Annotated in this window: 54 protein-coding genes and 2 pseudogenes (1 of these 56 running past the window's edge); 33 read left to right on the forward strand and 23 right to left on the reverse strand. The window is 69.4% G+C overall.

The features are described from left to right. On the reverse strand, positions 1–28 hold the 5' end (the start) of the coding sequence (locus OO67_RS30080; protein WP_033304904.1) for a DUF1684 domain-containing protein. 713 nt of this gene lie to the left of the window's left edge; the window shows 28 of its 741 coding nt (coding positions 1–28); the start codon lies at positions 26–28; the stop codon falls past the left edge of the window. 1,041 nt (positions 29–1,069) lie between these two features. Further along, entirely contained in the window at positions 1,070–2,707 is a 1,638-nt protein-coding gene (locus OO67_RS30090) for an FAD-dependent oxidoreductase (protein ID WP_033304906.1), read from the reverse strand. Positions 2,708–2,981: 274 nt separating this feature from the next. Between OO67_RS30090 and OO67_RS30095 the strand changes: the two genes are divergently transcribed. From OO67_RS30095 to OO67_RS30125, 7 genes are all read left to right on the forward strand, one after another. Then, positions 2,982–4,100, forward strand: coding sequence for a SchA/CurD-like domain-containing protein (locus OO67_RS30095; protein ID WP_033304907.1), 1,119 nt, complete (start codon positions 2,982–2,984; stop codon positions 4,098–4,100). Positions 4,101–4,166: 66 nt separating this feature from the next. Further along, positions 4,167–4,610 (forward strand): cupin domain-containing protein, encoded by a 444-nt coding sequence (locus tag OO67_RS30100; RefSeq protein ID WP_033304908.1) that lies wholly within the window; start codon positions 4,167–4,169, stop codon positions 4,608–4,610. Next, positions 4,607–5,878: a beta-ketoacyl-[acyl-carrier-protein] synthase family protein gene (locus OO67_RS30105; RefSeq protein WP_033304909.1), complete on the forward strand. Its 1,272-nt coding sequence runs from the start codon at positions 4,607–4,609 to the stop codon at positions 5,876–5,878. Before OO67_RS30100 ends, OO67_RS30105 begins: the two co-directional genes overlap by 4 nt. After that, positions 5,875–7,125, forward strand: a complete 1,251-nt coding sequence (locus tag OO67_RS30110; protein WP_033304910.1) for a ketosynthase chain-length factor — start codon at positions 5,875–5,877, stop codon at positions 7,123–7,125. The genes OO67_RS30105 and OO67_RS30110 overlap by 4 nt, the downstream gene beginning before the upstream one ends. A 14-nt stretch (positions 7,126–7,139) precedes the next feature. Continuing rightward, entirely contained in the window at positions 7,140–7,397 is a 258-nt protein-coding gene (locus OO67_RS30115; RefSeq protein ID WP_033304911.1) for an acyl carrier protein, read from the forward strand. Position 7,398: 1 nt separating this feature from the next. After that, positions 7,399–7,878 carry an SRPBCC family protein gene (locus tag OO67_RS30120; protein ID WP_033304912.1) on the forward strand — a complete coding sequence of 160 codons (480 nt, stop codon included), beginning with the start codon at positions 7,399–7,401 and terminating at the stop codon, positions 7,876–7,878. Positions 7,879–7,897: 19 nt separating this feature from the next. Next, entirely contained in the window at positions 7,898–8,230 is a 333-nt protein-coding gene (locus OO67_RS30125) for a TcmI family type II polyketide cyclase (protein WP_033304913.1), read from the forward strand. A 72-nt stretch (positions 8,231–8,302) separates the two neighbouring features. On the opposite strand, the gene OO67_RS30130 is transcribed toward OO67_RS30125, so the two are convergent. Both OO67_RS30130 and OO67_RS30135 read right to left on the reverse strand, forming a co-directional pair. Beyond that, positions 8,303–9,391, reverse strand: a complete 1,089-nt coding sequence (locus OO67_RS30130) for a methyltransferase (RefSeq protein ID WP_033304914.1) — start codon at positions 9,389–9,391, stop codon at positions 8,303–8,305. Positions 9,392–9,425: 34 nt separating this feature from the next. Then, complete coding sequence (locus tag OO67_RS30135; protein ID WP_167748684.1) at positions 9,426–10,511, reverse strand: right-handed parallel beta-helix repeat-containing protein; 1,086 nt, start codon at positions 10,509–10,511, stop codon at positions 9,426–9,428. A gap of 201 nt (positions 10,512–10,712) precedes the next feature. Between OO67_RS30135 and OO67_RS30140 the strand changes: the two genes are divergently transcribed. Then, positions 10,713–11,114 carry an ACT domain-containing protein gene (locus OO67_RS30140; RefSeq protein ID WP_033304916.1) on the forward strand — a complete coding sequence of 134 codons (402 nt, stop codon included), beginning with the start codon at positions 10,713–10,715 and terminating at the stop codon, positions 11,112–11,114. A 46-nt stretch (positions 11,115–11,160) separates the two neighbouring features. After that, a complete protein-coding gene (locus tag OO67_RS30145; RefSeq protein WP_031095964.1) occupies positions 11,161–11,661 on the forward strand; it encodes a hypothetical protein in 501 nt (166 codons plus the stop codon). On the opposite strand, the gene OO67_RS30150 is transcribed toward OO67_RS30145, so the two are convergent. Beyond that, the gene (locus tag OO67_RS30150) at positions 11,600–13,864 is read right to left on the reverse strand and encodes a family 2 encapsulin nanocompartment cargo protein terpene cyclase (protein WP_051710002.1); all 2,265 of its coding nucleotides are present in this window, start codon (positions 13,862–13,864) and stop codon (positions 11,600–11,602) included. The genes OO67_RS30145 and OO67_RS30150 overlap by 62 nt on opposite strands. Before the next feature lie 236 nt (positions 13,865–14,100). Between OO67_RS30150 and OO67_RS30155 the strand changes: the two genes are divergently transcribed. Beyond that, positions 14,101–15,432, forward strand: a complete 1,332-nt coding sequence (locus OO67_RS30155) for an N-acetylmuramoyl-L-alanine amidase (RefSeq protein ID WP_033304917.1) — start codon at positions 14,101–14,103, stop codon at positions 15,430–15,432. 103 nt (positions 15,433–15,535) lie between these two features. Here OO67_RS30155 and OO67_RS30160 read toward each other — a convergent pair whose 3' ends face one another. Then, on the reverse strand, positions 15,536–16,672 hold the full coding sequence (locus tag OO67_RS30160; protein WP_033304918.1) for an aminoglycoside phosphotransferase family protein: 1,137 nt from the start codon (positions 16,670–16,672) through the stop codon (positions 15,536–15,538). A gap of 231 nt (positions 16,673–16,903) precedes the next feature. Here OO67_RS30160 and OO67_RS30165 point away from each other — a divergent pair, with 231 nt between their 5' ends. Next, complete coding sequence (locus tag OO67_RS30165; RefSeq protein ID WP_033304919.1) at positions 16,904–18,400, forward strand: DNA-binding protein NsdB; 1,497 nt, start codon at positions 16,904–16,906, stop codon at positions 18,398–18,400. Positions 18,401–18,552: 152 nt separating this feature from the next. Here OO67_RS30165 and OO67_RS30170 read toward each other — a convergent pair whose 3' ends face one another. After that, complete coding sequence (locus OO67_RS30170) at positions 18,553–19,986, reverse strand: PP2C family protein-serine/threonine phosphatase (RefSeq protein WP_033304920.1); 1,434 nt, start codon at positions 19,984–19,986, stop codon at positions 18,553–18,555. Between the two features lie 521 nt (positions 19,987–20,507). On the opposite strand from OO67_RS30170, the gene rpmG reads away from it, so the two are divergent. Continuing rightward, a complete protein-coding gene (gene rpmG, locus OO67_RS30175) occupies positions 20,508–20,672 on the forward strand; it encodes a 50S ribosomal protein L33 (protein ID WP_033304921.1) in 165 nt (54 codons plus the stop codon). Between the two features lie 320 nt (positions 20,673–20,992). On the opposite strand, the gene OO67_RS30180 is transcribed toward rpmG, so the two are convergent. Beyond that, positions 20,993–21,493: a tetratricopeptide repeat protein gene (locus OO67_RS30180; protein WP_033304922.1), complete on the reverse strand. Its 501-nt coding sequence runs from the start codon at positions 21,491–21,493 to the stop codon at positions 20,993–20,995. Positions 21,494–21,554: 61 nt separating this feature from the next. Between OO67_RS30180 and OO67_RS30185 the strand changes: the two genes are divergently transcribed. Beyond that, positions 21,555–22,340: a VanZ family protein gene (locus OO67_RS30185; protein WP_033304923.1), complete on the forward strand. Its 786-nt coding sequence runs from the start codon at positions 21,555–21,557 to the stop codon at positions 22,338–22,340. On the opposite strand, the gene OO67_RS30190 is transcribed toward OO67_RS30185, so the two are convergent. Then, positions 22,337–24,079 (reverse strand): glycoside hydrolase family 6 protein, encoded by a 1,743-nt coding sequence (locus OO67_RS30190; protein ID WP_078598356.1) that lies wholly within the window; start codon positions 24,077–24,079, stop codon positions 22,337–22,339. The genes OO67_RS30185 and OO67_RS30190 overlap by 4 nt on opposite strands. Before the next feature lie 15 nt (positions 24,080–24,094). After that, positions 24,095–24,338 (reverse strand): annotated as a pseudogene (locus tag OO67_RS40205) (cellulose-binding protein); the annotation flags it as partial. Between the two features lie 1,087 nt (positions 24,339–25,425). Between OO67_RS40205 and OO67_RS30195 the strand changes: the two are divergent. The 7 genes from OO67_RS30195 to OO67_RS30225 all read left to right on the forward strand — a co-directional run bounded on the left by OO67_RS30195 (position 25,426) and on the right by OO67_RS30225 (position 32,549). Continuing rightward, complete coding sequence (locus OO67_RS30195) at positions 25,426–28,263, forward strand: glycoside hydrolase family 48 protein (protein WP_244300354.1); 2,838 nt, start codon at positions 25,426–25,428, stop codon at positions 28,261–28,263. Between the two features lie 318 nt (positions 28,264–28,581). Beyond that, positions 28,582–29,295, forward strand: coding sequence for a DUF4230 domain-containing protein (locus OO67_RS30200; RefSeq protein ID WP_033304925.1), 714 nt, complete (start codon positions 28,582–28,584; stop codon positions 29,293–29,295). Positions 29,296–29,400: 105 nt separating this feature from the next. Next, positions 29,401–29,838, forward strand: a complete 438-nt coding sequence (locus OO67_RS30205) for a nuclear transport factor 2 family protein (protein ID WP_033305028.1) — start codon at positions 29,401–29,403, stop codon at positions 29,836–29,838. A gap of 127 nt (positions 29,839–29,965) precedes the next feature. Beyond that, a complete protein-coding gene (locus tag OO67_RS30210) occupies positions 29,966–30,634 on the forward strand; it encodes a TNT domain-containing protein (protein ID WP_033304926.1) in 669 nt (222 codons plus the stop codon). Between the two features lie 8 nt (positions 30,635–30,642). Beyond that, entirely contained in the window at positions 30,643–30,876 is a 234-nt protein-coding gene (locus OO67_RS30215; RefSeq protein WP_033304927.1) for a hypothetical protein, read from the forward strand. 163 nt (positions 30,877–31,039) lie between these two features. Next, positions 31,040–31,984, forward strand: a complete 945-nt coding sequence (locus OO67_RS30220; RefSeq protein WP_382056267.1) for an alpha/beta fold hydrolase — start codon at positions 31,040–31,042, stop codon at positions 31,982–31,984. Positions 31,985–32,036: 52 nt separating this feature from the next. Continuing rightward, a complete protein-coding gene (locus OO67_RS30225) occupies positions 32,037–32,549 on the forward strand; it encodes a mycothiol transferase (RefSeq protein WP_033304928.1) in 513 nt (170 codons plus the stop codon). Here OO67_RS30225 and OO67_RS30230 read toward each other — a convergent pair. Beyond that, the gene (locus tag OO67_RS30230; protein WP_033304929.1) at positions 32,543–33,346 is read right to left on the reverse strand and encodes a helix-turn-helix transcriptional regulator; all 804 of its coding nucleotides are present in this window, start codon (positions 33,344–33,346) and stop codon (positions 32,543–32,545) included. The genes OO67_RS30225 and OO67_RS30230 overlap by 7 nt on opposite strands. A gap of 88 nt (positions 33,347–33,434) precedes the next feature. On the opposite strand from OO67_RS30230, the gene OO67_RS30235 reads away from it, so the two are divergent. Together OO67_RS30235 and OO67_RS30240 are read left to right on the forward strand one after the other, a co-directional pair. Then, on the forward strand, positions 33,435–33,866 hold the full coding sequence (locus tag OO67_RS30235) for a DUF2000 domain-containing protein (protein ID WP_033304930.1): 432 nt from the start codon (positions 33,435–33,437) through the stop codon (positions 33,864–33,866). A 123-nt stretch (positions 33,867–33,989) separates the two neighbouring features. After that, on the forward strand, positions 33,990–34,277 hold the full coding sequence (locus OO67_RS30240) for a hypothetical protein (RefSeq protein WP_033304931.1): 288 nt from the start codon (positions 33,990–33,992) through the stop codon (positions 34,275–34,277). Positions 34,278–34,302: 25 nt separating this feature from the next. On the opposite strand, the gene OO67_RS30245 is transcribed toward OO67_RS30240, so the two are convergent. From OO67_RS30245 to OO67_RS30270, 6 genes are all read right to left on the reverse strand, one after another. Beyond that, positions 34,303–34,701 (reverse strand): protein-tyrosine phosphatase family protein, encoded by a 399-nt coding sequence (locus OO67_RS30245; protein WP_244300356.1) that lies wholly within the window; start codon positions 34,699–34,701, stop codon positions 34,303–34,305. 38 nt (positions 34,702–34,739) lie between these two features. Continuing rightward, complete coding sequence (locus tag OO67_RS30250; protein ID WP_033304933.1) at positions 34,740–35,012, reverse strand: HPr family phosphocarrier protein; 273 nt, start codon at positions 35,010–35,012, stop codon at positions 34,740–34,742. 58 nt (positions 35,013–35,070) lie between these two features. Further along, positions 35,071–37,062 carry a PTS fructose transporter subunit IIABC gene (locus OO67_RS30255; protein WP_033304934.1) on the reverse strand — a complete coding sequence of 664 codons (1,992 nt, stop codon included), beginning with the start codon at positions 37,060–37,062 and terminating at the stop codon, positions 35,071–35,073. 82 nt (positions 37,063–37,144) lie between these two features. Then, complete coding sequence (pfkB, locus tag OO67_RS30260; protein WP_033304935.1) at positions 37,145–38,092, reverse strand: 1-phosphofructokinase; 948 nt, start codon at positions 38,090–38,092, stop codon at positions 37,145–37,147. Then, positions 38,089–38,850 carry a DeoR/GlpR family DNA-binding transcription regulator gene (locus OO67_RS30265; protein WP_033304936.1) on the reverse strand — a complete coding sequence of 254 codons (762 nt, stop codon included), beginning with the start codon at positions 38,848–38,850 and terminating at the stop codon, positions 38,089–38,091. Before OO67_RS30265 ends, pfkB begins: the two co-directional genes overlap by 4 nt. 139 nt (positions 38,851–38,989) lie before the next feature. Further along, positions 38,990–39,247, reverse strand: coding sequence for a DUF6296 family protein (locus OO67_RS30270; RefSeq protein ID WP_033304937.1), 258 nt, complete (start codon positions 39,245–39,247; stop codon positions 38,990–38,992). 275 nt (positions 39,248–39,522) lie between these two features. On the opposite strand from OO67_RS30270, the gene OO67_RS37300 reads away from it, so the two are divergent. After that, positions 39,523–39,777, forward strand: a complete 255-nt coding sequence (locus OO67_RS37300; RefSeq protein WP_078598358.1) for a DUF5133 domain-containing protein — start codon at positions 39,523–39,525, stop codon at positions 39,775–39,777. Positions 39,778–39,955: 178 nt separating this feature from the next. Continuing rightward, positions 39,956–40,795 carry a PepSY domain-containing protein gene (locus OO67_RS30275; RefSeq protein WP_033304938.1) on the forward strand — a complete coding sequence of 280 codons (840 nt, stop codon included), beginning with the start codon at positions 39,956–39,958 and terminating at the stop codon, positions 40,793–40,795. 98 nt (positions 40,796–40,893) lie between these two features. Here OO67_RS30275 and OO67_RS30280 read toward each other — a convergent pair whose 3' ends face one another. After that, on the reverse strand, positions 40,894–41,388 hold the full coding sequence (locus OO67_RS30280; protein WP_033304939.1) for a GNAT family N-acetyltransferase: 495 nt from the start codon (positions 41,386–41,388) through the stop codon (positions 40,894–40,896). A 757-nt stretch (positions 41,389–42,145) separates the two neighbouring features. Between OO67_RS30280 and OO67_RS30285 the strand changes: the two genes are divergently transcribed. Further along, entirely contained in the window at positions 42,146–43,243 is a 1,098-nt protein-coding gene (locus OO67_RS30285; protein WP_051710005.1) for a hypothetical protein, read from the forward strand. Positions 43,244–43,460: 217 nt separating this feature from the next. Next, positions 43,461–44,228, forward strand: coding sequence for an NPP1 family protein (locus tag OO67_RS30290; RefSeq protein ID WP_033304941.1), 768 nt, complete (start codon positions 43,461–43,463; stop codon positions 44,226–44,228). A 53-nt stretch (positions 44,229–44,281) separates the two neighbouring features. Here OO67_RS30290 and OO67_RS30295 read toward each other — a convergent pair whose 3' ends face one another. Further along, entirely contained in the window at positions 44,282–44,713 is a 432-nt protein-coding gene (locus OO67_RS30295) for a VOC family protein (RefSeq protein WP_033304942.1), read from the reverse strand. Between the two features lie 375 nt (positions 44,714–45,088). After that, complete coding sequence (locus OO67_RS30300) at positions 45,089–45,511, reverse strand: PPOX class F420-dependent oxidoreductase (RefSeq protein ID WP_033304943.1); 423 nt, start codon at positions 45,509–45,511, stop codon at positions 45,089–45,091. A gap of 209 nt (positions 45,512–45,720) precedes the next feature. Between OO67_RS30300 and OO67_RS30305 the strand changes: the two genes are divergently transcribed. Both OO67_RS30305 and OO67_RS30310 read left to right on the forward strand, forming a co-directional pair. Then, complete coding sequence (locus OO67_RS30305) at positions 45,721–45,987, forward strand: hypothetical protein (RefSeq protein ID WP_033304944.1); 267 nt, start codon at positions 45,721–45,723, stop codon at positions 45,985–45,987. A gap of 307 nt (positions 45,988–46,294) precedes the next feature. Next, complete coding sequence (locus OO67_RS30310) at positions 46,295–47,146, forward strand: poly(ethylene terephthalate) hydrolase family protein (protein WP_033304945.1); 852 nt, start codon at positions 46,295–46,297, stop codon at positions 47,144–47,146. 260 nt (positions 47,147–47,406) lie between these two features. Here OO67_RS30310 and OO67_RS30315 read toward each other — a convergent pair whose 3' ends face one another. Further along, positions 47,407–48,510, reverse strand: coding sequence for a DUF4037 domain-containing protein (locus OO67_RS30315; RefSeq protein ID WP_033305030.1), 1,104 nt, complete (start codon positions 48,508–48,510; stop codon positions 47,407–47,409). 291 nt (positions 48,511–48,801) lie between these two features. Between OO67_RS30315 and OO67_RS30320 the strand changes: the two genes are divergently transcribed. The 4 genes and pseudogenes from OO67_RS30320 (at position 48,802) to OO67_RS30335 (ending at position 51,543) form a co-directional block, all read left to right on the forward strand. Further along, positions 48,802–49,308: a GNAT family N-acetyltransferase gene (locus OO67_RS30320; RefSeq protein ID WP_033304946.1), complete on the forward strand. Its 507-nt coding sequence runs from the start codon at positions 48,802–48,804 to the stop codon at positions 49,306–49,308. Then, a pseudogene (locus tag OO67_RS40210) lies at positions 49,305–49,812 on the forward strand (maleylpyruvate isomerase family mycothiol-dependent enzyme). Before OO67_RS30320 ends, OO67_RS40210 begins: the two are co-directional and overlap by 4 nt. 227 nt (positions 49,813–50,039) lie before the next feature. Beyond that, positions 50,040–50,438 (forward strand): hypothetical protein, encoded by a 399-nt coding sequence (locus OO67_RS30330; RefSeq protein WP_051710008.1) that lies wholly within the window; start codon positions 50,040–50,042, stop codon positions 50,436–50,438. A 259-nt stretch (positions 50,439–50,697) separates the two neighbouring features. After that, complete coding sequence (locus OO67_RS30335) at positions 50,698–51,543, forward strand: GNAT family N-acetyltransferase (RefSeq protein WP_033304947.1); 846 nt, start codon at positions 50,698–50,700, stop codon at positions 51,541–51,543. 290 nt (positions 51,544–51,833) lie between these two features. Here OO67_RS30335 and OO67_RS30340 read toward each other — a convergent pair whose 3' ends face one another. Beyond that, positions 51,834–52,724, reverse strand: coding sequence for a TIGR03620 family F420-dependent LLM class oxidoreductase (locus OO67_RS30340; RefSeq protein ID WP_033304948.1), 891 nt, complete (start codon positions 52,722–52,724; stop codon positions 51,834–51,836). Between the two features lie 440 nt (positions 52,725–53,164). On the opposite strand from OO67_RS30340, the gene OO67_RS30345 reads away from it, so the two are divergent. Beyond that, positions 53,165–54,238, forward strand: a complete 1,074-nt coding sequence (locus OO67_RS30345; RefSeq protein WP_033304949.1) for a glycerophosphodiester phosphodiesterase family protein — start codon at positions 53,165–53,167, stop codon at positions 54,236–54,238. Positions 54,239–54,364: 126 nt separating this feature from the next. Here the strand turns inward: OO67_RS30345 and OO67_RS30350 are convergent, their stop codons facing one another. After that, on the reverse strand, positions 54,365–55,579 hold the full coding sequence (locus tag OO67_RS30350; RefSeq protein WP_033304950.1) for an MFS transporter: 1,215 nt from the start codon (positions 55,577–55,579) through the stop codon (positions 54,365–54,367). Positions 55,580–55,993 lie beyond the last annotated feature (414 nt).

The following is a 55,993-nucleotide window of genomic DNA, read 5'->3' on the forward strand; positions in this document are numbered from 1 at the left end:
GGGCGGGCTGGGACACGGTAGTACTCATTCGTCTAGGCGGGCAGCCCTCACGGTCCCTGGGAGACAGGGTGTGAATAAGTGGCCAAAGCATCACCTTTATTGACCATAAGCTCATCTAATGTCAAACGCCCGTGCCACATTGTGAGACGCATCTCTGGGGTGAGGACGGCGGGCAACCGTCCCGGAGAGGGCAAGATCACCGAATGCGCTACTCCACCTGAATTAGCAGGCGGCCCAGGTGGGCAACTCCGTGAATCAGATGAACGAGAGTGGCAAGGATTCGGTCGACGAGGACCAACGTGTCCTTCGCGCCCGCTCCGACCGCACGCCGGCCCGGTCCGTCGAGCAGCTCACCATCTCTCCGGGCCCGCCACTCCGGTACGGGATCGGCGATCACAGCCACCTCAAGCCCTGTGACCCGACGCTCCGACGTGATCAACCCACGCGGCTTCATCTCCACCACGAAAGGCCTGGCGAGCCGGCGCTGCCATCACGCCGCGAACCGCGCACGAGGTTGGAGATCGTCCAGAGGCTTGGCAGGTCGTCCTGGCGGACGGCGTCGAGCCACTCCGGTAACCGCCCGCCCCGGTGCAACGGCCGACTGCCACTTCGACCACACCAGGTATGTGCGCCGCCCGGCGGACGGGCGCGAGGCCGAGCGCAGCCGGTGTCGACCGCAGCCGCTCGGTCCACGGGCCGTACCGCCTGGTCGGCCCGGCGTTCCGTACCTGCAGGACCACCTCGTCGACGCCGGCCGGATCGGTGATGCCGAGGCAGTCGGTACCGACTTCCGTCGGTCATCATGCGTCTGCACCAGCGGGCCCCACTGCTGCCTCACGCGACCTTGGCCTCATCCTCATCCGGTCAGCCCGCGACCTTGCCGGCCATCTTGAGAGAGCAGCCCGCATCCTCATGCCCACCGAGCCCGCGCACTGCCCGGATGCTGTCCTGCGCGGAGTTGCAGACCGCTGCTGACCTCGTAAGGCGCCGCCCGAGACCCGTCGACCGCTGGACACCGCCCGACCTGCCCAACGGGGTTCCACGAGGGCCCGCCGACGTGGTCGCCGCGTCAGCCGCGGTGGAGCAAGGTCAGCATGACCTCGTACAGCGTCGCTTCAGGGTCCGCCGCCGCGCCCTCGGAACGCCAGGCCACGAATCCGTCGGGGCGCACCAGGACGGCGCCCTCGGCGGAGGTGCCGTGGACGGCGGACCAGTCGGCCCCGTCCTCGGGCTTCAGGTCTGCGTCCGGGGCTGAACCGATCCCGAAGGCCTGGAGGGGGACCGACAGGCGCTTCGCCACTTGCTCCGCCCCCGCACGCCAGTCCGGAGACAGGGCGTCGCACAGCAGCACGAACGACTTCTCGTAAAGATCCAGAGTCGACACCCGCCCGCCGCCCCGGCCGAGCCACATGTGCGGTGCCCGGGTGCCGGGTTCGCCCGTGAGGCTCATGCTCTCCGGGACCACCGGAAGGCCGGGATCGACCTCCAGGACGGCGCCCCGCACGTAGCGGTAACCCAGGGCGACGGTGAGCATGCCGCCGCCCTTACGGCCGCCGCCAGGCCCGGGTGATCCGGCGTACCCCGGGTGGCTGTGTTCTCCCGAACGGGCCGACGCACGCGCGCTCGTGGCCTTCGCCACCGGCAGCCGTTCCGCCTCGTACGTCTGGAGGAGCTCAGGCCCCGCGGCCTCGCCGATCACGGCAGCCAGCTTCCACGCCAGGTTGTGAGCGTCCTGGATACCGGTGTTGGACCCGAAGGCTCCGGTGGGGGACATCTCGTGCGCCGAGTCGCCGGCGAGGAAGACCCGGCCGGAACCGTAGCGTTCGGCGACCCGCTCGGCCGCGTGCCAGGGGGCCTTGCCCGTGATCTCGACATCCAGGTCCGGCGCTCCGACCGCCCGTCGGATGTGCTCCGCGCACCGCTCGTCGGTGAAGTCCTCCAGCGTCTCACCCCGGTCGGGCTGCCACGGCGCGTGGAACACCCACTTCTCCTCGTTGTCCACGGGCAGGAGCGCCCCGTCCGCCTCCGGGTCGGTCAGATAACAGACGATGAAGCGGCGGTCACCCACCACGGAGGCCAGCCGCCGCGAGCGGAAGGTGATGCTCACGTTGTGGAAGAGGTCGCCCGGCCCCGTCTGGCCGATGCCCAGCTGCTTCCGGACCGGGCTCCTCGGACCGTCGGCCGCGACGAGGTAGTCCGCCCTCACCGTGGTGAGTTCTCCGGTCGCCCGGTCCTTCAGTACGGCGGTGACCCCGTCCGCGTCCTGCTCGAAAGTGATCAGCTCGGTCGAGAACCGCAGCTCGCTGCCCTGAGCCCGCGCATGGGTGACCAGCACGGGCTCCAGGTCGTTCTGGCTGCACAGGCACCAACCGCTCGGGCTGAACCTGGCAAGCCCGCCGCCCGGGTCGATCTCCTTGAAGAGCCACTCCTGGTCGTCGCCCGTGAGCGACCCGGCCTGAAGGATTCCGTGGTTGTCCGCCAGCACGGATGCGGCGTCGCGGATCAGCTGCTCCGCGCCCGCGGCCCGGAACAGCTCCATCGTGCGGACGTTGTTCCCCCGCCCCCGCGGGTGGGTCGAGGTGCTGCTGTGCTTCTCCACAAGCAGGTGGCGGACGCCGAGCCGGCTCAGGAAGAGGGAGGCGGACAGGCCCACCAGGGAGCCGCCCACGATGAGGACCGGTACGCGGAGGTCGACGTTCTCGTTCATCAGTTGCTCCAGCTCGGACGCGGGACGGATGCAGTGTCCATGCCCTTGCAGGAGGCCTTCGGCCGGACTTCGGACGGTGCCTCACCTGAACGGTTCATAAATCTCGCGCTGCCCGTACCGGCGTTCCACGATCAGTCGCGGGAGCGATGCTCGCGATGCGGGGGCGGATGTCACGCGCCGGCGGGCAGGGACCTGCGCCGCTTCCACCGAAACCGACGGATGACGAGAGGCCACGGGACGTGGCCTCCGCACCGTCTCGAAGGAGAGCGAAAAGATGACAACCCTCTCGGAACGGATATCTCAGTCCGCCTTCGACGGTTCGAGGCTCCGGGTCATACTGCTGCTGGACCTGCACGACGGCGCCCAGAACCAGTTCCTCGAGGCGTACGAGCACATGCGCAACCAGGTGGCCTCGATTCCCGGACACATCAGCGACCAGCTGTGCCAGTCCATCGAGAACCCCTCGCAGTGGCTGATCACCAGTGAGTGGGAGAGCGCACCGCCCTTCCTGGCCTGGGTGAACAGCGAGGAGCACGTCGCGACGGTGCAGCCGCTGCACAGCTGCGTGCGCGACACGCGCTCCCTTCGCTTCAGCGTCCTGCGGGAGACCGGGGCCGCGTTCGAGAGCACCCCCGAGCCTGCGAAGGGCCGCCTCCAGTCCGCTCCGCGACTGGGCGACGGCGTCGTGCGCCACGCACTCACCTTCACGGTGAAGCCGGGCACGGAGGAGATGGTCGCGAAGATCCTCTCCGACTACGACTCCCCGCAGGCACGCGTCGACGAGAACACCCGGCTGCGCCGTACCTCGCTCTTCATGCACGGAAACCGTGTCGTACGAGCGGTCGAGGTCGAGGGCGACCTCATGGCAGCTCTGCGCCACGTCTCCCGTCAGCCCGAGGTCAGGGCCGTCGAGGAGGCCATCAACCCGTACCTGGAGCAGGACCGTGACCTCAGCGATCCCGACTCCGCCCGGATGTTCTTCACCCGGGCAGCACTACCGACCGTCCACCACGTGACGGCGGGACGGCACGCCCCGGAGGACGTCCAGCGGCACTCGCTGTTCTACCAGGCCAAGGAGGGCTGTGGCATGGCGCTGGCCAGGCTGCTCGCCGGCCAGGACGAGGAAGTGGCGGACGACGCGTCGAGCCCCGTCGAGAGCAGCACGATCTTCCAGCGCGACGACATCGTGGTGCGGCTCCTCGAAGTGCGCGGACCGCTCGACGCGCAGCCCGCGCACGCACTCGGCATCGGCGGCAACCGCAAGGCGGCCATGCTCGGCCGGCTGCTCGACGGCGGTGCCAACGGCATGCCGACGACCGACCAGGAGGCCGCGCGCTTCCTCGCGCAGGCCGAGATGAACCTGATCACCGACCGTCGGGCCACCGAGTCCTGATGCGTCACCGGCAGCGGGGCGACCCGCTGCCGTCACACCGCACAACGTGCCTGGAGGAGAACAGCCATGACCACCCACCGGCCTCGCATCGTGGACCTCAGCGAGACTCAGCCCAACCGCAGGCGCGGCGGCGACCTGCGCGCCCTGCTCACCCCCACGGCGGTGGGTGCCACCAGCGGCTTCATGGGGCTGGCCATCGTCGCCCCCGGTGACCGCATCGGTGAGCACTACCACCCGTACTCCGAGGAATTCGTGTACGTCGTGGACGGACTCCTCGAAGTGGACCTGGACGGCGAATCACACCCGATGCGGCCCGACCAGGGCCTGCTGATCCCGCCGCACGTCCGACACCGCTTCCGCAACGTGGGTGACGTGGAAGCCCGCATGGTCTTCCACCTCGGCCCGCTCGCCCCGCGTCCCGAGCTCGGACACGTGGACACCGAGGTCACCGAGGCCGCGGACCCCAGTGACGGCTACGCGCCGCCAGAACGAACGGGGGCGGCCTCATGACCCGGCGGCGCGTGGCCGTCACCGGGGTAGGCGTCGTCGCACCCGGTGGCATCGGAGCCCCGGCGTTCTGGGATCTGCTCGCCAACGGCCGCACCGCGACGCGCGGCATCACGCTGTTCGACCCGGCGGAGTTCCGTTCGCGCATAGCCGCCGAGTGCGACTTCGACCCCGTCGCCCACGGCCTGGACGCGGACCTGATAGCCCGCTCCGACCGTTACATCCAGTTCGCCCTGGTGGCCGCCAGGGAGGCACTGGGCGATGCCGGTCTCGACCTCGAGAGGGAGGACCCCTGGCGCATCGGCGTGTCCCTCGGAACCGCGGTCGGCGGCACCACCCGACTGGAGCACGACTACGTCGCAGTCAGCGGCAGCGGCGCGCGCTGGGACGTCGACCCCCGTCCCGCGGGCGCGCACCTCGAACGCGCGTTCGCGCCCAGTACGCTCGCCTCCGCGGTCGCGGAGGAAGTCGGTGCGCACGGGCCCGTACAGACGGTCTCGACCGGCTGCACCTCCGGCCTCGACGCGATCGGGTACGCCTTCCACTCCGTGGAGGAGGGACGGGTCGACATCTGTGTCGCCGGAGCGTCCGACACGCCGATCACCCCCATCACGGTGGCCTGCTTCGACGCGATCAAGGCGACCTCGGCGAACAACGACGACCCGGAGCACGCCTCCAGACCGTTCGACGCACGCAGGGACGGGTTCGTGATGGGCGAGGGCGGCGCCGTCCTCATCCTCGAGGAACTGGAACACGCCCGCGCCCGCGGCGCGACCGTCTACTGCGAGATATCGGGCTACGCCACGTTCGGCAACGCCTACCACATGACCGGGCTGACCACCGAGGGACTGGAGATGGCCGAGGCCATCAACACCGCCCTCGCGCACGCCCGGCTCGACGGATCGCAGGTCGACTACGTCAACGCGCACGGATCGGGCACCAAGCAGAACGACCGGCACGAGACGGCAGCGGTCAAACGCGCCCTGGGCGCGCACGCGTACAAGGTGCCGATGAGCTCGATCAAGTCGATGGTCGGCCACTCACTCGGCGCCATCGGAGCCATCGAGATCGCCGCCTGCGTCCTGGCCATCAAGCACCAGACGGTGCCGCCGACGGCCAACTACGAGACCGCCGACCCCGAATGCGATCTCGACTACGTACCCCGCACCGCGCGGCCCCTCAAGCTGCGCAGCGTGCTCTCGGTCGGCAGCGGCTTCGGCGGATTCCAGTCCGCCGTCGCCATGACCCGATCAGGCGGGAGGACCCCATGAACACCCCGGCACACCGCCGCTCCGTCATTACGGGGATCGGTGTCGTCGCCCCCAACGGGACCGGCGCCGGTGCTTTCTGGAAACAGACCCAGGAAGGTGTCAGCGTCCTCGACCGGGTGTCCCGTGAGGGCTGCGAGAACCTCCCGCTGCGCGTCGCGGGCGAGGTCAGGGACTTTGACCCGGTCACCTTCATCGAGGAGCGCTTCCTCGTCCAGACGGACCGCTTCACGCACTACGCGATGGCCGCCGCCGATCTCGCCCTGGACGACGCACGGCTCGGACGCGCGGACTACGAGGGTGCGCCGTTCAAGGTGGGTGTGGTCACCGCTGCCGGATCCGGTGGCGGTGAGTTCGGCCAGCGTGAACTCCAACGGCTGTGGGGTGAGGGCTCCCGCTTCGTGGGCCCCTACCAGTCCATCGCCTGGTTCTACGCGGCCAGCACCGGCCAGATCTCCATCCGGGGCGGTTTCAAGGGGCCGTGCGCCGTCGTGGCCAGTGACGAGGCCGGCGGCCTGGACGCGCTCATGCACGCCGCACGTTCCATCCGGCGAGGCACGGACGCGGTGGTCGTCGGCGCGGCCGAGGCACCGCTCGCGCCGTACTCGGTCGTCTGCCAGCTCGGCTACGAGGATCTCAGCCTCTGCGACGAACCCACGCGCGCCTACCGGCCGTTCACCGCCGACGCCTGCGGATTCGTGCCGGCCGAGGGCGGCGCGATGCTGGTCGTCGAGGAGGAGACAACGGCCCGCGACCGGGGGGCGAGGGTACGGGCCGAACTGGCCGGCCACGCCGCGACCTTCACCGGCGCGGCCCGGTGGGAGGAGTCCCGCGCGGGACTGGCCCGGGCGATCGAAGGAGCGCTCCGAGAAGCGGACTGCGCGCCGGAGGAGATCGACGTCGTCTTCGCCGACGCGATGGGTGTGCCCTCGGCGGACCGGGCCGAAGCCCTGGCGATCGCAGATGCCCTGGGCCCGCACGGACGGCGCGTCCCCGTGACCGCGCCCAAGACCGGCACCGGCCGCGCCTACTGCGGCGCGCCCGTGCTCGACACCGCCGCCGCCGTGCTCGCGATGGAACACGGCCTGATCCCGCCGACGCCCAACGTCTTCGAGGTGTGCCACGACCTGGACGTGGTCACCGGGCGCGCGCGTCCCGCGGAACTGCGGACGGCACTCGTCCTGAGCCGAGGACTCATGGGTTCCAACGCGGCCCTGGTGCTACGGCGTCCCACCGACCCCCCTGTGTGAGAAGGAGCAGCCTCATGAACGCTCAACTGACGTACGAAGAACTCGCCGCGCTCATGAAGAACGGCGCCGGCCTCACGGTCGACCCGACGGAGATGGCCAGCCGCCCCGGCTCGGCCTTCGACGAGTACGGCCTGGACTCGCTCGGACTGCTCGGCATCGTGGCCGCGCTCGAGAACCGGTACGGCCGTCCGCTGCCGGTCGACGCCGACCGGTGCAAGACGCCCGGCGAGTTCCTCGAACTCGTGAACAACACCCCTGTGACAGGAGTCTGACGTGTCCGGACACACCGAGAACGAGATCACCATCGCCGCCCCACTGGACCTCGTCTGGGACATGACGAACGATCTCGAGAACTGGCCGCAGCTGTTCAGCGAGTACGCGGCCGTCGAGGTCATCAAGCGTGAGGGGCAGAAGACGACCTTCCGTCTCACCATGCACCCAGACGACAACGGCAAGGTCTGGAGCTGGGTCTCCGAGCGCACCACGGACCGTCGGGGACGCAACGTACGCGCGCGGCGTGTCGAGCCCGGACCGTTCCAGCACATGGACATCCGGTGGGAGTACTCGGAGGTCCCGGGCGGCACGCGCATGCACTGGCGCCAGGACTTCGCGATGCGCCCCGACGCACCGGTCGACGACGCGTGGATGACCGACAACATCAACCGCAACTCGCGGGTCCAGCTGGAGCTCATCCGCGACAAGATCGAACAGCGCGACCGGGAACGCCGCTCCGCCTCGGTCCCCGCCAACTGATGCCCCGAAAGGCAGCCAGATGCACCACGCACTGATCGTCGCCCGGATGGCGCCCGAATCCGCGCCGGACATCGCCAAGTTGTTCGCGGCCTCCGACAACACCGACCTGCCCCACCTCGTCGGCGTCAACCGGCGCACCCTGTTCCAGTTCGGCGACGTCTATCTCCACCTGATCGAATCCGACCGGCCTCCGGGCCCGGAGATCGCCAAGGTGACGGAGCACCCGGAGTTCAAGGCCATCAGCGACCAGCTGACCGCCTACGTGAGCCCTTACGACCCGCAGACCTGGCGCGGCCCGAAGGACGCCATGGCGCAGCAGTTCTACCGGTGGGAGCGCGACGGCTCCGTCTGACACACGGACGACCGCCCCGGGTCCGGCACCTGAGTGCCGGACTCGGGGCGGTCTCCGTCGCCGGGGTACGCGTTACGGCACGACGCACTCGAACGCGTGCAGGTACGCGTTGACGGGGTGGATCTCACCGACCCGCAGGCCCGCGTCGGACATCCGCCCGACGAGGCTCTCCCGGGTGTGCTTGGCACCCCCGACGTTGAGCAGGAGCAGCAGGTCCATGGCGGTGGTGAACCTCATAGACGGGGTGTCGTCGACCAGGTTCTCGATGATCACCACGCGGGCACCGGGCCTGGCCGCGGCGACCACGTTGCGCAGGGTCCTGCGGGTGCTCTCGTCGTCCCACTCCAGGATGTTCTTGATGATGTACAGATCCACCTGGAACGGGATGTCCTCACGGCAGTCCCCGGGCACGATCCGCACGCGGTCGGCGAGCCGTCCGCCGTCCCGCAGCCGCGCGTCCGCGCGTGCCACGACACCCGGCAGGTCCAGGAGGGTTCCGTGGACCGAGGGGTGCTTCTCCAGCAGGCTCGCGAGGACGTGCCCCTGGCCCCCGCCGATATCGGCGACCGACGACACTCCGGTGAGGTCCAGGAGGTCGGCGACATCCTGCGCGGACTGCACGCTCGACGTGGTCATCGCCCGGTTGAACACCTGGGCGGACTCGCCTGCGTCCTGGTGGAGGTATTCGAAGAAACCCTTGCCGAACGTCTCCGGGAAGACGCTCGTGCCGGAGCGCACCGCATCGTCGAGACGCGGCCAGACCTCCCAGGTCCAGGGTTCCGTGCACCAGAGGGAGATGTACTTCAGGCTGTTCGGGTCGTCCTCACGCAGCAGCCGCGACATCTCCGTGTGTACGAACTTCCCGTCCGCCGTCTCGCTGAAGATCCCGTAGCAGCACAGCGCGCGCAGCAGCCGGCGGAGTGGTGCGGGCTCGGCGTCCACGACCAGGGCGAGCTCCGCGGCCGATGCCGGCGTCTCGTCCAGCGCGTCGGCGACGCCCAGCCTGGCCGCCGCGCGTACGGCCGCGGCGCAGGCCGCTCCGAACGCGAGCTCCCGGAGCCGCATGGACGCGGGTGGGGTGGTCTGCGCGGTGACGATGTGGGGCGCCGTGGGAGGAGGTGCCACGGGGGTGGTGTCGGGGGTGGGGCTCACGGTGGTCATACCGTCTCGTTTCTCCTTGTGCGGCGGTGCGCCGTCATCCGGCACACATCCCGGCCGGGACGGACGTCCCGCACGTGTTGCTGACGAAGGTGTTGCCGGTGCCCGAGGTGTCGCGGTTGGCGAGGTCGGCCGGCTTGTTGCCCTGTACGAGGTTGCGGCTGACGGTGTTGTCGGTGTTGAGCGCGCCCACGAAGCTCTTGAACAGCAGGATGCCGCCGGAGAGCGGGGTCGACCCGACGTTGTCCCGGATGACGTTGGACCGGACGATCGTGGCCTCGCTGCCGGTGAGGACGATGCCGGAGCCCTGGATGGCGGAGAGGCGCGGGGTCGCCGGACAGAACTTGTTGTTCTCGAGGATCCGGTTGCCGCTGATCGTCATCGCTCCGGCCGCGGGCTTGGACTCGTCACCCACGACGAAGACCCCGCTGCAGTTACCGGTCAGGGTGTTGCCGTCGATCACCATGTTCCTGACCCGGCGGGCGGTGACACCGATTCGGTTCCCGCTCACGGAGTTGTCCACGACCAGGGTCCCGCCGGTGTCGGTCGCCCCGCCCTCCTCGCTGACGGAGTTGGCGACGAAGATGCCGGCGTCACCGTTGCCGGTGGCGGTGTTGTGCCGGAAATCACCGCGGGTGGAGCGCTCCTGGGCGATGCCCCAGGTGCCGTTCCTGCTGGCGGCCACCCGGCGTACGGAGAGTCCGTCGGTCCAGGACGCCCAGATGCCGCTCTTGTCGAAACCGGAGACGGTCAGCGCACGGATGCGGACGTCGTCGACCGTGTGTCCCTTCGTCCCGATGACGCAGAGACCGTTCCCGCCGGTGGCGCACGCGTTCGCAGCCTTGGCTCCGCTCGCGGCCGGCGGCGCGATCACCGTCCGCCCACCGGTCCCACGCAGAGTCAGACCGGGCGTGGTGATCAGCACGCTCTCGCGATAGGTGCCGGCCAGGACGACGACGGTGTCGCCGGGCTCCGCGGCGTCCACCGCGCTCTGGATCGATTCGCCGGGACGCACCACAAGATCACGATTGCCGGACGCGACGGAGGGAACGGCCGCGAGGCCCAGAGCCGTGGCCGTGGCGACGGTGACGCTCGCCAGGCATTTCATGTGTCTTTTGCTCATGAGCCGAAGCTATGGGCGATCAACGGCCCGTGCCACGCAAGGTGAGCGTACGGATACATGGCGTGCCTGAATGGCTTACTCCCGCGATGCCGCTGCCACCGCCCGGATCACCGCAGACGGCCGCGACCGCCGCCGACCGTGGCCACGCCTCACCGGTCGGCCCGGGCGCGGGTGGGTCCGCGCGGCCGGTAGCGTGGCCCCATGAGGGGCGAGCGAGATCTTCGAACACTGCTGCACGGCCTGCGGCCGGAGCTCCGGCCCGGCCGCTACGTCTATGTGACGCTGCCCGGCGGTGACGTCCCCAGGAGCGTCACCCCGGTGGTGACCGTGTCCGAGCAGGAAGGGCTGACGCTCGTCGTCCAGGAGGCGCAGGCTGTGGCAGCAGGCCTCGACCACCACTTCGTAGCCGGATGGATCACGCTCCGTGTCCATTCCGCGCTGGAAGCCGTCGGGCTCACCGCAGCGGTCTCCCTGGCCCTCACCGACGCCGGAATCAGCTGCAACGTGGTCGCGGGATTCCACCACGACCACCTGTTCGTGCCGTATGCCCGTGCTGCCGAGGCGGTCCAGGTGCTCGAAGCGCTGGCCGCGGAGTCCGGGTAGCGGTGCCCGGCTCCGCAACGTGAGCCGGGACACGTAACATGGCCGCATGTCCTTCCTCCGCCGCCGTAGCGCCGCCACACCCGCGGGCCCGGACTTCGATGTCCTGGCCATGGACCCGGGGGACTGGCCCGGCAACCTCGGCGCCGGTCTGCTTCCCGCTCCCGACGGGAGCTGTCAGGGCGTTTTCCTGCGTTACGACCTGTTCGGCGGACGCGGCCCCGCGATGATCATCGGGAATCTGCCGGAGGGCTCACCGGCCCGCGAGACCGAGGAGGGCCAGGTTCCCTTCGAGGTCGCCCAGCTGCTCCTCGCCCTCGAGAACGACGAGCCGGTCGAAGTGACCGGCACCGAGGACGTGCCCGTCATGCAGGGCGACAGCCTGCTGATCGTGCGGCGGATCAAGCTCTCGGAGAGCCGGATCTCGTGCGTCCAGTTCGACCGGAGCGACGGCGTGCTCGTCACCATCGCGAGCTGGGACCGGCCGATCACCGACGATCTGTACGCCCTGCTGAAGCCACTTCCCGCGGAGCTGTTCCAGCAGGGATGAGTCGTCCCGGCGCCGTCAGCAGCTGTGTCACCCGCGCCGCCGACGTCCCGAACCCCGTCGGCCCGCTGATGTGCCACGGGGTTCCGGTGCCCCGGCGCAGATCCTCCTCACGGTAGCGCCGGCAGTCCCGGTGCCAGATCAGGATGCCCGCCAGCCAGTGCTGGAGCTCCACCACATAGCCGGCCAGGACCTCCCTCGCCTCCGCGTCCAGATCGAAGTCGTCGTACAGAACCGGCAGTTCCTGCTCGGCGACATGCTGGAACTGGCGCATCCGTGAATTCATCAGGTCGTGCACGATCGAGACACCCGTCGGATAGTCCACCCCGAAGAAGTTCTGCACGACCAGGACACCGTTGTGCACCTCACCCTCGTACTCGATCTCCTTCTGGTACGAGAACAGGTCGTTGAGCAGGCACGCGTAATCCGATGCCGCGTTCTCCAGGGACCGCATCGGGCCGCTGCGGTAGACGGCGTCCGGCACCTTCCTGCCGTGGCCCAGCCGGCACAGGCTCATCGTCAGGTCCGAACCGAACGTCGCCCGGCGCATCTCCATGTAGTCCACCGGATCGGGGATCCTGTTCTGCGCCTGATTGGCCAGCTCCCACAGCCAGCTCGCCGTCATGGACTCCACCGCCTCCCGGAAGGTTCGGCGGGCGCTCTCGTCCATCGGCCCGGCCGTCCGCCGCCAGAGGTCGGCGAGCCCCCGCTCCAGCGCGTTGACCGGTTCGGGGGCCGACGACCCGTCCAGTGGCATGAACAGAGAAAGCCGCTCGTTGGCCAGCCGCGCCCCCGCCAGATCACGACTCCGGCCGTGCACCACCGGGAACCAGTCGTCGCCGTACGTCCCCCAGGTCAGCCATCCCGAGGAGAGGTCGAGCTCGTCCGGGGTGGCGTCCGGGTGCAACCCCGCGGCGCAGAGCGGCAGATCGGTCGCGATGAGCCGCTCCTCATCCCAGATGTGCGAACCCGGCACACCCGGCTGCGCATCCAGCAGCCCCATGCGGCGCGACCAGTCCACGATCCGTACCCGCGCTCCGTCCAGATGCGGGCTCAGCGTCGTGCTGAACGGCATGTCGAATGCGGGCAGCAGGGACGGGCCGACGTGCTGGTACGGCACATGGGTGTGGCTGCGCAGACGAAGCGATTCGGACCGCGGTGTGAAGCGGAGTGACGCGGCGGACATGCCGAAGCCGGGCACACTCTCCGCCGCGCCTCCGCCGTTCATGTAGCGGCTGGAGCGCATGTGCCACTCATGGCCGCCGGACTGCCAGTCCTGGAGCCCCTTCACGTATGCCAGGACAGCAACCGTCTCGTCGGCGGTCAGCCCCTTCTCCGCACACAACGGGCCGAGTTCGGTCAGGGCGGTGTTCTCGAACTGCTGCAGGCGCGACGTCAGCAGATCATTGACCGATTCGGCCGCCTCCTGTGTCGAGCAGCCCAGGAACCTCTCCAGGACCAGGACACCGTTGCTGTTCTCGCCCTCGTCCTCGACCTCGCGCTGGTAGGAGAACAGATCGTTGCGCAGATGCACGCCGTCGGAGAAGGCGTCCCTCAGCACCCGCAACGGGCGCGAAGCGGCCACCGCGGCGGGGACCTCCGCGTGCGACGCGTACTCCACCAGCCCTGCGGACCACGGTGCTCCGCCCACCTTGCGGCGCATCTCGATGTACTCGACGGGGTTGGCGATGCGTCCCTCGTTGATGTTCGCGAGCTCCCACAGGGATTCGTTGAGCAGATTCTCCGTCGCCTCGGCGAACCGGGCCCGCCAGGCATCGGACATGGCCGGTACGGTCCTGGTCCAGAGGTCGGCCAGCCCGGCTTCCACCGGATTCGTCGGTTCCGGCGTCGGCGCGCCCCGTTCCATGGGCATGAAGGCGGGCAGCCGGTCCAGATAACGCTTCCCTCCCTCGCGGTCCGGAGTCCGCTTGAACAGCTCCAGGAAATGGTCGTCGAAGAAGAAGACCCACACATACCAGTCGGTGACCAGGGACAAGGCCTCGGCCGAGCAGTCGGGGTGGGTGTACGCGCAGAGCAGCGCGTAGTCGTGGGACTCGAGGTCCTTCTCCTCCCAGATTCCGGAGCCCTCCAGCATCCCCATGCCGCGCGCCCATTCCCGGGTGTGGCTCCTGGCCGCCTCCAGATGGGGGTTGAGGCGCGCCGGATACGGCACGTAGAAGTCCGGCAGTGAGAAGGGCTGTGCCATGTGCGTCCGGCCTTTCCGAGAACTCCGGGCGGTCCACGCGGACCTGTCCTGTCGGCGCCAGCCCTACCCTTCGGCCATCCGGGGCACGCACGGCGCGGAATAGTCACACAAGTTCAGGTCCGACTGCAGACTGCACTCTTGACTCACCAACACCTCCCGCCACAGAGTGTGCGCCGACCGACGAACACGGGGTCTCCCCGGGTACCGCTCTGCCACCCCGGCCCAGAAGGGTTGTCATGACGTCGAAGCAGAGGATCAGACTCGCGCTCGCGCTTACCACGGCGGGGGCGCTGAGCCTGGCGCTCCTCTCCCCGGCAGCGGCCGGCGCGGACACCGTACGACCGGAATGCCCGCGAGGCCTGGCGTGCGACTGGGTCCCCGCCGCCTACCAGCAGACCGGCGACCCGGCGGACAAGGACACGTACGGCAACTACGACACGGCGGACCGGCCTGACAGCAACGCCATCAAATTTATCGTCCTGCACGACACCGAGGTCGACTACGAAACCACCCTGAAGATCTTCCAGAACCCCGCCAACCAGAGTTCCGCCCACTACGTGGTGCGCTCGGCCGACGGTCATGTCACCCAGATGGTGAAGAACAAGGACGTCGCCTGGCAGGCGGGCAACTGGTACGTCAACACCCACTCCATCGGCATCGAGCAGGAGGGCGTCGCAGCCGAGGGTGCCAAGTGGTACACCCCCGAGATGTACCGCTCGACCGCTCGCCTGGTGCGTCACCTGGCGGCGAAGTACGACATCCCGCTCGACCGGCAGCACATCCTCGGCCACGACGGTGTTCCGCCCACCAGCGCGGCCGGCACACAGAACATGCACTGGGATCCGGGTCCGTACTGGGACTGGAACCGTTTCATGGCCCTGCTGGGCAAGCCCACCGTGCCGAGTGCCCCCCGAAGCAGCGAACTGGTCACCGTCAGCGCGGACTTCTCCAAGAACCAGCAGGAGTTCCGTGACTGCGAGAAGGGCGTGGACCTGCCCCGGCAGGGCAGCAGCGCGGTACCCCTGCGCACCGGGCCGTCCGCCGACTCGCCGCTCTTCTCCGACCCGGGGCTGCACCCGGACGGGTCGCCGGGGACGAACTGCGCCGCGGACTGGGGCAGCAAGATCAGCGCCACACAGCAGGCCGTCGTCGCCGACCGGGCACCCGGCTGGACGGCGATCTGGTGGTACGGGGAGAAGGCGTGGTTCCCCACTCCCTCAGGCTCCCGGATCCTCAGCCCCACATCCGGCCTTGTCGTGCGGCCCAAGGCGGGAAGGCCCGAAGTGCCGGTGTACGGCGTTGCCTACCCGGAGAAGGCCGAGTACCCCACGGACTTCGTCAAGCCCACCGTGGGCAGCCCGCTCGTGTACACCATCAAGGAGGGGCAGGCCTTCCCCGGCGGGGGAGAAGCGCCCACCGGCTACTACTACGCACCGACGATCGACGCGTCGAAGCCGTACGACCACACGTACTTCTCCGGAGCCCAGAAGTACGTGACGGTCCAGATCGGCCACCGGGTCGGCTTGGTGAGGGCGGCCGACGTCGACGTGGTGCGAGCCGGCTCATGAGCCGCGGCTGAGAGACTGCGGCCGGCGCGCTGCGGGACCCATGTGTCGGCACCGGTCCCGCAGCGCGCTTCCCTTGTCCGTCGGGCCGGTCGACCCGGCGTGGTCAGCGTGTGCCCACTGCGGCGCGCACGGCCCGTCGGGCCATCGCGCAGTCGTCGTGCAACCTGCGCAGCAGCAGCCGCTGCTCCTCGCTGGAGGTCAGGACCCCCTGCCGCGCCTGGCCACCACCGGCGGGCGCGCCCTCGCGCATGGCCCGTTGGACAGCCGTCTCGTACGTACGGATCTCCCTGGTCAGCACGATCATGAGGTTGACCAGGAAGGCGTCACGAGCCGCGGCGCCCGCCGCCTGCGCCAGCTGGCTGATCTGTCGCCGCGACGCCGGCGCGTCACCGAGCACGGTCCAGAGCGTTGCCAGGTCGTACCCCGGCAGATACCAGCCGGCGTGCTCCCAGTCGACCAGCACGGGCCCGGTGGGCGGCAGCAGGATGTTCGAGAGCAGCGCGTCACCGTGGCAGAACTGTCCCATGCCCTGCCGGCCGCCTGCGTGGGCCAAACCGTGCAGCAGCTTCTGCAGGTCACCGAGATCTCGATCGGTGAAGAGACCCAACTCGTGATAGCGCGCGATGCGTGAGGCGTAGTCCAGCGGCGCGTCGAACAGGCCGGCCGGCGGCCGCCAGGCGTTGACCCGGCTGACCGCTCCGAGCACGGCCCGCAGGTCGGCACGGGGTGGGGCCTCCGCCGGGTGCCTCGTCAACGCCGCTACGCGGCCGGGCATCCGCTCGATCACCAGGGTGCAGTTCTCCGGGTCGGCGGCGATGAGCCGCGGGACCCGGACTGGCGGGCGGTGCCTGACGAAGGCCCGGTATGCAGCTATTTCGTGCCTGAACCGCTCCGTCCACGCGGGGGAGTGATCGAGTAAACACTTGGCCACGGCCGTCGTGCGTCCCGTGGTGCCCACGATCAGCACCGAGCGCCCGCTACGGCGGAGTACCTGCACCGGATTGAACTCGGGGCAGATGCGGTGCACCGAGGCGATGGCCATCCTCAGCTGGGCGCCCTGGGCGCCGGACAGATCCAGTCTTCCGCTGAGCGGTTGGGAGCCCGGCCCCGCTGCCCGCCGGGTCCGACCCGTGCTGGACGCCGGTGCCGCGGCGCGGGGGTCGAGATACGGCCCGCCGCCCGCCCCGAAGGGACGAAGCGGCCGGGGCGGGGCGGACACGGAGGACGATGCTGTGTACATGGGCGAAACAGATCCCTTCGTGCGCCGACAAGTTGCGTGCGCCGCCCCGGCCGACGGCCGTCCGGCACCCTGGGGAGTACCTAGGGCTGCCGGGCGGGGTGGCGCTTTCCTACCTGACACCGGCGCACGGGTGGCACAACATCTAGCGACCCCTGGCGAACCCTGGCGAATATTCACCCGGCATCCGCTGGAGGGCTAGGGTCAAGTCAGCCGAGAACCTGGGGGCTTGACGTGACCGGAGAACCCAACACCCGCCTGTCTGACCTTTTCGGCCTGGCCGGATGGTCGAAAGGCGAACTCGCGAGAATGGTGAACAGGCAGGCGGCGGCCATGGGCCACCTCCAACTGGCCACCGACACCTCGCGGGTCCGGCGCTGGATCGACATGGGGGAGTCCCCTCGCGATCCGGTGCCCGAGGTGCTGGCAGCTCTGTTCACCGAGCGGCTCGGCCGTGTCGTGACCATCGAGGACCTCGGGTTCGGCCGGCGCGGGCGTGTGGGGAAGCGGCGAAAAGCCGGGACGGAAGACAATCCCGACGGTCTGCCGTGGGCGCCCGAACGGACGGCAGCGGTCCTCACCGAATTCACGGGAATGGACCTCATGCTCAACCGACGCGGCTTGGTGGGCGCGGGCGCCGCGCTCGCCGCTGGCTCAGCACTCACCGGCGCCATGCACGACTGGCTGCACTCCGAGCCCGCTCCGGCGGCCCGGGCCTCCCGCCTCAACGACCCCCTGTACGCCGACAACGCCGGCTTCGACCTGTACGAGGCGGCCCCCATCGGTTCCGAGGAGATCGAGGCGCTCGAGCGCTCGGTCGAGGTGTTCCGGGCCTGGGACGCCTCGAGAGGCGGCGGGCTCCAGCGCAAAGCGGTCGTGGGCCAGCTCAACGAGGTGGGCGGCATGCTCGCCTACCATCACCCCGAGCATCTGCAGCGGCGCCTCTGGGGCGTCGCCGCCAACCTCGCCGTTCTCGCCGGCTGGATGTCCCACGACGTCGGCCTCGAGCCCACGGCCCAGAAGTACTTCGTGATCGCCGCCCACGCGGCGCGTGAGGGGGGTGACCGTCCCCGCGCGGGGGAAGCACTGTCCCGAGCGGCCCGGCAGATGGTCCACCTGGGCCGGCCGGACGACGCCCTCGACCTGATGAAGCTCGCCAAGTCCGGTTCCGGGGAAGAGAATCTGCCGCGTACCCGGGCGATGCTGCACACCATCGAGGCATGGGCGCAGGCAGCGATGGGGCGGGGGCAGGCGATGCGGCGCACACTCGGCGAGGCCGAGGAGCTGTTCGTCTCGGACAAGGGTGATGTACCGCCGCCGAGCTGGATGCAGATGTTCGACGAGGCGGACATGCACGGGATGCAGGCCCTGGCCTTCCGTACGCTGGCCGAGCACGACCCGGGCGTGGCCTCCACCGCTCAGCGGCACGCCAAGCAGGCCCTCGATCTGCGGATAAACGGCCGCCAACGGTCCAAGATCTTCGACTACATCTCGCTCGCGTCGGCGTGCTTCATCGCCGACGACCCCGAGCAGGCCGACCGCTACGCACGACTCGCTCTCGTCTCCATGGGGGAGACGTCCTCGCACAGGACCTGGGACCGGCTCCGTGAGATGTACCGGCTCACCGGTCAGTTCGCGGGTTACGCCAAGATCGAGGACCTGCGTGAGGAGATCGAACTCGCCCTGCCCTCGGGTGCGCTCGACAAGAAGACCAGGCGCTCCGAGGTCTGACCTCGCACCTCGATCAGTTCACGACGACAGAGGGTTGCGGGCCGGTCGGGCCTGTCGCGTCCAGAGATCCGTCGCGAGCACGGGAGCAGCACGGAAGATCCCAAGGGGTGGCACGGAAGCTCCGTAACCCCCTGGAATGGTCCGGAAGGCCCTCATGCCTCGACGCGGGCGACCAACACGCAGGCGTCGTCGAACCGTTCGGACGATCCGAGCTCCTCGACCACGGTCCGTACGCAGTCCTGCGCCGAGCGGGCCTGCGCGAACCGAGGCGCCAGCCCCAGAAGCACGTCCGGGCCGGCGTGCCGGTCGATCTGCCGTGTCAGTCCGTCGGTGTGCAGCACGAGCACGTCGCCCGGCAGCAGGTCCACCTGGTCCTGCTCGTAGGTGACTCCGGAAGCCGCCCCCAGCAGCACGCCGTCCGGCAGGGGCAGAGGGTGCCCCTCTCCGTTGCGGAACAGCAGCGGCGCGGGGTGCCCTGCCTGTGCCCAGGTGAGCCTGCCGGTCGTCTGGTCGAAGGTGCAGCACACGGCGCTTCCCAGGGCCGGCTGTGCCGAGCATTCGATCAGCTGGTTCAGATGACCCATGACCGCCCCCGGGCCGATCCCGGCCACGGCCATGCCGCGCAGTGCGCCGAGCAGCATCGCCATGGCCGAGGTGGCCGGGATCCCGTGGCCGGTGAGGTCACCGACGGTGAGCAGGGTTCTTCCGTCAGGAAGCGGCAGCGCGTCGTACCAGTCGCCGCCGATGAGATCGCTCGACCCCGAGGGCAGGTAGTGGGCGGCGATGTCCAGCCCGCCCGCGCCCTGGCCGGGTATCGGCAGCGAGCCGCGCCACGGCGGGAGAACAGCCTCCTGGAGCTGTACCGCCATCCGGTGTTCGGCGCTGGCCATCTGTTCGCGGCGGCGCAGCGTGTCCCGTGTCCTGCCCACGATGCGCTGGCTGCGCCTCAGACTGCTGACATCACGCAGGACCGCCCACATGGAAGCGGTGCAGCCGTCCGTGTCGAGGACGGGCTCTCCCATCATGTGCAGCGTCCGCATACCGCCGTCGGACAAAAGGATCCTGAACTCGCCGTCTATCGGCCTGCCGTCCACCAGGCAGTCGGTCACCATGGATGTGAGCAGAGGCTGGTCCTCCGCGAGGACGACGGACGGCAGTTCGTCGAGGGACAGCCCTCCTGTCCCCGGCGCCCTCCCGAAGATCTGATGGAGCTCGTCGGACCAGCTGACCTCATCGGTGAGCAGATTCCACTCGGCGCTGCCCACCCTGCTGAGGAGCGAGCCCGTGGGAGCCCCGGCCGAAGTCTCCGGGCCGGTGTCTCCCGGGGCGCCGGCGGCCGACGCGTGGGGGATGCCGTCCCGCAGCTGCCCCAGATGCTCGCCGAGGTCGTCGAGCTGGTGGACCGCGAGCTCGCAGAGCGCCCGCTGCCAGCGCAGCTGGGGATCGTCGTCCTCGATCACTGAGGCGTCGCGCCGCACGGCGTCCACGTCGCCGCGCAACAGCCGGGTCCGGTTGATCAGGGCGTCCACGGCATCGCGTTCGGGTGGCTGTGGGGCGGGGCGGTCCGCAAACAGATGGGACGGCATCTGGTACTCCGATACAGGCGGTGCGGCCGGTTCGTGGGGGTGGACCGAACACGACTGTTGCACAGGCCGGGGAGCCCCGTAAGGGCTTTGGCAACACTCGACACGTTCTTGCTTCCGGCATATGCCGTCGGCCGGGTGGGGCCGTGGTCCGCCGAACACCCTTGCGCTTCCTGGTGAGTTGACGCAAGTCGACCGGCGTGAGCAGCTCGATGTGCGCCCGCGCGCGCGGCCCTGCGCGGCTCGCACCGGCTTGGATCAGGGCATATGCGGGGGTGGTGCGGCGCCGGGATCAAGGGCCGGCGCCGTGAGCGGGGTGCGGTCGGCGGCATGTGCGGTGCGACGGGCGGGCCGCCATGTCGTCCGCCTGTTCGGGACTCGGTCGTGGAGGGCGTGCGGCGCATGGTGCCGCGGGTTCCGGTGGCGGGAATGGTGATGCGTCCGCGTGTGTTGAGGCGGTCAGAAACGAAAACGACACCCATTGCCATCCTGGGAGTGGGGTCGGGATCCCCTCTGGAGGCCTCATGGCACGCAGTGAGACCAGGCCCGTCGTCCTGCTCCGGTCCACGGCCGGAACCGGCCACACCTACGTGACGCGGAAGAACCGGCGCAACGATCCGGACCGCCTCGAACTGCGGAAGTTCGATCCGGCCGCAGGGCGTCACGTCGTGTTCCGCGAGGCGCGCTGACGATCGGCGGTATCGCCCTCCCGTCGCCTGCGGAACCGCCCCGGCCTGCGGGGTCGTGGTGTGGATCACATGGCAGGGGGTGGAGGTGCGGGAACGATGGATGGTGGTTTATCGTTCATCTACGCGTGGGGGTGAGTGGCCGGATCCTGTCGAGCAGTGATTCCGTCTTCGCCTTCGCACACGAGCCGCCCCGGCTGGATTCCCCCGATCCGGCCGGGGCTTCCCCTTTTCCGGCCGGATGACGCGCCTCAGGTCTCGGACCGGCTGTGCTCACCCTGCGCCCGGGGCGGGACTGGGCAGCGCTCACAGGAGGGCCGCGCTCACATGGTCTGCGTGAGATCCCTCGCGTAGTGCTCGATAGCGGGCCGATACCGCTGTACGGGCGGACTGTCGCTCGTCGTCGCCACCAGTCGCAGCAGCAGCTGCATGGCCTCGTGATGCTCGCCGGTGTTGAACAGGGCCATGGACAGGAAGGTCCGCATCGCCCCGTTCTCCGGAAATTCGGACACGCCGCGCCGAAGCGTCTCGACGGCCTGCCCGAATCTGCCCAGGACGCGATAGGTGCTGCCCAGCCCGAGCAGTGCGCCCTGGCGGTCCTCCTCCGTGAGGCCGTCGCCCTGCAGGCTCCGCTCGTAGTACGGCACGGCCTCGGCCTCCAGGCCGAGCACATCGTGGACCCACGCGGTCTGGTAGGCGACGTCAGCTGCGTCGGGGAACGCGGCGGTGAGGGAGAGGAGGCGCTCCCGGGCCTGTTCGGGATGACCCTGTTCGCGCAGCCGCACGGCTTCGGCCAGCAGTTCGTCCTTCTTCTGTGCGCTCATGCGCTCATGGTCGCACCCGGTCCGGGGTGTGGGCGCCAGGGTTGGGGGCATCCGTTCCGCCATGACAGCAGAGGCGGATAGTAGTGCACGACGCAGGAGTGTGGGACGTCTGTTGCTGCGCGCGGCAGCGCTGGCCGCGGCGTTCCTGGCGCTCGTCGCGTTCTCCGTGGTCCTGGCGAAGGTGACGCTCACGCCGTCACCGGCGTCGGAGGACATCGTGACGTCCAATCTGAAGCCGGGGCGGTCCCTGCGACAGTACGCGGAGGATTACACCTTCCTCGCGGCGTGCAAACAGGCAGGCGGCAATCTGCTGCTCGGCGCACCGTTCGGGGTGCTGCTGCCGATCCTGGTTCCGCGCCGGCTCCGGATGATCCGGATGACCGTGCTGACCGTGCTCGTCATAGCGGTCGTGGAACTCGCGCAGGGCGCTCTCGTGGCGGGGCGGGCCTTCGACATCGACGACGTGATCCTCAATACGGCCGGTGCGCTGCTTGGCTACGCCCTGATCGGACGTCGCCTCAGTCACCGCTATCACGTGCTTTCGGACGAACCGGTCGCAGCGGACACGGAGAAGCCCGCACGACGGGCCCCGGCCAGGACCGGGCCGGCCCTCGGCAGCCGGGCGAAGCCGGGCACGGAGGCGAAGACCGGCACGAAGGCGAAGCGGGCTGCCAGGCCGACGGCGTGGATCAAGGCGAAGCGCGGCGGCCGGCCCCGGACGGAGCCCACCGCACGCCGGAGCGCGTCCGCGCCGGTGGCTCGCGGACGCGCTCTGCTCGACAGGTGGCGCAGTCGTCGGGAGGGCCCGGGCGGGGGAGCGCCCGGAGCCCGCCGACGCGGAGCCTAGAGCGCCGGGTAGGCGTTCTTCATGAGCTCCTGGAACTGGGCGGAGAACCACTTGCCCGAGACGGGGGCATCGCCCAGGGCTCCGGACATGTTGTTGTTGTTGCGGGCGTTACCGGTGTACGTCGGGTCGCACATCCGGTCGAATCCCTTGCCCTCGTCGTTCGGGATCGCCTTGCTGGAGCCGTCCGACTCCCCCGGGGGCTTCATCCAGACGTACGCGTCGATGCCGGCTTCCGGCGCTGCCTGCGGCCGCTCGCCGAGGCCTGCTCCGGACTGGTTGCACCAGTTGCCCAGGTGGATGCGCCGGTCGTAGCGCCCGCCGTTCACATAGGTGTCGACATTGGTGGAGGCGCCCGGACCGCTCGGCCGGTTCGCGCCGCCCCAGCCGTTGCGCGAGGTGTCGATGAGCATGCCGATGTCGGAGTTGAAGCCGACCGAGACCAGCTCGTTGCGGAACGCCTGGGCGAAGGAGAGCTCGTCCGTGTAACGGTTCCAGTCGACCCACTTGGACTGCCTGACAGACGTTCCGTTCACGGCGTCGTCGATGGAGAAGTTCTCCTCCTTCAAGGCGCTGTAGTTGGCCGTGTTGGTGATGAAGCCGTGGACGTCGTTGACGGTCGCGCCCTCGGCGGTCGCGGCCTCGTGGAAGATGTCGGCGGAGGCGCCGAAGTTGTCGTCCCAGCCGATCCAGCCGTGGTGTCCCGCGTCGATGTAGTTGTAGACGTTCGGCGCGTCGCCGAGCTTGTTGAGCGCGTAGCCGACGCCCTTGACGTAGTTCCCGTTGGCCTTCATGACGTCACAGGCCGGCGTGGCGGTGGGCCGGCCGCCCGCGTTGGTCACGAGGTTCGGCAGGGAGTCGATCTCGACGGTGGTGACGATGCGCAGACCCGCGTACTTCGCGTCGGCGAGGATGGCCGCGATCGGGTCGATGTACTCGGACTTGTAGCGACCGATCTCGGTCGGGCCGAGCTCACCGTTGGAGGCGAGTGCCGCACAGTCGCGCCCGGGCAGGTTGTAGATGACGAGCTGGACGACGAGTTCGCCGGAACCCTTCTGGGTCAGGGCCTCGTCCAGGTGGTCACGCAGACCCATTCCGCCGTTGGCACCCTCGATGGCGGCGATACGGTCGAGCCACACACCCGTCGGCTGGTTCGAGATCCGGCTGCCGCCCGGTTCGGCGGCGGCGTTGGCCGACCACTCGGGATTCACGTAGACCTTGGCGCCCTGGTAAGGGTTGTCCGCCTGCTCACCCGCGGGCGGGTCGGTGGGGTCCGGGGGATCGGTCGGACCAGTGGTGCCTCCGTCACAGGTGACGCCGTTCAGCTTGAACGTCGCGGGCACGGTGCTGTTGCCGTTCCCGGTCGCGTTGAAGCCGAAGGTGGCGGAGGATCCGGTGGCCAGGGTGGCGTTGTAGCCGGCGTCCTTCGCGGTGACGGCGGCGCCGCTCTGCGAGACGGTGGCGTTCCAGCCCTGGCTGACCTTCTCGCCGCCCGCGAACGACCACTGCAGCTGCCAGCCGGAGATGGCGTCGCCCAGGTTCTTGACGCTCACCGAGGCCGTGAGCCCTCCGTTCCACTGGTTCTGGATCTTGTAGTCGACGGTGCATCCAGCAGCCGCTGCTGCGGAGGCCCCGAAGGGCGCGACCGCGGCGGCGGAGCCTGCGGCAGCGGCGACGAGTGCTCCTGCGGCTATGAGCGCCGTTCGGGATCGGCGCAGGGTGGTGCGGCTCGTGCGGCTCATGCGAATTCCGTTTCCTCAGCTGTCGAGGGCGCGCAGATGATCACGCAGCCCGTTTCCGTACGGGGTGGGGGTACCGTCGTAGTCGCTGATCAAGGACGGGGCCGTGGAGCGGTCCCAGGTGTTCCAGGTCCGTCCGAGGGAAGGGTTGCTGGTCGTCGAACCCCTGCATGACCCGGTCGGCGGGGCCGGTGGGAGCAGGTGTTCTCGCCGATCTCGCCTGCGGCGAGGGGGACTTCGGCCCGACGGGTGCGAGGGGGGCGGTCCAGCGGCCCTCGTTCGCACGGATGTCGGCGTCGTGGATGTGTCGTGGTGGGTGGTACCGCGTGTCTGCGGACCTCATGACCTGTAGCGGGCAGGCGCCGGCCGGCGCCGGTGTGCCGCTCCGTGCGGGACGCTGCCCGGTCTCGGCAGCCGCCCCACGGCCCCGGCCCAGCGGGCCAGGTACTCAGGCGCTGTTGTTGTTACTCGTCCGCCTGCCGCGGATCCTTGGTGTTCAGGCCAAGCCGGTACTCCTAGTTCGGGGGACGCAGGGGCGGTACGGGTGGTCCGGTCGAGGCTCGGCCGTGCGCAGGCGTGCCCGACGAGCTCGTTTCTCCGGACGCCCGTGCCGGGCGGTCCGTCAGCGGGGACGGGAGGATCCACCGGACCGGTGGAGCCGGTCGGATCCGTGGTGACGGGCGGGCTGTCGTGCTTCGGCTCACGGCGTACGGGGTCCGATCCCGCACCGCAGGTCTGGGAGCCCGCCCCGAGCCCGCACTGATCGCGCGTGTCTCGTTCGTGCTGCTGCCGGCCGCAGTGCCCGTCCCCTGGAATCCGCCGTCCCACTGGTGCGCGGTGCTGTTCTCCACCGTGCGTGCGAGGGCGGATCCGGAAGCCGTGACCCTGACCGCGAGAGCGTTGCCGGCCAAGTCGAGCACTGCTTCGAGGAGCAGCCTGAACAGGTGCGATAAGTGCGGGAGGTGACGCATGAGCGACTCCTTGCAGATCGGGCGTGCCCCCTACGGCACGTCGACTGGTGGAACCGCTCCCACTGGTGTGGCTTGACGTTAGAGCGTCAAGTGGTGTCGGTCAACACACCAGTTGGCACTTCTTGCTGTCGAAATAATTCGACTCTTCAAGTCTCTTGACTCTCTTTTTCCACCTCCCCATGCTGGGAGCGCTCCCACTGGTTCAAGGCTTGTGCTCAACCCCGCACGCCCCCCATGTCGCCGAGCCGCGAGGAGGTACTGCGCATGCCATCGGGACGCGTACGAAGATCCTGGTTACCGGGGAGACCCGGCAGAACCGGAGCCGGACACCGGCGTTTGTGGACAGCATTGGTGGCGGCATTGGCTCTCCCCCTGGGAATGACCGCCGCCGCCGGCGGGCCGGCCCAGGCCGCAGCCGTCCAGTGCAGCGTCGACTACAAGACCAATGACTGGGGTTCGGGCTTCAGCGCCGAGCTCACCGTCACCAACAGGAGCTCCGCCGCGATCAACGGCTGGACCCTGACCTATGACTACGCGGGCAGTCAGAAGCTCGCCAACGGCTGGAACGGGACCTGGTCCCAGTCGGGCAGGACCGTCACCGTCAAGAACGCGAGCTGGAACGGCTCCATCGCCGCCGGTGCCGCCGTCACGACGGGTGCGCAGTTCACCTACAGCGGCAACAACACCGCACCGACCACCTTCGCCGTCAACGGCACGGCATGCGTGGGGGCTCATAAGCCACCGATCACCGTTCTCACCAGTCCGGCGGCGGGCGCCGTCTTCTCCGCCGGAGACCCTGTCCCGCTGGCCGCCACCGCGGCGGCCGCCGACGGGGCGGGGATCAGCAAGGTCGAGTTCTACGACGACACGAAGCTGCTCGGCACGGACACCACGTCGCCGTACACCCACATCGCCGAAGGACTCTCCGCCGGAGGCCACTCGGTGTACGCCAGGGCGTACGACAGCCTCGGCGCATCGGCGGAGTCGACCCCGGCGGGCATCACCGTCGTCGCCGGCCCCGCAGTCGTCGCGACGCCCGCCCAGCTGGGCGTCCAACAGGGCAAGTCGGGGACGTTCGACGTCAAGCTCTCCACCGCGCCCTCCTCGTCGGTCGCCGTCACGGTGGCGCGGAGCGCCGGCAACTCCGGCCTGAGCGTCACCGGTGGTGCCAGTCTCACGTTCACCCCGTCGAACTGGTCCACCCCCCAGAAGGTGACCGTCTCGGCGGACGCGACCGGCACGGGAGCGGCGACCTTCACCGTGACGGCCCCCGGGCACAGCAAGTCCGAGGTCACCGTCACCCAGCTCGCCGCGGCGAAGGACTACGACGCCCGCTTCCTCGACCTGTACGGCAAGATCACCGATCCGGCGAACGGCTACTTCTCCTCGGAGGGCATCCCCTACCACTCCGTGGAGACCCTGATCGTCGAGGCGCCGGACCACGGACACGAGACCACGTCGGAGGCGTACAGCTATCTGATCTGGCTCCAGGCCATGTACGGGAAGATCACCGGGGACTGGGCGAAGTTCAACGGTGCGTGGGAAACCATGGAGAAGTACATGATCCCCACCCACGCCGACCAGCCCACGAACTCCGCGTACAACGCGTCGAAGCCCGCCACCTACGCCCCTGAGCACGACACCCCGAACGAGTACCCGGCCGTCCTCGACGGATCCGCGGCCTCCGGATCGGACCCGATCGCCGCCGAGCTGAAGAGCGCGTACGGCACCGACGACATCTACGGGATGCACTGGATCCAGGACGTCGACAACGTCTACGGATACGGCAACTCTCCCGGAAAGTGCTCGGCCGGCCCCTCCGACACCGGTCCCTCGTACATCAACACCTTCCAGCGTGGTTCCCAGGAGTCGGTCTGGGAGACCGTCACCCACCCCACCTGCGACAACTTCGCCTACGGCGGTGACAACGGCTACCTGGACCTGTTCACCGGGGACGCCTCGTACGCCAAGCAGTGGAAGTTCACCAACGCCCCGGACGCGGACGCCCGTGCCGTTCAGGCCGCCTACTGGGCGGACGTCTGGGCGAAGGAGCAGGGCAAGTCGAGCCAGGTCTCGGCCACCGTGGCCAAGGCTGCCAAGATGGGCGACTACCTCCGCTACTCGATGTTCGACAAGTACTTCAAGAAGGTCGGCAACTGCGTCGGCCCGACCACCTGCCCCGCCGGCAGCGGCAAGGACAGCGCGCACTACCTGATGTCCTGGTACTACGCATGGGGCGGCGCCACCGACACCTCGGCGGCATGGTCCTGGCGCATCGGATCGAGCCATGCCCACGGCGGCTATCAGAACCCGATGGCGGCCTACGCGCTGAGCTCCGTCGCCGACCTCAAGCCCAAGTCCGCCACGGGGCAGCAGGACTGGGCGAAGAGCCTGGACCGGCAGATGGACTTCTACCAGTGGCTCCAGTCCGACGAGGGCGCCATCGCCGGCGGTGCGACCAACAGCTGGAAGGGCAGCTACGCACAACCTCCGGCCGGCACGCCGACCTTCCACGGCATGTACTACGACGAGAAGCCGGTCTACCACGACCCGCCGTCCAACCAGTGGTTCGGCTTCCAGGCGTGGTCCATGGAGCGCGTCGCGGAGTACTACCACGAGTCGGGCGACGCCCAGGCAAAGGCCGTTCTCGACAAGTGGGTCGACTGGGCCCTGTCCGAGACGACCATCAACCCGGACGGCACCTATCTCATGCCTTCCACCCTCAAGTGGTCGGGCGCTCCCGACACCTGGAACGCGTCGAGTCCCGGGGCGAACTCCAACCTCCACGTCACGGTCGCGGACTACACCAACGACGTCGGGGTCGCCGGTGCCTACGCCAGGACGCTGACCTACTACGCCGCCAAGTCCGGTGACGCCGAGGCGAAGGCCACGGCCGAAGGACTGCTCGACGGCATGTGGAGCCACTACCAGGACGACGCCGGAGTGGCGGTTCCCGAGACCCGCGCCGACTACAACCGGTTCGACGATCCCGTCTACGTCCCGAACGGCTGGACGGGCGTGATGCCCAACGGCGACACCGTCGACAACGACTCGACGTTCCTCTCCATCCGGTCGTTCTACGAGGACGACCCGAACTGGCCGAAGGTGCAGGCCTACCTGGACGGCGGAGCCGCTCCGGTCTTCACCTACCACCGATTCTGGGCACAGACCGACGTCGCGCTGGCTCTGGGGGCGTATGCAGACCTTCTGGAGTGAGTGACCGCAGCACCAGGGTTCCGGCCGTCGGCCATCAGCCGGCGGCCGGGCTCCCGCGCGTCCGGCCGTCAGCAGCCGGGCGACCGTCGAGCCGACCAGCCTCACCCCGCTCGGCCTGTCCGGCAGATGACCAGGCGGAACGCCGGGGCGAGGCGCCGCCAGGCCGACTCGCTGCAGCGGCACGCATGCCGGCCGGGAGGCCGAGCTGGACGGCCCGGCCGCAGCCTGATGCCCGCCCAAGGCCTCACGCCCGTACAGGATCTGACGTATAAAGCTCCTGGGCGGACTGAAAAGGCCGGACGGGGTCACACGGAAGGCATGACGTCCACCGACGTAAGGACAGACAGCTCCGGGGATCCCGGCCACGGAGGTACGCCGCGCCGCCGCGCCCGCATGCGAGGATGCCTGCCGTTCGCCGGCGTGTGTGCCGCGGCGCTGGTCCTCCTGTTCCTGGGATCCCGGCTCAGCCTGCTTCCGGGACTCGGTGACCTCTTCGAGGAGGAGACCACCGACCGATCCGGTCCAGCAGTGCTCAAGTCCATCCAGGACATGAGCGCCTACGAGGCCGCGTCCGGCAACTTCCAGGTCGTGGTCGACCTGGAGAAGGACGCCAAGTTCCTGCCCGACGCCGTCCGGGGCACCCGGACGCTGTACGTCGGCGCGGGCACCGTCGGAGCCTCGGTCGACCTCGGCAGGGTCGGGGCGGACGGGGTGACCGTCAACGAGGACCGCACCACGGCCGAGATCGTGCTGCCCCACGCGGTGCTGGGCAAGCCGGCCCTGGACCCGGACCGCTCCTACGCCGTGTCCAAGCAGCGTGGTCTTCTCGACCGGCTCGGCGACTTCTTCTCCGACAACCCGGGGAGCGAGCAGGCCGTCAACAAACTGGCGGCGCGGCACATCGGAAAGGCCGCAGAGGAGAGCGGCCTCACGAAGCGGGCCGAGAAGAACACCACCTCCATGCTCCAGGGTCTGCTCGGCTCGCTCGGATTCGAGAAGGTCACCGTCCGATACAGCGATCCGCCCGGCTGAAGCGTTCACCGGCTCACCCGCCTTCACCGGCCCGGCGGCCCTGCGTCACACTCGCCGGAGCGAACGGCCGCGCCGTCGGCCGTCAGGAGCCAGGGAGTGATGACCATGACCACCGAGACCACGGAACGCTTCAGGGCCGCCGTCGCGAAGGGCGATCCGGCAGCGCTGGAGGAGCTGTTCACCGAGGACATCCGCCTCTTCAGTCCGGTCAAGTTCACCCCCTTCGAGGGCAGGCCGATGGTGCTCGGCCTCTTCGGCGTACTCCTGCGCACGTTCGAGGACTTCCGCTATGTCGGCCACTTCGAGGGCGAAGCGTCCACCAGCGCGGAGGGTGCGCAGGAACCGTCGGAGATCCTGCTGTTCAGGGCGACGGTGAACGGCAAGGAGATCCACGGGATCGACCTTCTCCAGTTCGGCGAGGACGGCCGGATCAAGGAGTTCACCGTGATGGTCCGCCCGATGTCCGCAGTCCACGCGCTGGGCGAGGCCGTCCTGCGGGGGCTCGCCGCCGACGGTCTCGTACCGGACGGAACGGCGCACTGAGAAGACGGTGCCCGGCCCGGGTTCTCCCGGCCGGGCACCGGACGGCATGGCGCAAACGCTTTGCGCGGTCGGTCGGTTACCCTACGTGAGTTCACCGGGCTTTATCGGCAACTCGAGGGGACTCCGAATGAACCGTATCCGCACCGTACTTGCCGCGCTGGGTCTCACCGCCGGCCTGGTGGCGGCTCCCGCCGCGAGCGCCGCACCGCACGAGAACCGCACCACCGCAGTCAGCCACGACCCCTGCACCGGCGAGTTCCTCGGGGACGCACGGCTCGGCCCCCGGTGGCTGCCCTCCGCGAAGCAGGCCCCGGTCGGTCCGCTGCTCAAGGGGTACAAGCGCACGGGCAGCCTGTCCCCCTCAGCCTTCCTCAACAAGTACTGGGAGGGCCCGGCGGACACGGGCAGCTGGAAGTACCCGCCCAACGACGGTTTCGCCGAGGTCAACGGCGAGATCGACAAGGAGCCTGCGAAGCTGCGCACCGGGCAGCGCCTGGACCGTTTCGGATCGGAGTACGGCGCCTACCTCGCACCGGCCGGCGACGCCTACAAGGAGCGCGCACTGCCCCCGCAGAACCTGAACACCCGCGAGTCCGCGGTGCCTTGTGACTACCGCGTCTACAAGGTCGCCAAGCCGTTCTGGGTCTGGGAGGGCAGCATCGCGCCGTGGTTCGAGCAGCCCGGCGGAGGCCGGCAGATCAAGCTCGACGCCGTCTTCCTCGACCCGGGCGCGGGCCAGCGGCTGAACGTGAAGTGGCTGCTGGACAACGCCTACCTCACGCCCGCGGGCGCGTAGCCCCGGCCGTGGAACGCCGGGAACTGCGTGCCGCGCTGGGCGCGGCCGGCGTGCCCGACGGTTACTACCGCATCGAAGGCGTGCACGAACCGGTTCCCACGCCGCCGGACTTCCTGTACCTGAGGAAGGCGCCCGACGGGGTGTGGGAGACCGGCGCCTACGAGAGAGGCAGGTACGAGGTGATCGGACGGCATCCGGACGAGGCGGCGGCCTGCGCACACCTCCTGCGGCTGCTCGTCTGACCGGCCGCCGACGGTTTTGCCGTAACGGCAACCTCCCTTGGCCGGAGCCGGCGCGGCGCCGAATGATGGTCATGCAGTCAGGCCCCGAGAACTCGAGGAGACACACGCTTCCCTGCCCGCCGCCCGGCCTTCCACGACCGTCCCCGGGGCCGTCCACCGGCTGGTGGACGGCCCCGGCGGCCGGATCCACCTGCTGGAACAGGGGACCGGCCCCCTCGTCCTCATGGTCCACGGCTTCCCCGTGACCTCGTACTCCTGGCGCCATCAGCTCTCCGCCGTCGCCGCGGCGGGTTTCCGTGCGGTGGCCGTCGACGTACGGGGCTACGGCCGTTCGTCGGCATCCGGCCCGGTGGAGGCCTACCGGATGACGGCCCTTGTGGCCGACGACGTCGGCGTCGTGCACGCACTCGGCGAGGAGACCGCGACGGTCATCGGCCACGACTGGGGCTCACCCATCGCCGCTGACAGCGCTCTGCTGCGGCCCGACGTCTTCACGGCCGTGGCCATGCTGAGCGTCCCCTACTCTCCGTGGAACGCGATGCGGCCCACCGACGGCTTCGCCCGTCTCGGGGGGAGCGAGGAATTCTACGTCAGCTACTTCCAGCAGCCCGGCCGCGCCGAGAAGGAGATCGAGCCCGATGTACGGGGCTGGCCGGCCGGGTTCTACACCTCTCTCTCCGCCGACACCATGCCGCCTCCGGGCTCGGACAGTCCCTTCTTCGTGCCCGCCGGAGCGGCCATGCGCGACCGCTTCACCGGCGGTGCCCTGCCGTCCTGGCTCACCGAGCAGGATCTGGACGTGTACAGCGCGGAGTTCGAGAGGACCGGACTGACGGGCGCGCTCAACCGCTACCGGAACGTCGACCGTGACTGGGAGGACCTGGCTGCCTGGGACGGAGCCCGCCTGACCCGGCCCGCCCTTTTCATCGGTGGCGCCCTCGACTCCTCGACGACCTGGATGGCCGATGCCATCGCCCCCTACCCCACGACGCTTCCGGGACTGGTCTCCTCGCACATCCTGGACGGGTGCGGACACTGGATCCAGCAGGAACGCCCCGCAGAGGTCAACGCACTGCTGACGAAGTGGCTGCACACCGTGCACTCGTGACGGCCGCGTGTCGAAGCCGGGGCCCCGTCCGCGGACCGGCCATGGTGGTCGTATGAACAGTGCAGGCATTCTCGCCGATGCGTTCGAGCGCATCCACGAAGCGGTGCACGCCGCAGTCGAAGGACTTCCGCCCCAGGACCTCAACGCCAGGCTCGACGGCGAGGCCAACTCCATCGCCTGGCTCGTGTGGCACCTCACACGCGTCCAGGACGACCACGTCGCCGACGCGGCGGGGACCGAGCAGGTCTGGTTCGCGAAGGACTGGGTGTCCCGATTCGAGCTGCCCCTGGAGAAGGGGTCGACCGGCTACGGTCACAGCAGCGCGCAGGTGGGTTCTGTGACGGTGGAGTCGGGCGACCTCCTTCTCGGCTACTTCGACGCCGTGAACGAACAGACCCTGGGCTTCGTCCGGGGGCTCGACGGGCGGGCCCTGGACCGCGTCGTGGACGAGGCCTGGTCGCCGCCGGTGACCCTCGGAGTGCGGCTGATCAGCGTCATCGCCGACGACCTGCAGCACGCCGGGCAGGCCGCGTTCGTGCGGGGGGCGCTGGAGCGCCGTCAGTAGACCGCGGATCCGGTGCGCGCATAGTGTCCCGGACTCGTGCCGACCACACGTTTGAAGTGCCGGGAGAAGTGCGACTGGTCGTAGAACCCGACCGAGGCCGCGACCTCCGGCGCACGCATCCCGCCGAGCAGCAGGCGCCGGGCCAGATCGACGCGACGTCCCGTCAGGTACTGGTGAGGGGCCATGCCGAACTCCTGGCTGAAGGCCCGCACCAGGTGCGTGTGATGGGTGTGCAGCCGCTCCGCCGCGTCGCGCAGCGCCAGCCCTTCGACGAAGCGCTCGTCGAGCAGATCCCGCAACGCGTACGCGACCCGGCGGTCGGGCACCTGCGGGGCGACGGGCTCGTCGCGCAGATGCCGGGCGAGACGCTCGGAGACGATCGCGAGGCGGCTCTGTGCCTCGAACTCGTCCCCGGGGCGTTCGAGCGTCCGGTGGAGCTGGTGGACACGGTGGCGCAGCCGCGGATCCCGCAGCACGGGCCGGTCGACCGCCCGCCCGACGAGGTCCGCGTCGATCTGCGTGTTGCTCAGATACAGCACACGCTTGCGGAAACCCCCGGGTGTGGCCGCACCGCCGTTGTGGGGGACGTGCGGAGGCAGCAGCGTCACCACCGAGCTGGGCGCCCCGTGCTCGTGGCGGTCCAGGTCGTAGCGGACCATCCCCTCGTCGACGATGAGCAGCGTCCACGCGTCGTGCGTGTGCATGGGATACGCGTGGTCGGCGAAGTGTGCGTGGAAGACCTCGTCGATCCCCTCGACGCGCGGACGCCACGCGCTGATGTCCGGACGTGCACCCATGGACGGAAGCGTACAAGAGCCTTACCGGTGACCTCGGCGTGCAAACTTCGTACAAGACGGCCGGCGGCGGGCTCGGCAGACTTGCGGCATGAACGACGACAACGCCCCCGTACGCTTCGACACCAAGATCGCCGTACTGCTCCGCGACGACCTCGAGACCTGGCAGCGCCTCAATGTCACCGCGTTCCTGGTGAGCGGCCTGGGCACGCAGGTGCCCGAGGTGATCGGTGAACCGTACGCCGACGCCGACGACACCCCGTACCTGCCCATGTTCCGGCAGCCCGTCCTGGTGTTCGCCGGGTCCAAGGAGCTCCTGACAACCGCGCACACGAGGGCGGTGGGCCGGGGCGTGACCCTGGCAGTGTTCACCTCCGACCTCTTCGCGACCGGCCACGACAAGGCCAACAGGGCTGCCGTCCGGGCGGTACGGAGGGACGGGATGGACCTGGTCGGCCTGGCCGTGTACGGGCCGCGCAACGCCGTCGACAAGATCCTCAAGGGCGCGTCGATGCACTCCTGAACGACGCCTCGGCGTCACCGGACGGATACTCGCGGGCACACCCGTGCGGGTGATGGTCCCCGGTGCCATACTCAAGACAAGTCCGCTTGACAGGCTTGTCATTGTCCCGAAAGGCGACGCGTCATGAACTGGGCATCGTGGACCACCCTCGGTGTCTTCGCGGGAACCGGCGGAGTGCGCACCGAAGAGGTAGGTGTCGTGAGCGGTGATCTGACCGTGCACACGACTTGGACCGAAGAGCAGGCCGAGGTCGCCGTCCAGTACAGCGGCGCCTCGGACTGGTTCACACTGGCCGGCAGTCCGGTGCCGTGCCCCTCAGAGGAAGAAAGCAGATCTCTCCATCAGAGCGTCGTCGAGGCGGTACGCGCCGGCGGCGGAGCCACGGTTCCGGCTCCGCACACGGTGGCGTAGCCCGCCAGGGCCGCGCGGCGGGCGTTCAGTCCGCCGCGAAGCGCACCACATAACGACGCTGCCAGGGCGTCTCCACGGCCTTGGAGTGATAGTTCCGGCGGACGTAGGCGACAGCTTCCTCCGCCGGGACGCCGTCCAGTACGGCCAGGCACGCCAGAGCCGTGCCGGTACGTCCCCGGCCCCCTCCGCACGCGACCTCGACCCGCTCCTCCGGAGCGCGGCTCCACGCCTCCTTCAGCACGGAGCGCGCGGCTTCCCTGTCTGCGGGCAGACGGAAGTCGGGCCAGCGGAGCCACCGGGAGTCCCAGGCCACCGGAGGTGGAGGGCCGCCCAGCAGATGGACCGCGAAGGTGGGCTCAGGCCCCTCGGGAAGAGGACGCCTCAGACCGCGTCCACGGATCAACCGCCCCGAGGGCAGGCGCATCACGCCCTCACTTCCTGGATCCCAGGTCTCCGTCACACTCAGGCCTTCCCGTCGAGGTCCTCGGACAGCAGGCTGGCCAGTTCCTCCACCGCGTCCGGCGCGCTTTCGCCCACGGCTGACAGCACCAGCAGGTCGCCGTGCTGAGCTGCCAGGGCGAGGACCGACAGCATGCTCCGGGCGTCGACCGGATCGCTGCCCTCACGTGCGACGGTGACGGCGACCGGCTGACGCATGGCCGCCTGGACGAAGAGGGAGGCGGGGCGGGCGTGCAGACCGCTGCGGGAGCCTACGGAGACGGTGCGCTGGTACACGGGTTCACTCCAGGTGAAGAGGGGATCAGGGGGATCAGGGGTCCGGGATCCGCGGGTGTCAGGCAGCCACCGGGACTTCGGCCTCGTCATCGGCCGGCGCGGCCTTGTCCGGCTTGCCCCGCATGCCCTTGAGGGCGACGACCAGAGCGGTGGAGACCACGGTGCCGGTGGCGATCGCCAGCAGGTAGAGGAACGGCTCGCCGATGAGCGGGACGACGAACACACCACCGTGCGGGGCGCGGAGCGTACAGCCGAACGCCATGGACAGCGCTCCCGTGACCGCGCCGCCGGCCATCACGGACGGGATCACCCGCAGGGGATCCGCCGCAGCGAAGGGGATCGCGCCCTCGGTGATGAACGAGGCGCCCAGCACCCACGCAGCCCTGCCGTTCTCCCGCTCGGTACGGGTGAACAGCCTGCGGCGTACGGTCGTGGCGAGTGCCATCGCCAGAGGAGGAACCATTCCGGCCGCCATCACCGCGGCCATGACCTTGAGACTCCCGGGCGTCGGGTCGGCCAGGCCGCCGACCGCGAAAGCGTACGCGACCTTGTTCAGCGGGCCACCCATGTCGAAGCACATCATCAGGCCGAGGACGACGCCGAGGATCACCGCGTTGGAGCCCGACAGCCCGTTCAGCCAGTCCGTGAGGGCGTTCTGGAGGGAGGCGATCGGCTTGCCGACCACGATGAACATCAGGAAGCCGACGGCGATCGACGCGAGCAGGGGTATCACCAGGACGGGCATGATGCCGCGCAGCGTGGGATGGACCTTCAACCGCTGGATCGCCATCACCGCCGCTCCGGCCAGCAGACCCGCGACCAGGCCGCCGAGGAACCCCGCGTCGATGGTGAGTGCGATGGCGCCGCCCACGAATCCGGGTACGAGCGCCGGCCGGTCCGCCATCCCGTAGGCGATGTACCCCGCCAGCACGGGAACCAGGAAGCCGAAAGCGGCGGAGCCGATCTGGTTGAGCAGGGCGGCCCAGCTGGCCGCCTCGCCCCAGACGAAGTGGTCGGCCACCGACTTCGCGCTCGCGATCTCGTAGCCGCCGATGGCGAACGACAGGGCGATGAGGAGTCCGCCGGCCGCCACGAACGGCACCATGTAGCTGACACCGGACATCAGATAGGTCCGGAGCCGGACACCGAAGTGCCCGGAGGCCCCCGCTGAACCGCGCGTACGGGGATCTGGTTCCCGGCGCTCGTCGGAGACCCTGCTGATCTCTCCCCGCTCGGCCTTGCGCCGGGCCTCGGCGATGAGTTCGGCGGGCCGGTTGATCCCGGCCTTCACGCCGGTGTCGACCACCGGCTTGCCGCCGAACCGGCCCTTCTCCCGCACATCGACGTCGTGGGCCCAGATGACCGCGTCCGCGGCGGCGATCACTGAGGGATCCAGTCGTTCGAACCCGGCCGAGCCCTGTGTCTCGACGTTCAGCACGACTCCCTCGGCGCGTGCGGCCGCCTCCAGCGACTCGGCGGCCATGTAGGTGTGCGCGATACCGGTCGGACAGGACGTGACGGCGACGATGCGGAACGGCTGCACCTTCTCGCTCTCCGTGTCCGCGGGAGCCACCTCAGCCTCCTCCGGGTCCGGAGCCGCCGCGGGAGCCTCCTCGCCGCGGATCCGGGCCGCCGCCGCGGCGGGGTCGCCCTCCGCCCGCAGCGCGCCGGTGAACCCGGGGTCCATGAGCCGCCGCGCCAGGCTCGACAGAATCGTGAGGTGGTCGTCGTCCGCGCCCGCGGGCGCGGCTATCAGGAACACGAGGTCCGCGGGCCCGTCCGCAGCACCGAAGTCGATGCCCCGCGCGCTGCGGCCGAAGGCCAGCGTCGGCGCGGCGACATGCTCGCTCCGGCAGTGCGGAATTCCGATGCCGCCGTCCAGGCCGGTCGGCATCTGCGCCTCGCGGGCCGCCACATCGGCGAGAAAGCCGTCGAGGTCGGTGACGCGGCCCGCCGCCACCATCCGTCCGGCCAGTGAACGGGCGGCCGCGCTCTTCGTCTCGGCGGACAGATCGAGATCGACCAGTTCCGCGGTGATCAGCTCACTCATCGCGGGGCTCCTTGCTCGCGTACCGCCCGGAGGACGGCGCGGGGGGACGGGGGCGTCGTAGGGCTGGACGGGAATGCGGCGGTCATGGGGCCTGCTCCGTCAGAGTCAGGTCCACGGGGATGTCCTCGGTGGTGACCACCGAGGACGGATCGAGGTCGGAGGGTGTCGGCATGGCGCTGCCGGGCAGCTGCACGGCAGCGGCTCCGTGCGCCACAGCGGCCGACAACGCGGCCCGGCCCGTGCCCCCGGCGGACAGGAACCCCGCGAGCGAGGCGTCTCCGGCGCCGACGTCGCTCCGCACGGTGTCCACCCGCGCAGCGGCGAAGTGGGCTCCGGACTGTTCCACGAGCAACTGTCCGACGGCACCGAGGCTGGCGAGCACGGACCGCGCCCCGAGCTCGCAGAGCTCGTGTGCCGCCTTGAGCGCGTCGCCGACCGTCGCGAGCGGACGGCCCACGGCTTCGGCGAGCTCCTGGACGTTCGGCTTGATCACGTCCGGCCGCTCACGCAGCGCGGCGACGAGCGCGGCGCCCGAGGTGTCGAGAGCGATCCGGACGCCGGCACGGTGACTGCGGGCGACCAGTTCGGCGTACCACCGCGGTGGCAGTCCGCGCGGCAGGCTCCCGCAGCAGGCGATCCAGTCCGCGCCCGCCGAACGGGCCCGGACGGTGTCCAGCAGGCGTTCCGCCTCGGCGGGGGTGATCTCGGGCCCCGCCGCGTTGACCTTGGTGAGCGTGCCGTCGGGTTCGACGAGAGTGATGTTGACACGGGTGCTGCCGGCGATCTGTACCCCGGCGGCCTCGATGCCGTGTTCTCCGAGCAGCCGGGCCAGCAGTGCGCCCTCGGGCCCGCCCAACGGTGCGACGGCCACGGTGCGGTGCCCGGCGGCGGCGACCGCACGGGAGACGTTGACGCCCTTGCCGCCGGGATCGACACGGTCGGTGGTGGCCCGCAGAACGGCGCCACGGGTGAGCCCCGGAAGTTCGTACGTGCGGTCCAGGCTCGGGTTGGGAGTGACGGTCAGGATCATGCGCGTACCACTTCCGTGCCCTGGCTCTCGATGGCCCGGGCGTCCTCGGGGCTCAGCCCCGTATCGGTGATCAGCAGGTCGACATGGGAGAGATCACCGAAGCGCGCGAAGTGCGCCTGACCTGACTTGCCCGAGTCGGCGAGGAGAACCACCCTGCGGGCCGCCGCGATCACGGCTCGCTTCACCGCGGCCTCGGCCAGGTCCGGGGTGGTCAGGCCGCCCTCGGGCGAGAACCCGTTCGTGGCGATGAAGGCGACATCCGCGTTGATCTCGGCGTACGCACTCAGCGCCCAGGCGTCGACGGCCGCGCGTGTGCGGTGCCGAACCCTGCCGCCGACCAGATGCAGTGCGATTCCCGGATGATCCGAGAGGCGTGCGGCGACGGGCAGGGCATGGGTCACCACGGTGAGGCGCGACTCGATCGGGATGACGGCCGCCAGCCTGACCGTCGTCGTCCCGGCGTCGATGATGATGTTGCCCTCGGCCTGGAGTTCGCCCAGGGCCGCGGCGGCGATGCGGTCCTTCTCGTCGGCCGCCACGGTGTCGCGTTCGGCGAGATCCGGCTCGAAGCCGAGCCGCCCGGCCGGGATCGCACCGCCGTGCACCCTGCGCAGGAGCCCCGCACGGTCGAGGGCCTTGAGGTCACGACGGACCGTCTCCGCGGTCACCTGGAACTGTTCGGCCAGGGACAGCACATCGACGCGTCCGCTCTCGCCGGCGATGCGCAGAATCTCCTGCTGCCGCTCCGGTGCGTACATGTGGTTACGTATCCGTTTCATGCCCGAGTCTGTGGTTTCATCGGCAGACTACGGTCACATCTCAGGAAAGTAAACACATTCGGGCGAGGAGTGGGCATGAGCGGACTTCGGCGCGGCAGATGCGACGGTCCGCGGCTTCTCAGTCGGCGCCGTGGGCGGCCGGCCGCGAGCGGCTGAGCGGCCTGGCCAGCAGCGGTGCTCCCAGAACCTGATGACCACCGCTCGCGTGCATGCGCACCTCACCGCGCTCGCTGATCTCGGCGCGCACGATTCCGGTCTCGTCCTCGTACACCGGGTAACCGCCCGCACCGGAACGCGCCGTGAGACGGACGATCACCACGTCGTCCTCCGCGCCGCTCGCCTGGAATATGAGCTCGTAACTCTCCGGGTAATCCATGACCCACCTCCTGACCGGGCCGGCAGCAGCCGCTCGCCCGTCGTTTCCATTGTTTCGCACCGGAGCGCGAGACGCTTAGGGAAGACGGTCGAGTGACCTTCCGTGGTTGCGGATGCGGAATGGGTGAGGCGGGGCGACCATCATCTGCAAGGGACCGGACACGTGCTGTCAGCCTCGCACGGCCGGCCGTGACGCCAGGCGGAATCGCCGGCGCGATCGGACTTCGTCGGCGCGGGACCCACGGGCTCCCGGCCGCCCTGTGGAGAGGAACTGCCGTGCTGATGGCTAATCCCGCAACGCTGCGGAATCTCGTCAAGCGCTACGAGACACTGCGAAGCACCCATGCACGGCTGGGTACTTCCGAGAGCAGCCGTCAACTCGAGGACGTCTCCTACACCCTCTGCGTCACCACCGGAACCAGGACCGTGCCCGACGCCCTGGCCGTTGCGGCGGCGCAGTTGCGAGCCGTCCCTGCCGCAGGGTCGCTGAGTCCGGCGCCAGGGCCTGCCGAGGTGCAGCTGACCGCCTGACGCCGTAAGGCTTTCTCAGGAATGGCGCCGGTTCCCTCGAACCGGCGCCATTCGCCCGTCCGGCCGTCTCCTGGCACGGGAAATCACGACACGCCGAATGGGCGGACGGCGCCGTCGATCGGGTGACACCCACCGGTCGGACAACATGACTGCCCATGGAGGCGGCTAGGCATGCAGCATGAGATTTGAGCCCCGTCGAAACAAGACCGTTTCCCCGCGTACCCGCCGGCTCCGCGTCGCCGGCGGCACCTTGTGTGCCGCCGCTCTTGCCGCCACCCTCGTGACCGGTTGCGGTCAGGACAGCGGTGACGAAACCGCCGCGGCCACCTCTGAGGCTGCGAAGGTCCTTCCGAACCAGACGACCAGCCCTTCCGAGAGCGTTTCGGGCAGCCCCTCCGCGCAGCTGACCGAGGAGCAGACCGAGCGCAAGGAACTGCTGTCGACCGTCAAGGTCACCTTCGACAAGGCCGCCACGACGGCCATCGGTGAGGTGTCCGGTGGCAAGTTGACCGACCTGGACCTCGAGGGCCTCGACGACGAGGATGACGACGACGCGACCGGTAGCCCGAGTCCGACCGGCAGCCCGACAGGCGGCACCAGCCCGAGTCCCGAGGGCACCTCGAGCCCGGGCGGGACCGGCAGCCCGAGCCCGAGTGGCAGCTCCGCCAGCCCCAAGTGGGTCGCGGAGGTCGTCGAGAAGGACGGCACCGCACACAACGTGACCATCGACGCGGTGTCCGGCGACGTCATCGACTTCGCACCGGAAGCCGGTCAGAGCGCTGCGGACAAGCAGGAGCTGGCAGCCCAGATCACCAAGGCGACGCAGACGCCCCAGCAGGCCGCGAAGGTCGCCTTGTCCAGGCAGAAGGGCTGGGTCACCTCGATGGCTCTCGACGAGAACGACAGCCAGGTCCTGGTCTGGAAGATCGACGTGGTCTCCAAGGGATGGAACAAGACCACCTTCGACGTGGACGCGGTGAAGGGCACGGTCACGAACGAGCAGATCGACGAAGACTGATCACAGCATGAACGGACTCATCGGTGGCGGACCGCGTCGCGGTGCGCCACCGATGCGTTCTTCCCGGCGCATGAGCGCGTGCGGGACGGCGCGAGGGCTCAGCGGCCCACGTCCGTCAGGTCACGGGTGAAGCGCAGCCCGGGCTTCCCCATCAGTGTCATCGCACCGGCCTCCACGAATCCGGCACGGGCCAGCACGGCCCTCGAACCGTCGTTGTCCACGGTTGTCCTGGCTCGGAGGGAGGTCAGGCCGTACTCCGCGAAAGCCAGTTCACACACCCTGCGTACGCCTGACGTGGCCAGCCCCCGCCCCGCCGCCCGCTCGGCGATCCGGTAACCGAGCTCGGCGGAGCCGCCCGCGACGTCGACGAGGTTGATCCGGCCCAGGACCGCCCCGTCTCCGTCCGCCAGGATGTGGAAGTGGTGCATTCCCGCTGCCTGCTCCGCCAGCAACTCCGCGTGCCGGGCGTCGAACCCGGCGAAGTAGTCGTCCCCCCGGTCCGGGACCGAAGCGGCGAAGTACGCGCGGTTCTCGCGTTCGAAGGAGAGCAGAGCAGGAGCGTGGTCGGGGCGAAGACGTTCGAGGGCGGTCATACGGCGACGATAGAGGGGTGGCGGGGTCTTCGGCAGCGTCGTTTCGCCGCCGTCACGCCAGGACGCCCCAGCTCGTCGGAGGGTGGGCCGGTTCCCCCGGGGCGCGGCCGGCCCCACTGCCGGGACGCCTCGGATCGCTCACAGGCGTGCCCCGACGGGGGCGCCGTTGCGCGGGACGAGGAACGCCGGAGCCGACGGAAGGGAACCATCGGTCCCGAGCGGTGCCGTGACGGCGCCCGTGTCCGTGCTCATGACCGAGGCGTCGTTCCAGGTGCCGCCGATGTCCCAGGAGTTGCCGCTGGACGCGGTGTCCGCACCGCGAGAGGCGGGGTGCCCGTCCGAGACGGCCAGATTCGCCGTGAGGCCTGCCCGGGCGCGCCCGCCGTATCGGCGTCGAAGCCGGTGCCGCTGTTGCTGAAGGTGCTGTTGCCGCTCAACGTGAGGGGCCCGTATTGCCGTTGCCGGTGAAACCGTGCTTCGCGTTGTCGAACGCGGGGCGTCCTCCGGCGCCGCAGTGACCTGTACTCGGGCGCCCGGACTTCTCCGTACGCGGCCGGCGAAGCTCTCCGTCCGGGGCGACCACCCTCGGTCCGTATCTGCCGCGCCGGAAGCCGACTCCGCCCTGGTACCGCTCGCGTCGGCTCGTACGCCCGTGCTCGTACGTCAGTACGGACGGTGACCAAGGTGCTCCACGTGCGTTGTACGGGGCGTGTCCCCTTCCTCTCCCAGTTCGCCCCAGGCCTCGGCCTCGCCGGCGGTGAAGCCGAACCCCTTCTTGCTGACGCCATGCCAGGGTGAGGCCGCCCGGGTGCTCCTGGCCTACGTCGGCTCGCTGCCGCTCGAGGGAGCTGATGCGCGGCTCCTCGCGGTCGTCGTCGCCATCCGGGCGGCGCGGGGCGGGATCGGCAACATCACCGGTCAGGACGTACGTTCCCTCCGCCTGGCCGACCCGGAGGGGGCCGTCACCGCGTTTGCCGCTCTGGGCTGGCGAGGGCAGGAGGCTCTGCTCGGCCCGGATCTCGTCACGCCTGTGGCGGTCACCGTGCCAGGACTCGCCGGCCGGCCGGGCTCCCCGCTGCCCTTCGGCAAGGTGATGCGGTCGAGGGTGTCGGGCTGGACCCTCCGCACCCTGTCCGCCAAGCCGGTCAAGAAGACCTCGACCGCCGCACGGCTGGCCGCGTTGTTTCTGGCTGCCCACGGACCGGCCGACGACCTCGGCACGCTGCCCGCCCACCTGCCCGACGAGTGCCGGGCCGCCCTGCCTGAATTGCTCGCCAAAGGGTTCCTGCGGGAGCTGGACGGCGACAGGTATCTCCTGGCCGAGGCCGTACGGCACCTGTCGGGGGTGCGTCCCCCGTCCGGCCCCCCTCCCGGCACGCGCGACGAGCCGGCGGGTGAAGAGCTGAGCTGGGACGAGTGGAAGGAGCGAGCGAGCGTGGCCCTGCGGCGGCACGTGGAGGCTGTCGAGGGCTGTCACGAGTGCTCCCTGTCCACGGCCAGGGTGTCGGAGGCCTTCATGCGCAAGGCGGTTCCGGCCCAGTTCGAGGAGAAGGTGCGCAGGGCCTACGGCGTCTGGGAGGCCAAGTACCCCGGCCAGGGGCCGGCCGCCGCCGAGTTCGCGGCGGCGTTCCGGGCGGCGCACGGCCACGGACCGTCCGTCAAGCAGCTCTGCACGGCGATGGGCTGGGGGAAGATGTCACGGGAGCTGCGGATCCACGTCATCCGCCGACTGATCACCGAAGGCTGGCTGACGAATACCGATCCCGTGCCGTGGACGCTGCGCCCGGGCAAGGCTGCACAGGCCGGCTCGTCCGGCGGGACAACTCCCGCGGGCGCGGGTGCACGCCCGCGCTGAGTACGTCGGGAGCGTGCGGCGTGCTTACCCCTGCACCTGACGTCACATCCGCCGGTCTCCGAGGGCGGACCCCGCCCGGCGTGCGGCACTCCCGCTTCGTCGATGTCGGCATCCCGGCGCCGAACGCCGTGCGTTCGTAGGGTTCGAGGTCAATGTGATGGGCATGTCAGGCGTAGCGCGCGTGCCCCCACAGCCACGCGCCGACCGGGAGGACGCAGTGACAACCAGCGCATCGATCCGCAGAGCCGGCCTCGTCGTGACCAGTGCCATCGCTCTGGTCATAGCCTCGGCGAGCAGCGCGCTCGCCGCCCCGCCGACCGCGCTGCCCTCGAACGCGGACGCAATGGAGCAGGCCTTCCAGCCGGCGTACGACTACGACACGGACGGGTGTTACCCCACGCCGGCGATCGGCTCCGACGGGACCATCGCCGCCGGCCTCAAGACCACCGGCGCGGTCAACGGCAGTTGCCGTGACGCCGTGGATCTGGACAACACCAACGGATACGCCCGCTCCAAGTGCAACAACGGGTGGTGCGCGGTCATGTACGGGCTCTATTTCGAGAAGGACCAGGCCGTTGCCGGCAGCGGTCTGGGTGGCCACCGGCACGACTGGGAGCACGTCGTGGTGTGGGTCCAGAACAACGAAGCCCGCTACGTATCCACCTCTGCCCACGGTGACTTCGACATCTTCGCCAGTGACCGGATCCGGTGGGACGGCACCCACCCCAAGATCGTCTATCACAAGGACGGAGTCAGCACCCACTGTTTCCGCCCCGCGAATGCGAACGACGAGCCGCCGGAGAACCACTATCACCAGTGGAGGTTCCCCGGTCTCGTCGGCTGGAACGGCTACCCGGCCGGCCTGCGGGACAAGCTGGTCCAGGCCGACTTCGGGAGCGCGGTGTTCGGCCTCAAGGACGGCAACTTCGCCGGTCACCTGGAGAAGGCCCGCCCGGCAGGAATCCCCTTCGACCCCTACGCCTGATGGTGCCGGCGGGACGGGTGGCACCGGCCCGCCGCCATCCCCGACCCCCGGTGTCAGCGCTCCGACAGCTCCGAAGGTGCCTCCTGGATCACCCATCCGTTGCCGTCCGGATCAGCGAAGGACATGAACGAGTTCCAGGTGTCGCCCTTGCCCTCCTCCCAGCCCGTCGCGCCCACATGCCGGATCGGGGAAACTGCCACACCCCGGCCCGCCAGCTCCTCACGCGCGGCCTCGATGTCCGTCACGCAGACCTGGAGGCCCTGCAGCGTCCCGGGAGCCATCGTCTTCTCCCCGGGGAACGCGGGCATCCCCTGAAGCATGGCGATCGAACAACGCGAGCCCGGTGGCGTCAACTGGATGATGCGCATACCGGGCGCTACCTCGTCGTCCAGATCGAGCCTGAATCCCGCCTTCTCCGTGTAGAAGGCCTTCGCCAGGTCCATGTCGGTGACGGGGACCGGGATGACTTCGAGTGTCCAGTTCATGCAGTCTCCTCAGTAGAGCCAGTGCGCCTGACGGCCGATTCCTCCCCGGCGAAGCCGGAGCGGCACGAGCGTCACGGCGAACTCCGAGGAGGTCCACCGTCACCCGGGGAGCAGCCGACGCGTACGCCGAAACGCGAACAAAAGCCGCAGTTTGACCATTTGCCCTGCTTGTGGAACGCGCCACGCCGGAGAGCGGTGCCGGGCCGCGGCCCAGTACCGGCTGTCGGCCGGCGCAGTCTCAGCGGTGTGGGTGTCGACAGCGGTGGCCGTCGGGTCGAGGCCGACGAAGAGCAGGCCGGCCCGAAGCCCCGCCGTTCACGCGTCTGCGGACGGCAACTGCGGGAGAGGCCTGCCCCAGGACCGGAGGGAAAGACCCTAGGTCGCCGCCTGGGAGCTGTCCCGGAAGCCGCCCCACCCGTGCCAGCGGTCGATCTCGATCCAGGCGTTGACACGCCCGCGCTCACGGTCCGCGTACGGCTGGCCGAGGTACTGCCGGGACAGCCGGTCGATGCCCGCAAGTCCTTCGTCGTCGCTCACTTCGACGACCCGCCCGATAAGGGTCACATGCGTGTACCAGTCGGCGTCGTCGAGCACCGTCAGAGTGACCCGGGGGTCCCGACGCACATGGTCGAGGCGCTTGCGGCCCTCGTCCATGTTGACGAGGACCCTGCCGTCGTCCCAGAGGTACCAGGTGGCGGCAGACACCGGCTGTCCGTCCGAGCGAAGGGTGGCGATCACAGCCGGGTTGGGCTTGCGCAGCATGGCGATCGCGGCGTCAGGAAGGGGCGGCTTCGACATGTTCTCTCCTCTGTCTCGTGCTGCGCCCTCGGGTGACGGTGAACCAGCGGACGGTCCGGAGGGCGTGTCTCCACGCTGCCACACAACGTCTGCGTCGTCCGGTACCGCCCCCACGCTGCGCGTCCGCGGCGTCCGCCCACGCGCAGGTGAGAGGAGCGCGGCGCCGGCACGCGACGGGGGTTGTCAGTGGTGGCTGTGATGCTGGGGGCATGGACGAACTGATGAGGCGCCGTGTGTACGGTGCCGACCACGACGACCCCGACCCGGGCCCCAGGCCAGGGCACGTCTACGTGGAGTTGGTGGGCGGCCCGCTCGACGGTTTGCTCCTGGATGTGACCGGCTGGTCCGCGGAGCGCCTTGCCGCAGGTGCCGCGCTCGGCACGGAGCTCGGGAGATTCGGTGCGGGTGGACGCGCCGTGTACGGGCCCGTGACAGCCGACCCCGAGCGCTGGGCCTGGGAGGCGGACAGCCCCTGAGCAGTTGCGCTGTCGCGCCGACCCGTGGGGAGCCCGTCATCCATGGAGCGGATCGCCATCAATGTCCCCACATGGCGGTGGCCCTGCCGGAGACTCGAGCGGGCCGCGTGGCGCGGTGACTGCGTCGCCCTTCCAGGTACCTGTGTGGAGGAGACCATCCGGCCCGAGGAGGGCGCGGCAGTCTGTTCTCCCTGCATGCGCGGCGATCGGTACTTTCGCCAGTGTTCCGGCCTGCCTGGTGACGTCCTGACAGTCCCGTCCCTAGCGTGCTCGACCGACACCATTCCGGATCCAGGAGGTGCACACGATGAAACACTCCATGCGCCGTGCGTTCGGCGCGGCAGCGGGCCTGCTCACGATCGCCTTACTCGTTCCGACCTCGGCGGCGGGAGCACATACGGAGGTCGAGGCGGGGGGTGGGACGGGGCCCCACCCCGCCGGCTACGAAACCGTCGCTGGGCTGCCCGGCCACACGGTCTACCGGCCCGACACCCTGCCCACCGACGAGAAGCTGCCCATCGTGGCCTGGGGCAACGGAGCTTGCCGTGCGGACGGCACCTGGTTCGAGAACATTCTGACCGAGTTCGCCTCGCACGGTTTCCTCGTCATAGCCAACGGCGTACCCGGTGGCTCCGGCCGGACGTCCTCGGACATGCTCATCGAAGCGGTCGACTGGGCCATCGATGAGAACAGCGACCCGGACAGCGCATTCCGGGGCAGGATCGACACATCCGAGATCGCGGTCATGGGCCAGTCGTGCGGCGGGCTGGAGACCATGGAGGTGGCCGACGACCCGCGTATCGACACGACGGTGATGTGGAACAGCGGCCTGATGAGCAGGCTCGACAAAAGGACCCAGTTGCCCCGCCTCCACGCACCGGTGGCGTACTTCATCGGCGGCCCGGGCGACATCGCCTACGAGAATGCCGCGGATGACTGGGGCCGGCTCCCCGCAGGGTTGCCGGCCTTCTCCGGCAACCTCGACGTCGGGCACTACGGCACCTACGCCGAGCCGAACGGTGGTGAGTTCGGGCGCGTCGGCGTCAACTGGCTGAAGTGGCAGCTCAAGGGCGACACCACCGCCCGGACCGAGTTCGTGGGACCGGACTGCGGGATGTGCTCCACCGACTGGGACGTCCTGCAGAAGAACCTGTCCTGATCCCGGACCTGATCCGGTACGAGGCCGCGCGCAAGCGCGAGTCCCGTAGCGGGGTCGGAGGGCTCGCGGTCTGCGCAGCCGTGTCCGACACAGGGGGCGTGGGCCGGATGAGGGCGGTCCGCGACCGCCCTCACAACCGTGCAACGAGGCGTCCGGGCGGAAGTGACGTGGCTACGCTGCGAGCAGCAGACCTCGTCGGTCTGCGGAGCGCGCCGAGCCCGCTCCGTCCGGAGCCGCCGCGGTGTCCGATCTCCCCGCGTTCATCCGAAGGCCTGGACTGCGGCCCGGACGGCACGGGGCTGGTTGAGCAGGTCGGTGCTGTCCGACCACTGGTCCACGTTGCCCACCAGCGGCAGCCCGCGAAGATCCGGGTCCGTCACGGACCGGGCGAGCACCTGCGCGAAGCGCTCGGCACGCAGGACCAGGAAAGGGCGGGCGTGGTAGGGGCGGCGTCCGGGATCCACCGGTTGGATGAGACCGGACGCGTTCTGCAGGGAAGCCACGGCCTCGTAGGCATCACACAGGTGCGCTTCCCTGGCCGGATAGTCCGTTGCCTCCAGCGCACCACGAAGCATGGGACCGAGCGACTCCGCGCTCGGCAGCCGACCGAACGCACTGCCGAGCCACTTGGTGTAAGGAGCGTACTGCCGCTCCAAGAGGAGGCACAGGGACATCAAGCTCCGTACCAGACGTGCGGCCACCACTGCCGAGCCGATGTCGTCACCGACTTCCGCGCAGCGCCCCACGAATGCCTCTTCCTGTGAGACGCGCTGCCACTGGCAGGCCAGCAGGTACCGCCATACCTGCTCGGGATACCAGGCCATCCTGCTACGGACTTCGGTGAGGTCACCGAGATCGTCATGGAAGACCGTCCCCGCGGTGGTCTCCGCCAGCCGTTGCTGCGGGATCGCCAACCAGTCGCGAGGGCTCAACTCCGCAGACGAAGCCCGAAAGCCAAGTTGACCGGCCGTCCAGCCGTCCACGTCGTACAGGCTCACTCGATGATTGACCGGGCCATCGGTCACCTGCATGCGCCCGACCGGATCCTGCGGATCGTCGCTCTCCCGGAAGTGGGTCGGCCACCCCCGGACCTGCTTCGGCAGCCGCTCAGCCAAGGTGCGGCTGATGTCGTCACCTCGCTCTACCCGGTCGTGGGCCGTCAGGAAGATCTCCAGCCGCGGACCCCACTCGTGGTCCGCGGACCTCGGCGAATCGAACCCCAGCACCTCGGATCCGCTTCCCACCCGAGCAGCGGCATACCGGAGACCCGGGAAGGCATCCAGGAGAATCGGCTGGACTTCCTCCTCGTACAGGATGCGGGACAGTTCAATGCCAGGCACGAACCTGGCGCCGGAGATCTTCATGAGCACACTGTGCTGAACCTTCTCGTGCCGTGCCAACAGTTATCGCCCCGCGTCCGGGGCGTCGGCACCTGGGACAGCTGCGGCCGTTAGGTTCCTCCTCGCCTTTCTGACCAACGCCGCCGGATGGAGCGACGAGCGACGTCTTCGCCTCGGCCAACGTCATGCTGCCGGCCTCGTCTGCTGAGAACCGGTGACCGCTGCAGACTCGTGGGGGCGGTGTGCAACGCCGGGCCGGCGCCCATCCGGGACAGGGCACACGCAGCGGCTCGGTTCGAGCACGATAATGGCGCCATGCGTATCCGCCCGGTGGACATCGACGAGCTTCCGCTACTCCAGGACATCGAGCGAGCCGCCGGGCAGTGTTTCCGGGGGGTCGGGATGGCAGAGATCGCTGAGGACGAGCCGCTCCTGGTCAGTGAACTGGCCCGCTGTCGGAGCAACGGACTGGCCTGGGTCGCCGTCGATGCGGCAGACGTTCCAGTGGCGTACCTCATCGCTGAACACGTCGACGGGAACCTCCACGTCGAGCAGGTGTCGGTACATCCTGATCAGGCACGGCGCGCCATCGGGCGCTCGTTGCTGAACCATCTGGCGGATCACGCTGCCGCGAGTGACGTACCCGCCCTCACCCTCACCACATTCGCCGAGGTCGCATGGAACGGGCCCTACTACGCGCGCTGCGGATTCCGCACACTTGACGACAGCGGGATCGGCCCGGGTCTTCGGGAGATCCGCCGGCGGGAAACCGCTCACGGCCTGGACCGCTGGCCAAGGATCTGCATGCGTAGAGATCTGTGACTCGGCGCCTTCGCCGGGCGCGCCGATCCGAGAGGGCGGCGCTTGCGGCACATCTCGCATGCCTGTCCGACGGCAGTGCGCGACGCGGTCGCTGTGCAGCGAGCTGACGGTGCGTGAGGTACTTCGCACACCTCACTGCGGCGAGCCTCGATTCCGTGCGATGACTGGCAGGTGTGATCCGATGCCGGTTCGCCTTCGACAAACAGGTAGCGGTGCGGCTGGCCGAGCAGGTGGGTCAGCCCCCGGGTGAGACGCGTGAGCGCTTCCGCCGTGTCGTTCCGAGTACGACGAAGCCACCGCTCCCTGTCGTCGCCATGCTCGGAGAGACAGTCGTGCACAGTGAGGACAGCCGGCGTTCGCTGGGCATCCATCGGGACTGACCGGTCGCGACGGTCACGAAGGTCGCCGACTACTACCGGAGTCATGACCGGTCGCACGGCGAGCCTCGGAGAACGGGAAGGCGATGGCGCCGAGATCCTCCGCGCGCGCTGCGGGATGGCGTGACGTGCTCTTGCCGTGTGTCGTCAAGTCCGTGGAGTACGCAGGGGCCTCGTGTGCGCATTGCCGCGAGCTCGAGGGCCGCGGGCCCTTGCGGGCTCTCAGGCCGCCCGGCATGATCCGGAGCATGATGACCAACCGAAAGGCCCGTGCCGCGTAGACGGCCTGGCGCGCTTCGCGCCGATACTCCGGTCCCGCCCGTCTGGGGCCCTTGGACCTGCCGAATCCCCGGGTTGTCCGAGCGCACCTGCGCCGAGATCCAGCGCGCGGAGCGTGAGCACGGCGACTCCTGGGCCGGACTGTGGGACGGCTTGTGGGACGGGGCGGTGGAGGCCGCGCTCAGGCACTACCGGGCGTTCCTGCGACAGCCAGGCCGCTACCTGGACCTGTGCTTTCCAGCCTCTCCCCATCCGGACTCCTCGCTTGTCGACGTGGCGAACGCCCGGGCCATCCTGCAAGAGGCGTTGCGTTCGCTTCCCCAGCCGTCCCGCGCGGAACTCGGGCGGGTGGTGAGGTGTCTGGACGCAGAGCTTCGCCGCCGGACCCTCCCCGACCCGCATGCCTGCCGACGCCTGCAATGGCATGCCGAATGGTGGCACCGACGCCTCTACGACGGTGAATTCCGGTGGTGAGGGGCTCAGCACGTCCCCGAATTTCCTTGTTGGCTGGCCCGTGGATTGCGCCATCTCGGCTCAGAGTATGTTGCGGAGGGCTCTGGTCTGGGTATTTGCCCGCGTGTATGTGGACTTGGAGGGTGCAGCGCCATAGGTGAAGGTCGTCCCGATGCGGTGGTGACGCCCCGCCAGGTCGCGAGAACCGAGCCCGCACGCCTTCCGCTGTGGGGGTTGGGGGAGGGGACCTGTACCCGCAGGAACAGACTGGAAGAGGGACATGGCAGAGTACGAGATCACGACCGCCGGCATCCGGGACATGGCGAGGTTCCTGGAGTGGGCCGACGACGAACAGTGGAACCCGGGGAAGCTGGACCATCTCCCCTTCCACGCGGCCGACCCGCACGGATTTCTCCTGGGGAGGCTGGACGGGGAACCCGTCACCTCCGTCTCCGCCGTACGGTACGGAGCGGACTTCGGGTTCGTCGGGTTCTACATCGCGCGGCCCCCTGTCCGCGGACAGGGATACGGGATCCGGACGTGGCAGGCGGCCATGAAACACCTGGACGGCCGGAACGTGGGCCTCGACGGCGTGATCGCACAGCAGGACAACTACCGCAAGTCCGGGTTCCGCACCGCCTGGAACCACGTGCGGTACGCGGGAGTGCCGGGCTGGGAGAAGACTGCCGGGGACATCGCAGTGGTCGATGCGGGATCCATTCCCTTCGGCAGTCTGGCGTCCTACGACCGCCGCTTCTTCCCCGCGCGCCGGGACGCCTTCCTCTCCTTGTGGGTGGGGGTGCCGGGCCACACGGCCCTCGTGGCGCTGCGGGAAGGCGAGTTGAGGGGTTTCGGAGTCGCGCGTCCTGCCGAATCCGGCGCGCGCGTCGGCCCTCTCTATGCCGCTTCCGACGACATCGCTGTCGCCCTGCTGAACAGCCTGTCGGCAGCTCAGCAGGGGGCGCCGGTGGCGCTGGACGTGCCTGATGTGAACGTGGCGGCGGTCAGGCTGATGGAGCGCCTAGGACTTGAACCGACCTTTGAGTGTGCACGGATGTACACCAGGGACACACCCGACATCGACATGGCAGGCATCTTCGCTGCGACCACCATCGAACTCGGATAGCACGTCGACTTCCTGCGATCGACTCCGTCCATGTCATGCCGGAGGCCGGTACCGGCCTCCGGCATGACGGTGAGGGGGCCGCAAGGGATGACCACGCCGCCCACGACAGGCGGATCCGCTGTGGCGGCGAGGCCGAAGTCGTGGCGGCGTGTCTGACGGTGCGCTGTGCTCGTCCACGAGGTGGTCGTGGTCGCCGACCGTACCGCCACAGGTCCTGACGGCTCATGAGCTCAGGACCGGCAAGGCTCCGAGGTGGTCCTGCCGGCCCGGCCGCCTCTGGGACTCACCCGCTACAGCTCACCGGCGAACGCCCCGGCCAGCTCGCGCCATTCGGCCCTCGGGAGGCCGCCGCCGCCCTCGTCGGCGGTGAGGACCTGGAGCGCCACGTGGTCGGCGCCGGCGTCGTGGTACTCCCGTGTCCGGGCCTTCACACGTTCGGCGTCACCCAGGGCGAAGAGGGCGTCCAGGAGACGAGTACTGCCACCACCGTCGAAGTCGCTCTCGGTGAATCCCAGGCGCAGCAGATTAGCCGTGTAATTGGGAAGTTGGAGGTACATCGCCAGCATGTTCCGCGCGGTGGCGCGGGCCCGGTCGATGTCGGTGTCGAGGACCACCGACAGCTCGGGAGCGAGGAGTGCGCCGGGGCCGAGCGCCGTGCGTGCCTCCGCGGTGTGTTCGGCGGTGACGAGATAGGGGTGGGCGCCCAGCGTCCGGCCGGAGGCGAGCTTCAGCATCTTCGGGCCGAGCGCTGCGATGATCCGGCGCTCGGGGCCCACGGGCGGGGTCGTGGTGTCGAGCGCGTCGAGATAGGCGGCCATCGCGCTGTACGGCCTCGAGTACTGCGGCACCATCGGGCCGTGGCTGACGCCCAGACCGAGCACGAACCGCCCGCGTGCCGACGCTTCGATCTCGGCGATCCGGGCCGCTACCTCCTCGGCGGACTGGTCCCAGATGCTCAGGATGCCGGTGGCCACAGTGACCGTGCGTGTGGCGGTGACCACAGCCGCGGCGTCCTCGATGGAAGGGCTGCCACCGATCCACAGCGTGCCGTACTCCAGTTCCTCGAGCTCGGCCACCGCCTCCGCGATCGCTTGTCTGCCCGGGCCGTCCGTCCGCGACCCGTGCAGGGCGCTGCTCCAGATACCGACCCGTCCGAATGCCTCACGTGTCTCAGAAGTCATGGTGTGCTCAACAGCGACACTCACCCCCTATTCCCGGCTGGACGGGGTTCATCCGAATGGGTGCCGGTCACGGCAGCGCCACCCGGACCCCGTACCGGCGAAGTGGCCCCCCTCGGGGCCTTTGAGCGCGTAGCTGAGCGGGTACGTGGCCGGATGAACCGAGGTGACCTGAGGTGCCGACCCCACAGGGAACGTGGAGCGGCTTCCAGAACTTGAGGTGGGGCGGCGGTGACATCCGCAGACCAGGGCGAAGGTGAAGGACGGACGGTCCTCCCGGATCGCAACGGCGCGGACGGAACCTCACGACCGGCGGCTTGTGTCCACATAGGGACCGACCGTTCCACGGACGTTCACGATGTCCTTGCCGAGGGGCTGTGTGCGAGCCGAATCCCCGGGATTGGCTTCGCGACGTCCAGTTCTACGCAACAGACGAGGCACCCATGGCCCTGAGACACTCAGCCGTCGCCCTTGCTCTTCTCTCTGCGCTTGCCTTCCCGGCGACCGCGCAGGCTGCCATGGCCGCTCACACGCATGAGCCGGTTCGGAAAACCGCGTTCGACCTGCAGGCCCACCGCGGAGGCCTCGGCCTGACCACGGAGGGATCCCTCGAGGGCTTCGGTAAGGCGCTACGCCTGGGTGTCAGCACTCTGGAGCTGGACACGCAGGTCACCAGGGACCGGAAGGTGGTCGTGACACACGACCGGCAGGTCAGCGCTCAGAAGTGCAAGGACACAGCGCCGCTGACGACGGGTGACCCGATGTTTCCGTATGTCGGCAAGTACATCAAGGATCTGACGCTCGCCCAGGTCAAGACGATGGACTGCGGATATCAGCAGTTGCCCGGATTCCCCGAGCAGGAGCAGATCAAGGGCTTCCGCATGGTTGAGCTGAGGGACGTCCTCGATCTGGTGAGGAACTACGGGGCCAAGCGGGTCAAGCTGAACATCGAGACGAAGGTGGAGGCCGGAGCACCCGAGCAGACCGCGCCGCGCAAGCTCTTCGTCCGTCGTGTCTTCGAGGAGATCCGCCGTTCCGGTATCGAGAAGCAGGTGTCCGTCCAGTCCTTCGACTGGGGGGCGTTGAAGGAGATGCACGAACTCGCACCTGCCTACCCCCTCGTGGCGCTGACGAACTACGACTTCCTCCAGGTGGGGAAGCCCGGAGCTTCGCCCTGGCTCGGCGGAGTCGACGCCGATGACTACGACGGAGACTTCGTGAGGGCTGCCGCTTCCGTCCCGGGGGTGACCACACTGTCCCCGAACTACGGATTCCCGCAGAACGGTACGATCGGCGACCCCGAGTTCCGCTTCTACCCCGACAGGAAGATGATTCGCGACGCACACCGGCGTGGGCTGAAGGTCGTCCCCTGGACCTGTGACGACCCCGCCACCATCGAGGCGCTCATGGACATGGGCATCGACGGCATCATCACCGACTACCCCGACCGCGTACGGGAGATCATGGCCGCCCGTGGTATCCCTCTGCCCGTCTCGTACCCTGCGCCGCGACGCTGACGACCGGCGCGCCGCCCACGGCAAGCGAGTGCCCACATCCGGCTCGCCGTCGCCTGCACCGTCGTCCTGGGAGAGGCGCACCCGACCACGACCGGGGGTGCCGGTCGGAGTGGGAACGCGCCTTGCTCAGCGGTGACGAGGCCGCAGCACTCCGGCGAGCAGGAACGCCAGCAGTCCGGCAAGTGGCACCACCAGAAGACCTGCCCGGAGACTGGTCGCGTCGGTCACCAGGCCGACGATCGGAGGCGAGGCCAGGAACCCGAGGCGCATGAGCCAGGAGACGATCGCCAGCCCTGAGCCGGGCTTGAGGCCCGGAAGTTCGTCCGCCTCGTGCATGGCCGCGGGTACCAGCGTCGCCACCCCGAACCCCGCCGCGGCAAAGCCGAGAATCGTGCCGGGGACGGTGGGGACAGCAAGGGCAAGGCCCATGCCGGCTGCTGCTATGAGGCCGCCTGCTCGCGCCACCGTACGCTGGCCGAACCGGTCGACGAGCCGGTCGCCGATGATGCGTCCGACGAACTGGGCCCCCACCAGAGCGATGTAACCGAAGGCCGCGAGTGTGATCGATGCTTGCAGCGAGCCCGAGAGGTAGAGCGTCGCCCAGGAACTGCCCGCGTCTTCGACGAGGGTGCCGGCCGTCGCGATGAGGACGAGTGCGGCCAGCACGTACACGGTGCGCCGGCCCGGCACCGCAGGGCCCGCCGAGCGTTTCACGAGGCCGTCGCCGTCGCCGTCGGATTCCGGGACCCGGTCGTTCTCGGGGCCGGTCAAGCAGAACCGCAGGGCGACACACGCCGCGATCGCGAACACCACGGCCGAGAAGGTCAGGTGCTGGCCCCTCGAGAGGCCGAGCGCGATCGCCGCGGCGGCCATGGACCCCCCGGCGACGGCGCCGATGGACCAGATCGCGTGGAAGGAATTGATGATGGAGCGTCCGTAGCGGCGCTGCACCCGCAGTCCATGGGCGTTCTGCGCGACGTCGGTGACGGAGTCCATCGCTCCGGCCAGGAACAACGCTCCCGCGAACAGCGCGACCGAGTCGGCCAGGCCGGCGGCGAGAATACCCGCACCGGTCAGCAGGGTGCCCGTCACCGCCGCCCGCGCCGACCCCAGCCGGCGGATGGCCGCTCCGGCTGCGAGGCCTGCCACGAGGGCCCCCGCCGGGAAGGCTGCGACGGCCAGCCCGTAGACGGCGTTGCTCATGTCCAGATCAGCTTTGATCTGCGGATATCTCGGCAGGAGCTTGGCGAAGAGAGCCCCGTTGGTGAAGAACAGTACGGCTACGGCTGCACGAGCCCGCCGTTCGGCCTGAGCGGGCCGGCTCGGTGTGTCAACGGTCATTCGAGAACCATATATATCAGGCGTACGAACGTACACTCGCCGCCTGTGCGGCACATGCTCCACGGGACCGGGTCGTGTGGCGACAGGCCAACGGCCCCACCGTCGAGTGCCGGTTCCCATGGCCAGGCAGGGCGTGGTCGACCGCCTCGGCACCGCACCCCGAAGGAGGGACCTGCGAGACGATGCGCCTTCCAGCCGCGCGGCGCCGCGATGTGTCATGACCTACGTCGAGAAGAGGGCGTCCACGTGAGGGCATCGCCGTCCGGTCACATCCCTGCGGGCGCGTTCGCGGGATCATATGCCCCACGTGCACCCCAAGCCGTCCGCTCCGTGCGCACACCGGTCGAACCCTCGGGCGCACGGCCGGGCGGGCACTTCGGACGCGAGAGGCCGGTGGTGCCGGTGTGGCTTACG

This window comes from Streptomyces atroolivaceus, assembly GCF_000717025.1.
Classification (GTDB): domain Bacteria; phylum Actinomycetota; class Actinomycetes; order Streptomycetales; family Streptomycetaceae; genus Streptomyces; species Streptomyces atroolivaceus.

Excerpts from the sequence above, each read along its gene's own strand:
- OO67_RS30265 (WP_033304936.1), bottom strand. The coding sequence starts at position 38,850 with ATGTACGCACCGGAGCGGCAGCAGGAGATTCTGCGCATCGCCGGCGAG.
- OO67_RS30225 (WP_033304928.1), top strand. The coding sequence starts at position 32,037 with ATGAACAGTGCAGGCATTCTCGCCGATGCGTTCGAGCGCATCCACGAA.
- pfkB (WP_033304935.1), bottom strand. The coding sequence starts at position 38,092 with ATGATCCTGACCGTCACTCCCAACCCGAGCCTGGACCGCACGTACGAA.
- OO67_RS30315 (WP_033305030.1), bottom strand. The coding sequence starts at position 48,510 with ATGAAGATCTCCGGCGCCAGGTTCGTGCCTGGCATTGAACTGTCCCGC.
- OO67_RS30170 (WP_033304920.1), bottom strand. The coding sequence starts at position 19,986 with ATGCCGTCCCATCTGTTTGCGGACCGCCCCGCCCCACAGCCACCCGAA.
- OO67_RS30145 (WP_031095964.1), top strand. The coding sequence starts at position 11,161 with ATGTCCTTCCTCCGCCGCCGTAGCGCCGCCACACCCGCGGGCCCGGAC.
- OO67_RS30340 (WP_033304948.1), bottom strand. The coding sequence starts at position 52,724 with ATGACTTCTGAGACACGTGAGGCATTCGGACGGGTCGGTATCTGGAGC.
- OO67_RS30245 (WP_244300356.1), bottom strand. The coding sequence starts at position 34,701 with ATGCGCCTGCCCTCGGGGCGGTTGATCCGTGGACGCGGTCTGAGGCGT.
- OO67_RS30190 (WP_078598356.1), bottom strand. The coding sequence starts at position 24,079 with ATGAGCCGCACGAGCCGCACCACCCTGCGCCGATCCCGAACGGCGCTC.
- OO67_RS30310 (WP_033304945.1), top strand. The coding sequence starts at position 46,295 with ATGAAACACTCCATGCGCCGTGCGTTCGGCGCGGCAGCGGGCCTGCTC.
- OO67_RS30195 (WP_244300354.1), top strand. The coding sequence starts at position 25,426 with ATGACCGCCGCCGCCGGCGGGCCGGCCCAGGCCGCAGCCGTCCAGTGC.
- OO67_RS30150 (WP_051710002.1), bottom strand. The coding sequence starts at position 13,864 with ATGGCACAGCCCTTCTCACTGCCGGACTTCTACGTGCCGTATCCGGCG.
- OO67_RS30160 (WP_033304918.1), bottom strand. The coding sequence starts at position 16,672 with ATGTACACAGCATCGTCCTCCGTGTCCGCCCCGCCCCGGCCGCTTCGT.
- OO67_RS30135 (WP_167748684.1), bottom strand. The coding sequence starts at position 10,511 with ATGAGCAAAAGACACATGAAATGCCTGGCGAGCGTCACCGTCGCCACG.
- OO67_RS30300 (WP_033304943.1), bottom strand. The coding sequence starts at position 45,511 with ATGTCGAAGCCGCCCCTTCCTGACGCCGCGATCGCCATGCTGCGCAAG.
- OO67_RS30345 (WP_033304949.1), top strand. The coding sequence starts at position 53,165 with ATGGCCCTGAGACACTCAGCCGTCGCCCTTGCTCTTCTCTCTGCGCTT.
- OO67_RS30185 (WP_033304923.1), top strand. The coding sequence starts at position 21,555 with ATGACAGCAGAGGCGGATAGTAGTGCACGACGCAGGAGTGTGGGACGT.
- OO67_RS30155 (WP_033304917.1), top strand. The coding sequence starts at position 14,101 with ATGACGTCGAAGCAGAGGATCAGACTCGCGCTCGCGCTTACCACGGCG.
- OO67_RS30305 (WP_033304944.1), top strand. The coding sequence starts at position 45,721 with ATGGACGAACTGATGAGGCGCCGTGTGTACGGTGCCGACCACGACGAC.
- OO67_RS30090 (WP_033304906.1), bottom strand. The coding sequence starts at position 2,707 with ATGAACGAGAACGTCGACCTCCGCGTACCGGTCCTCATCGTGGGCGGC.
- OO67_RS30320 (WP_033304946.1), top strand. The coding sequence starts at position 48,802 with ATGCGTATCCGCCCGGTGGACATCGACGAGCTTCCGCTACTCCAGGAC.
- OO67_RS30200 (WP_033304925.1), top strand. The coding sequence starts at position 28,582 with ATGACGTCCACCGACGTAAGGACAGACAGCTCCGGGGATCCCGGCCAC.
- OO67_RS30205 (WP_033305028.1), top strand. The coding sequence starts at position 29,401 with ATGACCACCGAGACCACGGAACGCTTCAGGGCCGCCGTCGCGAAGGGC.
- OO67_RS30275 (WP_033304938.1), top strand. The coding sequence starts at position 39,956 with ATGAGATTTGAGCCCCGTCGAAACAAGACCGTTTCCCCGCGTACCCGC.
- OO67_RS30180 (WP_033304922.1), bottom strand. The coding sequence starts at position 21,493 with ATGAGCGCACAGAAGAAGGACGAACTGCTGGCCGAAGCCGTGCGGCTG.
- OO67_RS30210 (WP_033304926.1), top strand. The coding sequence starts at position 29,966 with ATGAACCGTATCCGCACCGTACTTGCCGCGCTGGGTCTCACCGCCGGC.
- OO67_RS30140 (WP_033304916.1), top strand. The coding sequence starts at position 10,713 with ATGAGGGGCGAGCGAGATCTTCGAACACTGCTGCACGGCCTGCGGCCG.
- OO67_RS30130 (WP_033304914.1), bottom strand. The coding sequence starts at position 9,391 with ATGACCACCGTGAGCCCCACCCCCGACACCACCCCCGTGGCACCTCCT.
- OO67_RS30095 (WP_033304907.1), top strand. The coding sequence starts at position 2,982 with ATGACAACCCTCTCGGAACGGATATCTCAGTCCGCCTTCGACGGTTCG.
- OO67_RS30235 (WP_033304930.1), top strand. The coding sequence starts at position 33,435 with ATGAACGACGACAACGCCCCCGTACGCTTCGACACCAAGATCGCCGTA.
- OO67_RS30270 (WP_033304937.1), bottom strand. The coding sequence starts at position 39,247 with ATGGATTACCCGGAGAGTTACGAGCTCATATTCCAGGCGAGCGGCGCG.
- OO67_RS30125 (WP_033304913.1), top strand. The coding sequence starts at position 7,898 with ATGCACCACGCACTGATCGTCGCCCGGATGGCGCCCGAATCCGCGCCG.
- OO67_RS30240 (WP_033304931.1), top strand. The coding sequence starts at position 33,990 with ATGAACTGGGCATCGTGGACCACCCTCGGTGTCTTCGCGGGAACCGGC.
- OO67_RS30110 (WP_033304910.1), top strand. The coding sequence starts at position 5,875 with ATGAACACCCCGGCACACCGCCGCTCCGTCATTACGGGGATCGGTGTC.
- OO67_RS30100 (WP_033304908.1), top strand. The coding sequence starts at position 4,167 with ATGACCACCCACCGGCCTCGCATCGTGGACCTCAGCGAGACTCAGCCC.
- OO67_RS30280 (WP_033304939.1), bottom strand. The coding sequence starts at position 41,388 with ATGACCGCCCTCGAACGTCTTCGCCCCGACCACGCTCCTGCTCTGCTC.
- OO67_RS30350 (WP_033304950.1), bottom strand. The coding sequence starts at position 55,579 with ATGACCGTTGACACACCGAGCCGGCCCGCTCAGGCCGAACGGCGGGCT.
- rpmG (WP_033304921.1), top strand. The coding sequence starts at position 20,508 with ATGGCACGCAGTGAGACCAGGCCCGTCGTCCTGCTCCGGTCCACGGCC.
- OO67_RS30230 (WP_033304929.1), bottom strand. The coding sequence starts at position 33,346 with ATGGGTGCACGTCCGGACATCAGCGCGTGGCGTCCGCGCGTCGAGGGG.
- OO67_RS30335 (WP_033304947.1), top strand. The coding sequence starts at position 50,698 with ATGGCAGAGTACGAGATCACGACCGCCGGCATCCGGGACATGGCGAGG.
- OO67_RS30255 (WP_033304934.1), bottom strand. The coding sequence starts at position 37,062 with ATGAGTGAGCTGATCACCGCGGAACTGGTCGATCTCGATCTGTCCGCC.
- OO67_RS30105 (WP_033304909.1), top strand. The coding sequence starts at position 4,607 with ATGACCCGGCGGCGCGTGGCCGTCACCGGGGTAGGCGTCGTCGCACCC.
- OO67_RS30115 (WP_033304911.1), top strand. The coding sequence starts at position 7,140 with ATGAACGCTCAACTGACGTACGAAGAACTCGCCGCGCTCATGAAGAAC.
- OO67_RS30295 (WP_033304942.1), bottom strand. The coding sequence starts at position 44,713 with ATGAACTGGACACTCGAAGTCATCCCGGTCCCCGTCACCGACATGGAC.